The following is a 57035-nucleotide window of genomic DNA, read 5'->3' as shown; positions in this document are numbered from 1 at the left end:
GCCGTCCGAGCAGCTGCGCACCGGGAAGGCCTTGAGCATCAGGTCGACCGTGTCGCGGATAGCCCAGACCTTGGTGTACGGGCCGAAGTAGCGCGCGTCCTTGAGGTTGCGGTTGCGCGTGACCATGACGCGCGGGATGCGCTCGCCCAGCGTCACCGCGAGGTACGGGTACGACTTGTCATCCCGGAACTGCACGTTGAACGGCGGGTTGAACTCCTTGATCCAGGTGTACTCGAGCTGGAGCGCCTCGAACTCGCTCGCGACGACGGTCCACTCGACGCTGGACGCGGTCGTGACCATCCGCCGGGTGCGCTCGTGCAGGCTCCGCAGCGGCTGGAAGTAGTTGCTCAGCCGCGCGCGGAGGTTCTTCGCCTTGCCGACGTAGAGCACCCGCCGGTTCTTGTCGCGGAACCGGTACACACCGGGCTGGGTGGGGATCTCGCCGGCCTTGGGGCGGTAGCCGACCGTGTCCGTACTCTGCACAGCGTGATCCTACGCGGCGCCGCGGACACGCTCGCTGCCGAGCGCGCCCTCCCCCTGCAGGATCTCCTTGAGGAAGTAGCCGGTGTGGCTCCCCGGCGTCTCGGCCACCTGCTCCGGCGTGCCGGTCGCGATGACCTCGCCGCCGCCCGCGCCGCCCTCCGGACCCATGTCGATGATCCAGTCGGCGGACTTGATGACGTCGAGGTTGTGCTCGATGACGATGACGGTGTTGCCCTTGTCGAGCAGACCGTTCAGCACCAGCAGGAGCTTGCGGACGTCCTCGAAGTGCAGACCGGTGGTCGGCTCGTCGAGCACGTAGACGCTGCGGCCGTTCGACCGGCGCTGCAGCTCCGTCGCGAGCTTGACGCGCTGCGCCTCGCCGCCCGACAGCGTCGTGGCGCTCTGGCCGAGCCGGACGTAGCCGAGGCCGACGTCCACGAGCGTCTGCAGGTAGCGGTGGATCGCCGAGATCGGCCGGAAGAACTCGGCCGCCTCGCTGATCGGCATGTCGAGCACCTCGGCGATGTTCTTGCCCTTGTAGTGCACGGTCAGGGTGTCGCGGTTGTAGCGCGCTCCCCCGCAGACCTCGCACGCGACGTAGACGTCGGGCAGGAAGTTCATCTCGATCTTGATCGTGCCGTCGCCCGAGCACGCCTCGCAGCGGCCGCCCTTGACGTTGAAGCTGAACCGGCCGGGCAGGTAGCCGCGGGCCTTGGCCTCCGGCGTCTCGGCGAACAGCGTGCGGATGCGGTCGAACACGCCGGTGTAGGTCGCCGGGTTGGACCGCGGCGTGCGCCCGATCGGCGCCTGGTCGACGTGCACGACCTTGTCCAGGTTCTCGAGCCCGGTCACCGTGCGGTGCTTGCCGGGGAGCTTGCGGGCGCCGTTGAGCTTGTTGGCGAGCACCCGGTACAGGATGTCGTTGACCAGCGACGACTTGCCGGAGCCCGAGACGCCGGTGACCGCCACGAACGCGCCGAGCGGGAAGTCGACCGTGACCTTCTTGAGGTTGTTGGCCTCGGCGTCGACCACCCGGATCACGCGCTTCTTGTCGATCTTGCGCCGCTTCTCCGGGATGACGATCTCGCGCCGCCCGGCGAGGTAGTCGCCGGTGAGCGACTCGGTGTTGGCCAGCAGCTCGTCGTACGAGCCCGAGTGCACGACGTGGCCGCCGTTGACGCCGGCGCCCGGGCCGATGTCGACGATCCAGTCCGCGGTGCGGATGGTGTCCTCGTCGTGCTCGACCACGATCAGCGTGTTGCCGAGGTCGCGCAGCGCGACGAGCGTGTCGATCAGCCGCCGGTTGTCGCGCTGGTGCAGGCCGATGCTCGGCTCGTCCAGCACGTACAGCACGCCGGTGAGCCCTGAGCCGATCTGGGTCGCCAGGCGGATGCGCTGCGCCTCGCCGCCCGAGAGCGTCGCAGCGGCGCGGGCGAGGTCGAGGTAGCTGAGGCCGACCTGGATGAGGAAGTCGAGCCGGATCTTGATCTCGCGCAGCACCTGCGCGCCGATCTTCTGCTCGCGCTCGGTCAGGTGCAGCTTCTCCATGAACGCACGCGCGTCCGACAGGCTGAGCAGCGACGCGTCCGCGATGGACGCGCCGTGGACGAGCACCGACAGCACCTCGGGCTTCAGCCGCTTGCCTTGGCAGACCGGGCAGGGCACCTCGCGGAGGTACTCGGCCCAGCGGGCGCGCTGGGTGTCGGTCTCGGCCTGCATGTACTGGCGCTCGATGTAGGGCACGACGCCCTCGAAGCCGGAGGTGTACGACATCTCGCGGCCGTAGCGGTTCTTCCACCGCACCTTGACCTCGAAGTTGTCGCCGCGTAGCACGGCCTCCCGCACGTTCTGCGGAAGCTTCTTCCACGGCGTCTTCAGCGAGAAGCCGAGGTCGCGGGCGAGGCCGTCGAGCAGCTTCTCGTAGTAGTTGAAGAGGCCCTTGCCCTGCGTCGTCCACGGGACGATGACGCCCTCCGCGATGCTGAGCTCGTCGTCGCCGAGCAGCAGGTCCTCGTCCACCGACATGCGCGTGCCGAGGCCCGAGCACTCCGGGCAGGCGCCGAACGGCGCGTTGAACGAGAAGGTGCGCGGCTCGATCTCGGTGAGCTGGATCGGGTGGCCGTTCGGGCAGGACAGCTTCTCGCTGAACGACTGCCACGCCTCGGGACCCTCACGGTCGACGAAGTTGACCTGCACGAGCCCGTCGGTGAGCCGCAGCGCGGTCTCCAGCGAGTCGGTGAGCCGGCCGAGGATGTCGGGACCGGCGACCAGGCGGTCGACCACGACGGAGATGTCGTGCTTGTACTGCTTCTTGAGGGTCGGCGGCTCGCTCAGCTGGATCTGCTCGCCGTCCACGAGCGCGCGCGAGTAGCCGCTCGCCGCCAGCTCCTTGAAGAGGTCGACGAACTCGCCCTTCTTCTGGGAGATGACCGGGCTGACCACCATGTAACGCGTGCCCGGCTCCAACTCCATGAGCTGGTCGGCGATCTGCTGCACCGTCTGGCGCTGGATCTTCTCGCCGCAGACCGGGCAGTGCGGGACGCCGATGCGCGCCCAGAGCAGGCGCATGTAGTCGTAGATCTCGGTGATCGTGCCCACCGTCGACCGCGGGTTGCGGTTGGTGGACTTCTGGTCGATCGAGACCGCGGGGCTCAGGCCCTCGATGAAGTCGACGTCCGGCCGGTCGACCTGGCCGAGGAACTGCCGCGCGTAGGCGGACAGCGACTCGACGTAGCGGCGCTGGCCCTCGGCGAAGATCGTGTCGAACGCGAGCGACGACTTGCCCGATCCGGACAGACCGGTGAAGACGACGAGGGAGTCCCGCGGGATCTCGAGGTCCACGTTGTGAAGGTTGTGCACGCGCGCGCCGCGGACGCTCAGGTGCGAACCCACGACCTTGCTCGGATTTCCTGCCGAACTCCTGCTACTCAGAGTGCTCACTCGTTCCATTCTCCGCTATTCGCCGTCGCCCCACCCGCGTGTTCGCCCACCGCGCACGACGCGGTGCCCCGTCGGTCACCCCGGTGACGAGTTCGAAGCTTTGTTCGATTCTAGCAACTCGGGCAGGCTGGATGCGACCACGCGCGAGCGTACGCCGGACCACCGACATTCGTACCCGCGGGTGCGTCTCAGACGCGCGGCCGGGCGAGCAGCAGCGTCGCGAGCAGCGCGACGAGCCCGACGATCGCGCCGCCCGACACGATCGCGAGCCACGGCGCCGCCGCCGGCCGGGCGATGAGCAGCAGCACGGTCGCCGCCGCCTGCACCGGGAGCTGGATGAGGACCACGCGGCGCAGCGACGGCAGCAGCGCGGCCGGCTGCAACCGGGCGCCGGCGGGGAGGACCAGCATCCAGGAGGCGAGGACGTGCAGCACGTGCACGGCGGCGATCAGGGCGAGCAGCCGCGGGGTGAGCGTCCCCGGTTCCAGCAGCGTGGAGAAGGCGAGCACGGCGATGAGCACCCAGGCGACGCGCCAGCGCGGCACGGCGACGGCGACGCCGGTCAGCAGGACCGCCAGCGTCGGCCACATCCCGCTGGGCGCCGTGGTGAGCGCGAGCGGGACGGCCACGACCGCGAAGGCGACGCGCAGCGACCAGGCGGGGACCGTGAGGCCGAGGTCGGGGGCGGGAGCGGCGCCGGGCGACCGCTCCCCCGTCGCGCTCACGGCCGCCTCCTCGGCGTCGCCAGCCGCCGGAGCGTCGCGTCGCGGTCCGGCGAGGACCACTCCAGCAGCTCCGCCCCCGCCGCCCGGAGCCGGTCGAGGCGGAGTGCGCGCTCCAGGTCCACCACCCGCAGGGCGAAGCGCTCCCTCGCCGGGAGCTCCGCGACGCTCCGCGGCGGCAGCACGTCCACCACGATGACCCGATGGCCCGCGGCGCGCCAGGTGAGCGCGAGCCGCATGGCCTGGTCGTCGAGGAACGTCGACAGGACGAACACGACCGCCCCCTGCGCCAGCCGGGGCGCGCGCGCCCGCTCGGTCGCCGAGCCGTGCGCGGTGGTCAGCTCGACGGCGCGCAGCACCCGGCTGAGGTGCCGGGCGCCCGCGCGGGGCGGCAGTGCGCGCCGGGCGTCGGAGAGGTCGTCGAAGCCGACGCGGTCGGAGGCCGCCGCGTACGCGCCCGCCAGCGACACCGCGGCCTCCCTGGCGAGGTCCAGCGAGGTCGCGCCCGGCCGCGGGTAGGGCGCCGCCCAGCCGGCGACCGCGCCCGGCACGTCGTCGCGGGCGTCGATCACCAGCTGGACCGCGGCGTCGGAGGTCGCGGTGGTGCGGCGCACATACAGCTCGCCCGGCCGCTGGGCGAGGCGCGCGGTCGCCTTCCAGTCGATGCGGCGCAGCCGGTCGCCCGGCCGGAACCGGTCGATGTCGCGGAACTCGCCGCCGTCGCCCGGCCGCGAGGAGACGTGGGCGCCGGTCAGCCCGAGCAGACGCGCGGGCAGCGGCAGGCTCCGCACCCGCTGCGCGGCCGGGCGCACCACCCGCTCGGCCACAGCCGGAAGTCCGGGGTCGCCGGTCCAGGCGGCGTCGGGCCCGATCCCGCGGGCGGCGATCGAGAGGATCCGCTGCGGCCCGGAGTGGGAGACCGCGACGCGGAAGCGCAGGCGTGCGGCGTTCGCCGGCGTCACGACCGCGTCCTCCGGCTCGCGGTCGGCGCGGTGGATGCGCAGGTGGACGCCGTCGACGCCTCCCTCGGCCTCCGCCACGGCGTCGACCCGCACCCGGCCGTCCGGGTCATCGCCGCCGATGGCCACGCTCGTGCGCGCGCCCGCCGCCTGCGGACGCGACGACCAGCCGAGCACCGCGGCCAGCAGCAGCGGCGCGGCCACGAGCACGAGCTCCACCCGCGACATCACGAACGCCGCCACCAGGCACACCATCGCGACGATCGCGGCGGCGGTCACCCCGGGGCTCAGCGCCCAGCCCGAGCCGCCGGCGGGAGCCTCCTCCCGCTCGCGCGGCCCGGGCATGCGGGCCCGCGACCAGAGGGACATCAGGGAGCCGTCTCCCGCTCCCGCACGCCCACCGCGGGCGGCCCTGGCACCGAGGACACCACTTCCAGCACGACCTGGGACGCGCTCACACCGCTCGTCCACGCCTGCACGGTCAGCGTCAGGCGGTGGGCGAGCACCGGCACCGCGACCCGTTTGACGTCGTCGGGGATGACGAAGTCCCGGCCGGCGAGGACCGCGAGCGCCCGCGCGACCAGGAGCAGCCCCTGCGAGCCGCGCGGGGACGCGCCGACCTCCACCGAGCGGTGCCGGCGGGTGGCCGCCGCGAGGGCGACGCAGTAGGCGGCGATGTCCGGGTCGACGTCCACCCGCTCGACGCCGGCCTGCATGGCCAGGAGCGTGCGCGCGTCGGTGACGGGCTCGACGGTCGCGACCTCGTGCCGTCGCGCGACGCGGGCGAGCAGCACCCGGGCCTCGCCGTCCGCGTCCGGGTAGCCGACGCCGAGCCGCACCATGAAGCGGTCGAGCTGGGCCTCCGGCAGCGCGTAGGTGCCCTCCGACTCGATCGGGTTCGCCGTCGCGACGACGTGGAACGGGCGCGGCAGCGCGAAGCTGCGGCCCTCGACGGACACCTGGCCCTCGGCCATCGCCTCCAGCAGCGCCGACTGCGTCTTGGGCGACGTGCGGTTGATCTCGTCCGCGAGGAACAGCCCGGTGAACACCGGTCCCGGCCGGAACTCGAACTCCGCGGTCGACGGGACGTACACGAACGAGCCGGTGATGTCCGAGGGCAGCAGGTCGGGCGTGCACTGCAGCCGCCGGAAGTCGAGGCCGACCGCGCTCGCGATGCTCCGCGCCGCGAGGGTCTTGCCGAGCCCGGGGACGTCCTCGAACAGCACGTGGCCGCCGGCCAGCACGGTCGCCAGCGCGATGTGCAGCGGCTCGCGCATGCCGACGACGACGCTCTCGACCCGTTCCAGCACCTCGGCGCCGAGGCGGGCGACCTCCGCGACGGGCAACGGGGCGAGTCCGTCGGCAGCGGCAGCGGTGGCTGCTGTGGTGGTCGTGGTGTCGGTTCGGCTGTCCGGGATCATGCGGCTCCTGTCAGATCGGCGGCGGTGGTTCCGGTCGGGGACCAGGCGGCGGCGATGGCCTCCAGGCGGGCGAGGGCGGCCGCGAACTCCTTCGGGCGCGGGGCGGCAGCGCTGCCCTTGCGGAGCAGTACGGCGGTCTCCTCGCCGAGCAGCCGGACGACCTCGGGCTGGGACGCCGGGTCGTCGAGCTGCACCCCGTGCCGGTCGAGGACTTCAGCGGCGAGCCCGCGGAGGCGGCGGACCGCCTCGGGCGACACCCGTCCGCCGCGGGCGCCGAGCGACCAGCCGAGCTGGACGACGTCCCGCCGGGCGCCGGGCCGCGGCTGCGGCGACGGGACCGGCCAGGTCACCTCGGCCTGCTCCCCGAGCAGCGACAGCACGGCGCCGAGCGCGAAGACGACGAAGCCGAGCCCGACCGCGTGCGGGGTGTCCATCCCGAAGAACCAGGCCGCCGTCCCGACGATCGCGGCGGTGAGCACGCACCCGACGGCGCGCCGGACCATCCGTGCTCGGGTCATCGGACCACCCCTCCGGCGGCGGCGGCGCCCCACGAGGCGCGCAACGCCTCGACCGCGGCGCGGGCGGCATCGACGTCGGACGCGGTCACGGGCGCGTCGCTGAACCGGGCGCGCAGGTACAGGTCGAGGAGTTCGCCGGCGGCGGCGCGGTCCGACGCCACACGGCTGACCACGCGCCGGACGAACTCCCCCGGCGTCTCGGCCGGCAGCCGGTGGACGCCGCTGTCCGCCGCGCCCTCCTCCAGGCCGAGCCACGCCCGCTCGATCGCGTCCCGCGGCTCGCGGTCCTCGCCGAGCAGGTCGAGGGCACGATCGAGGCCGCGACGGACGCGTTCGGGCCGGGGCTGCGCGGGCGGCTCCGGCGCGACACTGCCCTCGGTCGAGCCGGCCACGTCGCCGCTGAGACCGGGGAACACGGGTTGCAGCCTGCGTCGCAGATACCGCCAGAGCAGGGCGAGCAGCACCACGACGATCAGGGCGATCACGGCGTACGTCACCCAGGTCAGGTCGATGCGGGTCTCGTGCGGGATGTCCTCCGGGGTGGGAGTGCCGGTGACCTGCTGCTCCCCCGGGTGCGGCTGGAGGTCAGCAGCGGGCGGGGTGAACCGGAGGCCGGTGAAGACCGGCGCACCCTGGAACGCGAGCGCGACCCCGGAGAAGGCGAGGAGCAGCCCGGCGGCGGTGACCATCCCCCACCGCTGCCGCGACCGCGTCGCCTTCGAGCCCACCCTGCCACCGTAGCGCGGAGACGCGCCCTACCCCAGGTGGCCGGCCTTCTCCATCTGGCGGAGGTCGCGCTTCAGGTCCGACAGCTCGTCGCGCAGGCGCGCGGCCAGCTCGAACTTGAGCTCGCCGGCGGCCGCGAGCATCTGCTCGTTCAGGTCGGCGATCAGCGACTCCAGCTCGGCGGCGCCCTGCGCGGCGATGCCGCCGTTGCGGAGGTTCGGCGTCGGGCTCTTGCGGCGCTGCTCACGGCCGGCGAGGATCCGCGCGGTGTCGGCCTCCTCGCGCGCCAGCACATCGGTGATGTCGGCGATGCGCTTGCGCAGCGGCTGCGGGTCGATGCCGTTGGCCCGGTTGTACTCGAGCTGGAGCTCGCGGCGGCGGTCGGTCTCCTCGATCGCGTTCTTCATCGAGTCCGTGAGCACGTCGGCGTACATGTGCACCTCGCCGGAGACGTTGCGCGCCGCGCGGCCGATGGTCTGGATGAGCGACGTCGAGGAGCGCAGGAAGCCCTCCTTGTCGGCGTCGAGGATCGCCACCAGCGACACCTCGGGCAGGTCGAGGCCCTCGCGGAGGAGGTTGATGCCGACCAGCACGTCGTAGACGCCCGCGCGCAGCTCGGTGAGGAGCTCGACGCGGCGCAGCGTGTCCACGTCGGAGTGCAGGTAGCGCACCTTCACCCCGGCCTCCGCCAGGAAGTCGGTCAGCTCCTCGGCCATCTTCTTGGTCAGGGTGGTGACCAGGATGCGCTCGTCGCGTTCGACGCGGACGCGGATCTCCTCGAGCAGGTCGTCGATCTGGCCCTTGGTCGGCTTGACGACGATCTGCGGGTCGACCAGTCCGGTCGGGCGGATGATCTGCTCCACGATGCCGTCCGCGACGCCCAGTTCGTACTGGCCGGGGGTCGCCGACAGGTACACCGTCTGGCCGACGCGGTCCTTGAACTCGTTCCAGCGCAGCGGCCGGTTGTCCAGGGCGCTCGGCAGCCGGAAGCCGTGCTCCACGAGCGTGCGCTTGCGGGAGGCGTCGCCCTCGTACATCGCGCCGATCTGCGGCACGGTGACGTGCGACTCGTCGATGACGACGAGGAAGTCGTCCGGGAAGTAGTCGAGCAGGCAGTTCGGCGCCTCGCCCGGCTGCCGGCCGTCGATGTGCCGCGAGTAGTTCTCGATGCCGGAGCAGAAGCCGATCTGCTCCATCATCTCCAGGTCGAACTGGGTGCGCATCCGCAGTCGCTGGGCCTCCAGCAGCTTGCCTTCGCGCTCCAGCTCCTGCAGGCGCTCGCGCAGCTCCTCCTGGATGGTGCCGATGGCGCGCTGCATCGTCGCCGGGCTGGCGGCGTAGTGCGTGGCGGGGAACACCGAGACGGCGTCCATCTTCTGGAGCACCTCGCCGGTGAGCGGGTGCAGCGAGTAGAGCGCCTCGATCTCGTCGCCGAACAGCTCGACGCGGACGGCGTGCTCCTCGTACATCGGGATGATCTCGATCGTGTCGCCGCGCACGCGGAACTTGCCGCGCGAGAAGTCGACGTCGTTGCGCTCGTACTGCATCGCCACGAACCGGCGGATCAGCGCGTCGCGGCCGACGTTCTGGCCGACCTGGAGCGCGACCATGGCCTCCAGGTACTCCTCCGCGGCACCGAGGCCGTAGATGCAGGAGACGGTGGAGACCACGACCACGTCGCGCCGGCTGAGCAGCGAGTTGGTGGTGGAGTGCCGCAGCCGCTCGACCTCGGCGTTGACCGACGAGTCCTTCTCGATGAAGGTGTCCGTCTGCGGGACGTAGGCCTCGGGCTGGTAGTAGTCGTAGTACGAGACGAAGTACTCGACCGCGTTGTTGGGCAGCAGCTCGCGGAACTCGTTGGCGAGCTGCGCCGCCAGAGTCTTGTTGTGCGCGAGGACGAGCGTGGGACGCTGGACCTGCTCGACCAGCCAGGCGGTGGTCGCCGACTTGCCGGTTCCGGTCGCGCCGAGCAGGACGACATCGGTCTCGCCGGCGTTGATGCGGGCGGCGAGCTCGGCGATGGCCTTGGGCTGATCGCCGCTGGGCGCGAATTCACTGACGACCTCGAACGGACGGACGAGACGCGTGGCTTGCATGAGTCCAGTCTAGGAAGGACCACCGACATCGCGGCCCGCTCTCGCTGAGAGCGGAACGCGGCCGCCGATCAGGAGCCCAGGCGCTCCCAGAGCTCGTCGACCTGCTCGCGGGTGCGGTCCAGCGTCCCGTCGGTGTCGATCACCACATCCGCCACGGCGAGCCGCTCCTCGTCGGAGGCCTGCGAGCCGATCCGCCGCTCGGCCTCCGCCCGGTCCATCCCGCGCAGCCGCACCAGCCGGTCGATGCGCGTGGCCGCATCGGCGTGCGCGACGACCACGAGGTCGAACGGGTACTCGTTGGCCGACTCGACCAGCAGCGGCACGTCGTACACGACGATCGCCGCGGGATCGGCGGCGGCCGCGGCCTCGAAGCGCGCGGTGGAGGCGGCGAGCACGGCCGGGTGGGTGATCCCGTTGAGCTTCTGGAGGGCCTCGGCGTTCCCGAACACGATCGCGCCCAGCGCGGGCCGGTCGAGGCTGCCGTCCGCCGCGATGACCCCGGGCCCGAACGTCGCGGCGATCTCGGCCAGCGCGGGCGTGCCCGGTTCGACGACCTCCCGAGCGATGCGGTCGGCGTCCACGACCACGGCGCCGAGTTCGGCCAGGCGGGAGGCGATGGTCGATTTGCCGGAGGCGATCCCGCCGGTCAGTCCGATGAGCTGCACCGCACCAGCCTATTGGCGGAACGGAGGGGCGCGTTAACGCCGGAACGGCCGGCCCCGAAGGGACCGGCCGCTCACGGATGAGACGTGTCTCAGTTGTTGGAGCTCAGCTTCTCGCGCAGAGCGGCGAGCGACTCGTCGTCGGCGAGGGTGCCGCCGGAGCCGGACTCGCTCGAGTAGGACGAGGAACCGCTCTCGGCGGCCGCCTCCTCGATGCCCTTCGCGACCTGGCGCTTGTGCGCCTCCCAACGGGCCTCGGCAGCGGCGTACTGCTGCTCCCACTCGTCGCGCTGGGTCTCGAAGCCTTCCTTCCACTCGTTGGTCTCCGGGTCGAAGCCCTCGGGGTACTTGTAGTTCCCCTGCTCGTCGTACTCGGTGACCATGCCGTAGAGGGCCGGGTCGAACTCGGTGCCTTCGGGGTCCACGCCCTCGTTCGCCTGCTTGAGCGACAGCGAGATGCGGCGGCGCTCCAGGTCGATGTCGATGACCTTGACGAAGACCTCCTCGCCGACCGACACGACCTGCTCCGCGAGCTCGACGTGCTTGCCGGAGAGCTCGGAGATGTGCACCAGGCCCTCGATGCCGTCCGCGACGCGGACGAACGCACCGAACGGAACCAGCTTCGTGACCTTGCCCGGCGCGACCTGACCGATCGCGTGGGTGCGGGCGAAGACCTGCCACGGGTCCTCCTGGGTCGCCTTGAGCGACAGCGAGACGCGCTCGCGGTCCAGGTCGACCTCGAGGATCTCGACGGTGACCTCCTGGCCGACCTCGACGACCTCGGAGGCGTGCTCGATGTGCTTCCACGAGAGCTCGGAGACGTGCACGAGGCCGTCCACGCCGCCCAGGTCGACGAACGCGCCGAAGTTGACGATCGAGGACACGACGCCCTTGCGGACCTGACCCTTGTGCAGGTTGTTGAGGAACGTGGTGCGGGACTCCGACTGGGTCTGCTCCAGCAGCGCACGGCGCGACAGGACCACGTTGTTGCGGTTCTTGTCGAGCTCGAGGATCTTCGCCTCGATCTCCTGGCCCAGGTACGGGGTCAGGTCGCGGACGCGGCGCAGCTCGATGAGCGACGCCGGCAGGAAGCCGCGGAGGCCGATGTCGACGATCAGGCCGCCCTTGACGACCTCGATGACCGTACCGGTCACGACGCCGTCGGCTTCCTTGATCTTCTCCACGTCGCCCCACGCGCGCTCGTACTGCGCACGCTTCTTGGACAGGATGAGGCGGCCTTCCTTGTCCTCCTTCTGGAGAACGAGCGCCTCGACGGTGTCGCCGACCTCGACGACCTCGCTGGGGTCGACGTCGTGCTTGATGGAAAGCTCGCGGGAGGGGATGACACCCTCGGTCTTGTAGCCGACGTCGAGGAGGACCTCGTCGCGGTCGATCTTGACGACGGTGCCCTCGATGAGGTCTCCGTCGTTGAAGAACTTCAGCGTCTTTTCGACCGCGGCAAGAAAGTCTTCAGCAGAACCGATGTCGTTGACTGCGACCTGCTTCGGTGCCTTGTCGGTCGTTGCGGTTGTCATGTAGTGGATGCTCCGTTATGGACATAAATCAGGCCGAGCGCGAACCTTGTTGGGTGTCTTCCGCGAACGGCAGGCGGATGTGGATGTCACACAAGTGACGGTCCAGTCTACCGACTGGTCTGCGGAAGGGGCAACTCGCGCCGGCCGACGATGTCGCGCAGCGCCGGCTCCAGGTCGGGGAAGGCGAATGTGTAGCCCGCAGCGAGCAGCCGTTCGGGCACCACCCAGCGGCTCTTCAGCACCAGTTCGGTCTCCGTCCGGATGACCGCGGAGCCGAGCTCCAGCATCCAGCGGAACGCCGGCAGCCCGGCCGGGACGCCCAGCACACGCCGCAGGGTCGCCATCATCGTCCGATTGTCGGACGGGTTCGGCGCGGCGATGTTGACCGGGCCGTCCAGCTCGGGACGGGTGCGCAGGAACTCGATCGAGCCGAGCACGTCGGCGATGTGCACCCAGCTGAACCGCTGCCGGCCACCGCGGGCGCGGAACTCGTGGAAGGTGCCCGCGTTACGCCGCGCGGTCGTCGCGAACCAGTGGCCGTCGAGCTGCGGGCCGCCCAGCCCGAACCGCGCCAGGCGGAGGAGCGGCACGAGCGCGGAGCCGTCGCCGAGCACGATCGCCATCCTCAGCGCGACGCGCCGGGTCGCGGGCAGCTCGCCCTCGAAGAACTCGGCCTCCCAGGTGCGTGCCACGTTCACGGAGAAGCCGGCGCCGAGCTCACCGGTGGACTCGGTCATGGGCCGGTCCTCGGCATGCCGGTAGATCGTGGCGGTGGAGGCGTTGAACCACACCGGAGGCGGCGCGTCGGAGGCGGCGACGGCCTCCCGCAGTTCGCGCGTGGTCTCCAGCCGGGAGCGGAAGATCTCGGCTCGGTTGGCGTCGGTGTAGCGGCAGTTCACGCTCTTGCCCGCCAGGTTGATCAGGACGTCCGCACCGGTCACGACGCGGCGCAGCGCCTCGGCGTCGCCCCAGCGCGCGTCGGCGCCATCGCGCCCGACCAGCAGGACCGTCGCGCCCGCGGCGCGGTAGTGCTCCGCCAGGTAGCGTCCGATGAACCCGGACGCGCCGGCGATGACGATGCGCTCGCTCACTCACTCCCCCGTGCGACGTCGTCGCTGTGCACACCACGGCTCCCGACCTGGTATCGGAACGTCCCCGCGTACTGGTACACCCTACCGAGCAGTGGGAGCCGCACGACGATGGTGACCGCCTGCGCGTCGCGCTCGTCGTCGTAACGCTCGGTGAGGGCGACGACGGGGGCGACCGCGCGCGGGATCACCAGCCGGAAGGCGCCGAGCCGCAGCGCCACCCGGCGCGAGGTCAGCCGGAGGCCGCCGTCGAGCACCCGGGCGGAGAACCACGCCTCCGCGAGCACCGGCGAGCCGAGACGGTCGACGATGAACCAGCCGTCCACGCCGATCTCGTCGCGCATGTCGAGGGAGCGCCCGCGCAGCTCGAAGCGGCGCACCGCGCGCACCGCCGGGCCGCCGTCGGCCGACACCACCGGCACGTTCTCGACCGTGAACGGCACCCCGCGCTCCCACACCGGGAACATCACGTGCGCCCGCCCGAAGAGCGCCAGCGCCGGCCACAGCCAGCGCCGGGGCGTGCCGACGGTGTCGAACACGCCCCGGCCCCGGCCGGCGAAGCCCTCCGGGATGGCGTCGAAGTAGGCGCGCAGCTGCGGATGGAGCTCGTCGAACGCCGGGCCCAGAACGGCCCGGTACGGGGAGGTCATCGCGGCTGCGCGCTCTCTCTGACGGGTGTCGCGCTCAGTCGAGCAGCGCCGACTTCAGGGTGTCCAGGCCGACGCCGCCGATGTCGAGGGCCTTCTTGTGGAACGCCTTGATGTCGAACGCGGCGCCCTCGCGGCGCGCGTACTCGTCGCGGAGCTGCTCCCAGATCCGCTGGCCGATCTTGTACGACGGCGCCTGGCCCGGCCAGCCGAGGTAGCGGTTCACCTCGAACCGGACGAAGCCCTCGTTCATGTTGACGTTGTCGGCGAGGAAACCGAACGCGTACTCGCCGGTCCACGGGCCGGAGCCGTCCGGCAGCTGCTTCTCCAGGTGAACGCCGATGTCGAGGACCACGCGGGCAGCGCGCATCCGCTGGCCGTCGAGCATGCCGAGCCGGTCGGCCGGGTCGTCCAGGTAGCCGAGCTGCTCCATCAGGCGCTCCGCGTACAGCGCCCAGCCCTCGGCGTGACCCGAGGTGCCGGCGATGCGGCGCCAGGAGTTCAGCTGCGCCTTGTTGTAGGTGGCCTGTGCGATCTGGAGGTGGTGGCCGGGGACGCCCTCGTGGTAGACGGTCGTCAGCTCGCGCCAGGTGTCGAACTCGGTGACGCCCTCCGGGACGCTCCACCACATCCGGCCGGCGCGGGCGAAGTCGTCGCTCGGACCGGTGTAGTAGATGCCGCCCTCCTGGGTCGGGGCGATCATGCATTCCAGGCGGCGGATCTCGGCGGGGATGTCGAAGTGGGTCTTGCCGAGCTCCTCGATCGCGCGGTCGCTGGTCTCCTGCATCCAGCGCTGCAGCGCGTCGGTGCCGTGCAGCTTGCGGGAGGCGTCGCCGTCGAGGAAGGCGATGGCCTCGTGGACCGACGCGCCCGGCTTGATCTCGCGGGCGATCGACTCCTGCTCGGCGACCATGCGCGCCAGCTCCTCGATGCCCCACTCGTAGGTCTCGTCGAGGTCGACGGTCGCGCCGAGGAAGTCGCGGGAGGCGAGGGCGTAGAGCTCGCGGCCGACGGCGTCCTTCTCGGGCGCGTGGGCGGCCAGTTCGTCCTGCAGGAAGGCGGCGAGCGTCGCGTACGCGGCGGCCGACTCCTTCGCCCCCTCGGCCAGGTCGGCCTTCAGCGACGCGGGCAGCTCGCCGTCCGGGGTCTTCGCCGAGCCGGTGAACTCGAAGAAGAAGCCGGTGTCGGCGAACTGCTTCTTGGCCTGGGCGAGGACCTCGCGCACCTGGCGGATCGCGGGGACGTTGCCGTTGGCGATGCCGCTGCGCAGGGTCTCGATGTAGCCGTCCATCGCGGCCGGGAGGTTGTGCAGACGGGTGGCGACGTTGGCCCAGTCCTCCTCCGTGTCGGTGGGGACGAGGTCGAAGATGTCGCGGAGCTCCTGCGCCGGCGACGCGATCACATTGAGGTCGCGCTGGTTGAAGCCGGCCTCGTGCTTCTCGATGGTCAGCTCGAGCTCGCGGGAGAGGTCCATCTTGGTGACCCGGTCGATCGCGTCGACCGGCTCGGCGGCCTGGATCTTCGCCAGCGCCTCCCGGACCTTCCCGACGGCCTGCTCGGCGCCGGCCGGCGAGTAGTCCGAGTACTCGCCCTCGCGGCCGGGGCGGCCGAGCCAGACGTGGTACTCGGGGTGGAGCTCCAACTGGGTGTCGACCCACTCCTCAGCGATCGTGTCGATCGGAGTCGGTTCGCGCTTCTCTGCGTTCGTCATGCCCCGAGCCTATCGACTGCCCCCACCCCACCGTCGAGTACAGAATGAGGCCGTCGAGTACGCGAATTCTCTGCGTACTCGACGGTTTTCGGCGGATTTATCGCGTACTCGGCGGGTGCTGTCGGGCGCAGGGTCAGTGGGCGGCGGCGTCCCAGTTGGGGCCGCGGCCGATCTGGACGTCGAGCGGCACGCGGAGGTCGGCGGCGCCGGCCATCCGGGTGCGGACGATCGACTCCAGAGCGTCCCACTCGCCGGAGGCGACCTCGAAGATGAGCTCGTCGTGGACCTGCAGCAGCATCCGGGAGTTCAGCTTCTGGTCGATCAGGTCGCCGGCGATGCCGAGCATGGCGATCTTCATGATGTCCGCGGCCGAGCCCTGGATGGGCGCGTTGAGCGCCTGGCGCTCGGCGTTCTCGCGCAGCACCCGGTTGGTCGAGGTCAGGTCGGCGAACGGGCGGCGGCGGCCGAAGATCGTCTCGGTGTAGCCGTCGACCCGGGCGATCTCCACGACGGTGCGCAGGTAGTCGCGCACCGCGCCGAAGCGCTCGAAGTAGCCGGCCATCAGGTCCCGCGCCTCCTTCGTCTCGATGCGGAGCTGCTTGGACAGGCCGAAGGGGCTCAGGCCGTAGGCGAGACCGTACGACATCGCCTTGACCTTCGTCCGCATTAGCGGGGTGACCTCCTCCGGCGGCACGCCGAAGACGCGCGCGCCGACGAATCGGTGCAGGTCCTCCCCCGCGTTGAACGCCTCGATCAGCCCGGGGTCCTCGGAGAGGTGCGCCATGATGCGCATCTCGATCTGCGAGTAATCGGCGGTGAGCAGCGTCTCGTACTCCGGGGCGCTGCGGAACGCCGAGCGGATCTCGCGGCCCTCCTCGGTGCGGATCGGGATGTTTTGGAGGTTGGGGTCGTTGGAGGAGATGCGGCCCGTGCTGGTGCCGGTCTGGTCGTAGGTGGTGTGGATGCGGTCGTCGGCGCCGACCGAGCGCTCCAGCGTCTCCACGATCTGCTTGAGCTTGGTCGCGTCGCGGTGCTGGAGCAGCAGGTCGAGGAACGGGTGCGGGTTGCTCTCCTGGAGGTCGGCGAGCGACTGGGCGTCGGTCGAGTAGCCGGTCTTGGTGGAGCGGGTCTTCGGCATCCCGAGCTCGTCGAAGAGCACCTGCTGGAGCTGCTTGGGCGAGCCGAGGTTGAGCTCGTGGCCGACCTCGGCGTAGGCACGCGCGGCGTAGTCGTTGGCCTTGTCGGTGAGCTGGCCGCGCAGTCGGCTCAGCACCTCGGTGTCGATCGAGACGCCGTCGAGCTCCATCTCGGCGAGGACCGCGACCAGGGGCAGCTCGATGTCGTCGAGCACGGCACGGGTGCCCGCGTCGAGGGCGATCATCTGGCCCTCCGCGACCCGGCGGATGTACCAGGCCTCCGTCGCCGGGCTGACCGCGTCGTTGATCGGCACGAGCTGGTTGGGGTCGGAGACCGGGAGGGTCTCGCCCAGGACCTCGTAGACCTGCTCGGCGAGCGACTGCGGGGCGGCGCCCGGCTTCACCAGCCAGGACGCGATCCGGGTGTCGAACGCGAGGCCGTCGACCACGAAGCCGGCACGGCTGAGCGCCTTGAACTGCGGCTTGGCGTGGAAGAAGTACTTGGGCGCGCTGCTGGCGAGCCACTCCTCCAGCGCGGTGTAGTCGGGGCGGCCGGCGGCCCACGGGACGTACACCGTGTCGTCGGCGGCGGCCAGGCCGAAGCCGGTGATACCAGCCGGGCCGGTCTCCAGCTGGACCGCGACCGCGGCGCCGTCGGCGGAGGCCTTCTCCAGCCAATTGGCCAGCTCCTCGTCCACCAGCGTGCGCACGACCGGAGCGCTCACCGCGCCGGCGTCGCCCTCGGACGGGGCGGTGCCCGCGGCTCCGGTGAGCGTGCCGTCCTCGGCCGCGGCCTTCATCAGCCGGTCGAGCAGGGTCTTGAACTGGAGCCGGGCGAAGATGTCGCGCACGGCGTTCTCGTTGAGCGGCTTGCGCTCCAGGTCGGCGGGCGTGACCTCCAGCTCGACGTCGTCCAGGAGTTTGTTGAGGCGGCGGTTGCGGAGGGCGTTCTCCTGCTGGTCGCGGAGGTTCTGACCGACGACACCCTTGATCTCGTCGGCGTGCGCGACGATGTTCTCGACGGTGCCGTACTGCTGCACCCACTTGACCGCGGTCTTCTCGCCGACCTTGTCGATGCCGATCAGGTTGTCGCTGGTCTCGCCGACCAGCGCGGCGATCTCCGGGTACTGGTGCGGCTCGACCCCGTAGCGCTCGCGCACGGCGGCGGGGTCGTAGATCTTGAGCTCGGAGACGCCGCGGACGTTCGGGTAGAGCAGCGTGACGTCGTCGTTGACGAGCTGGATGGTGTCCCTGTCGCCGGAGACTAGGAGAACCCGGTAGCCCTGCTCGCGGCCCTGGCGGGCGAGGGTGGCGAGGATGTCGTCGGCCTCGTAGTCCTCCTTGGCGATGGTGGTGATGTTCATCGCGTGCAGCGCCTCCTGCAGCAGCGGGATCTGGCCGACGAACTCCGAGGGGGTCTCGTTGCGGGTGCCCTTGTACTCCGGATACTCGCGGGTGCGGAACGAGTAGCGCGAGATGTCGAACGCCACCGCGAGGTGGGTCGGGCGCTGCTGCTGCAGCAGGTTGATCAGCATCGCGATGAAGCCGTGGATGCCGTTGGTGTGCTGCCCCTCGCGGTTCACGAAGCTGTCGACGGGGAGGGCGTAGAAGGCCCGGAATGCCAGCGAATGGCCGTCGATGATCAGAAGGGTAGGCTTTTCGGAGTCTGACACCAGGCAAGCCTACAAGGGGCCGGTGACAGCGCAGGACGACGGCCGACGAGGGCCGGACCAACAGCGGAGAGGCAGCAGATGACCGAGGACGCGCTGGCGTACGTGAAGCAGCGGGGGCTCGGCGCCCTCGCCGACAAGATGGGGATCGAGATCGTGGAGTTCACGATCGAGCGGGCCGTCGCGCGGATGCCGGTGCTCGGCAACACGCAGCCCGCGGACCTGCTGCACGGCGGCGCGTACGTGGTGCTCGGCGAGTCCCTGGGGTCGATGTCGGCGAACCTCTACGCCGGCGAGGGCCGCCTCGCGGTCGGCATCGAGATCAACGCGTCGCACACCCGCGCGGCGACCGAAGGCTATGTGACCGGCGTCTGCACGCCCATCCACCTCGGCCGCACGCTGACGACGCATGAGATCGCCGTCACCGACGACCGCGGCCGCCGCTGCTCGACGATCCGCATCACGAACCTGATCAAGGACCTGTAGGGCACTCCCCGCGCGATTCGTGACGAATGTCGCGAATGCGGCGCGGTTTCGCGCGATTCGGCACGAATCACGGCATCCACTCCCCGCGGGATTCGTGACGAATGTCGCGAATGCGTCGCGGTTTCACTCGATTCGTGACGAATGTCGCGACGCACTCGAGCCGGGGCGATTCGTGACGAATGTCGCGAATGCGGCGCGGTTTCGCGCGATTCGGCACGAATCGTGCCGGCGGCGCAGCGTCCCGGGGGTTACTTCTTGGGGGCGAGCTGCTCGATGATCGCCTGGGCGACGTCGTGCATGGTGAGGCGGCGGTCCATCGACGCCTTCTGGATCCAGCGGAACGCGTCCGGCTCGCTGAGGCCCATCTTCTCGTTGAGGAGGCCCTTGGCGCGGTCGACCAGCTTGCGGGTCTCGAAGCGCTGCACCATGTCGGAGACCTCCGCCTCCAGCGCGATGATCTGCTGGTAGCGGGCCAGAGCGATCTCGATCGCCGGCAGCAGGTCGTTCGGCGTGAACGGCTTGACCACGTAGGCCAGGGCGCCGGCCTCGGTCGCGCGCTCCACGAGCTCCTTCTGGCTGAATGCGGTCAGCAGCACGACGGGGGCGATGTGGTTCTTGGAGAGGCGCTCGGCCGCCGAGATGCCGTCGAGCTGGGGCATCTTGACGTCCATGACCACCAGGTCCGGGCGCAGCTCCGTGGCCAGCGCGACCGCGGTCTCGCCGTCTCCGGCCTCGCCGACGACCTCGAAACCGTTGTCGCGAAGCGTCTCGACGATGTCGAGCCGGATGAGCGACTCGTCCTCCGCGACGACGACTCGGCGGGGTGCGGTGGGGGTGGTCTCCTGGTCAGTCACGGGTAAAAGCCTACGGTATTGTTCAGGTGTTGTTGTGCGCCGCTGTGGCGGAATGGCAGACGCGGAGCACTCAAAATGCTTTGTCCGGAAGGGCGTGTGGGTTCGAGTCCCACCAGCGGCACAACCGATTCAGGCGCTCCGCCGCAGCCGTAGCGCGAGCACCGGGCACAGCGCGACGGCGTCCTCCGCGGCGTCCAGCTGGTCGGCACGCACGGGGATGTCGGAGCGCCCGGAGGCCGGCTGGCCGACCGCGAACGGGTAGCCCCACTCGTCCCGCGCGATCGTCCCCTCCAGCAGTTCGGCGCACAGGCCGCGGCCGTCGCAGCGCGTCCAGTCGACGTGCAGAACGTGTCGGGCGTTCATCGTGCGCTCCCCGCGTTCATCGTGCGCTCCCCGCGTTCATCGTGCGCTCCGCAGGCACCGGCCTTCGGCGTGGGCGTGGACGTCGCGCCCGAACACCCGCAGCGCGCTGCGCACCAGGCGTGCGGCGCCGTCCGGATGGTGGCAGGAGCCGCGGCCGTCGACGACCTCGGCGAGCCGGGCGAGCTCGGCGGCGGCCTGCGGCGCGAGCCGGCCCGCGGCGAGGTCGGCGAACCGCTCGGCCATCGCCGGGAGGCCGAACAGGCACGGGCCGCACTGCCGGGCGGAGGCCGCGGCCAGCTCTGCGACGATGGCGGCCGTCGCCGCGAGGCCGCACCGCCGGACGCCGAGCACGTGCACCACCCCGGCCCCCGCGGCCTCCCCCGGCGCCGCGCCGGTCTCCGTCGGGGCGATCCAGCGGCCGTGGTAACCGCCGAGCAGCACGGCCGCCGCGAGCCGGGCCTCCGCGCCCGCCCGGGCGACGATGTCGACCACCGACGTGTCCGTCGGCACCTCGAAGACGCCCTCCCGGGCGACGTCGCCGGTCACCGTCACGAGCCGGGTGCCCGGCTGCGCGGGATCGCCGACGCCGCGGAACCAGTCGCCGCCGTAGCGGTCGACCAGCGCCAGCTGGGCGAGGGTCTCCACGTTGTGCAGGAGGGTCGGCCGGCCGTCGAGCCCGTGCTCCGAGAGCCGCCTGACCCGGTCGAGCGGGACCGCGCGGCCGGTCTGGAGGGCGTTCACCACCGCGCTCGCCTCCCCCGCGACGAACCCGTCTGCGGCCTCGACCAGCTCGACGCGGCCGGCGTCGGAGCGCTCGGCGATCGCGGCGGCGACCGGTGAGAGGGCCGACCCGTGGAGGTAGAGCACCGTCCGCGCCGCGCCGAGCGCGTCGGCCGCCGTCAGCAGGCCGTCGAGGACCAGGTGGGGCGCGTTCGCCAGCAGCACCGCGTCCTTCCAGCTCCACGGCTCGCCCTCCGAGCCGTTGCCGATCACGACCGGCGCGCGGCGCCCGGTCGTGGCGGCCAGCTTGCGGAAGGCGGGGAAGGCGGCGCCGCCGCGGCCGGTGAGGCCCGAGCGCTCCAGCTCGCGCTCCAGCTCCGGGCGGCCGAGGCCGCGCCGGGGGCCGAACGCGGCCAGGTGGGCGGCGGCGCCGGCCGAGCGGCCCGCCGCGAGCAGCCGCGGCGGGGCGGCCGCGTCGTCGGACGGCGCAAGGTCGACGGCGGTCATGGTCATGTCAGGCTCTTCTGCTCGGCTCGGCGTCCGATCGCCGCGCACCCGCGGTCTCCAGGAACCAGGCGGACACGCGCCAGAGCACCGCGACCAGCACGAACAGCACCGACGCGCCGGCGAGCACGAGCATCCAGCCGGACGTCCCGTCGGTGCCGTCGCCGATGGAGTGCGCCAGAGCGATCGGCCACAGCGCGTAGCTCAGCCAGTGCACGGCCTTGAAGACGCGCACGCCCAGCCGGCGGCGCAGCAGCGCGGTGACCGTCACCGCGATCAGGAGGTCGACCGCCACGGTTCCGAGTCCCAGCCAGAACGGCAGGTGGGCGCCGAGGAACGGCACCAGGACGTCGGTCAGTGTGAGCTTGGCGTAGGAGTCGAGCAGCAGCGTCCCGATGTGGAGAACGAGGAAGACGACCGCCAGCAGCGAGACGTTGCGGTGCAGGAGGGTGACGGAGAACCGCGGCATCCCGGGCAGCGGACGGCCGGAGCGCGTCACGATGCCGAGCCACAGCGAGACGGTGAGCAGCAGCAGCGCGACGACGCCGGAGGCCCGGCCGACCGCCCACAGCACCTCGTCCATCAGAGGACCTCGCCCATCAGAGGACCCTCACATCAGCGGGCCAGCGCCCGGTCGTGACGATCGAGCCGTCCCGCGCCACCAGCCGCGCGTCGGCGCCGAGGCCGCGCAGCCACGCCGGCGCCGCGAGCCCGCGCACGATCGACGCCGTCGTCAGCGCGTTGGCGCGGACGCAGCTGGTCGCGGCGACCGTCGCCGACCGCCAGACCTCGTCGACCGGGAGGCCCCAGCGCGGGTCGAGGATGTGGTGCCGGGGCTGCCCGTCGCTGCGCCAGCGCCGCTTCTGGGTGCTCGACGTGGCGACGCCCGCGCCGTTGGGCACGGCGATCTGCTGCGCCGGGTCGGCCGGGAGGTCCTGCACGAGCACCTCCCAGAGCCGGCCGGTCCGTCCCGCGGTGGCGAGGTCGCCTCCGAGCGAGACCAGGACGTCCGCCCCGGTCTCCTCCGCGATCCGCCGGGCGATCCGGTCGGCGGCATGGGCCTTCGCGGTCGCGCCGAGGTCGAGCCGGAGGGCGTCCGGGAGCGTCAGGACGCGGCCGTCGAGGGTCACGCGCTCCCAGCCCGGCCGGCGGGGACGGCTGACGGTCAGCGTGACGCCGTCGACGGGCAGCGCGGCGAAGTCCCGGTCGTAGCCGAGCCGGTCGAGGTCGCCGCCGAGGGTCGGGTCCACGTCGCCGTCCGTGTCCGCGGCCGCGGCGAGCGCGACCGCGACGAACTCCGCCAGCAGCGGGCTCAGCTCGACGCCGCCGGACGGACGCGGGCCGGCGTTGATCCGGGAGAGCTCACTGGCGGGCTCGAACCGGCTCGCGGCGGCCGTGACCGCGGCCAGCTCGGCGTCGGCGATGTCACGCGCCCGCGTGAGGACGGCCGGGTCGGACACCGCGATACGGGCGTCGACGCCCCAGACGGCGAAGTCCGCGCCGGCGTCAGGAGCCGCTGGAGCGCCCACTGAACCCACCGCCCTGGCTTTGCTGGATGCCGCTGCCGGAGTTGCCGCCGGAGTCGCTGCTCGACGAGCCGGAGCCGGAGCTGCTGCTCCCGCTGCCGGAGTCGCTCGACGAGCCGGAGCCGCCGGAGCCCGAATCACTCGTACCCGTGCCGCCCGTGCCGGTCGTGCCCGAGGTGCGCGCGGTGGCGGTCCCGGCGAACAGGACACCGGAGAGGATCCCCGTCACGGCGAGGCTCGAGATGCCGATCGCGGTCGTGATGCCGACGGCCGTGCGCCGTCCCGCCGATCGAATGTCCATGTCAGGCCCTCCATCCCGTCCGCCGCGCCCGCCGGCTGCGGCGCGGCGACTGATTTCAAGCCTGCGCTCGGTTTCTTTCCGGAACCTTATTCGGCATGAGAACGGGATATCGAGTCCCTATGAATCAGCTTCGCGAGACGCCCACCACCGCCTGCGCGAACCGCCGGACGCGTTCGCCCAGCCCCGAGATCTGGTCCTCGATCACCCGCTCGGCGTCGAAGCCGACGAACTGCGGCGGCGGCGTGCGCCGCACGTTCTCGGTGCACTCGAACGACGCGCAGACCAGGGCGCCCACGGTGTCGCCTTTGCGGCCGGCCTCGCCGGCGCGGCGCGCCGACCAGAAGTAGACGTCGCGCCGCACGTGCACGTCCTGGCACCAGCCGCAGATGGTGGGGGCGTGCGAGCGCATGGAGGCCTCCGACGCGCGGAGCACGATCCCGACCGGCCCGCTGGGCGTCGGGACGACCACGTAGCCGCGCTGCGGGAGGCGAGGGTCGCGCCAGCCGAGGTATTCGCGGCGCGCCCAGTCCACCTCGTGCATGCCCGGCGGCAGCGGCAGGTCGGCGGCGTCGGCGCGCGAGCAGTTCACGAACGAGTCGCGGAGCTCCTGCGGGGTCAGGGTGTCCATGGTCCACCTCCTGCGTCCCATGCTCGCACAGGTCGCTCGGGCCCGACCCCGGCGCGCGCCGTCTCGGCGCGCGGTCTCGGCGCTTGACCTTGACCCCGGGGGCACGGCTTAGCCTCACGGCATGAGCACACTCGCCAGCGTCACCGACGCCACCTTCGCCTCCGACGTCCTCGCCGCTCCCGGAACCACCCTCGTGGAGTTCTGGGCGCCGTGGTGCGGCCCGTGCCGGGCGCTGACGCCGATCCTGGAGCGCATCGCCGACGAGCACGACCTCCGGATCCTGCGCATCAACGCCGACGAGAACCCTCAGGCGTCCGCGGAGTACCGGGCGCTGTCGCTGCCGGTGACCAAGGTGTTCCGGGACGGGGAGGTCGTCAAGACCATCGTCGGCGCCAAGCCGAAGCCGGCGCTGGAGTTCGAGCTCGCGCCGTACCTGGCCTAGGCCTCCGCTCGGGTCAGGTGGTCGTACGCTCCGCTGACCCAGCCGATGTACCGCTCGGCGGAGCGCTGCACGGCCTCCCGGGCGTCCACCGGGATGACGTTGCCCAGGTTGCCGTACATCCGGTCGAACGGGCGGTCGCAGACCAGGTCGGCGACCCGGCGCACCACCGCCGCCGAGAGCGGGATGTCGTTGGGGAAGCTGCGCTGGAAGGTCACCCACTTCTGCGACGGCCCGGGGAAGACCGTGTCGCCGCTGAGCACCACGCCGCGGTCCCAGTGCACGATCGCACTGCCGGGGAAGTGACCGCCGACCGTCCGCAGCAGGACGCCGGGCAGCACCTCCTCCTCGCCGCTCCACTCCCGGATGGCCGCGTCCTCGCGCTGCACCCAGTGCCGGTCGGCGGCGTGGACGAGCACCGACACGCCGCCGAGCATGCGCGACCAGGAGGTCTGCGCGCCGAACATGTGCGGGTGGCTCGTGGCGATGACGGCGGCGCCGCCCAGGTCCTGCACCGCGGTCGCCGCGGCCTCGTCGACGTAGCCGGTGGGGTCCCAGAGCAGGTTGCCGTCCGGGGTGCACAGCAGCAGCGCGCGCTGGCCGATGCCGACCTGCGGCTCGCTGCTCAGGCCGTAGAGGCCGGGCTCCAGCTCGGTCACGGTGACGCGCTCGCCCTCGCGCTGCAGCCGCTGCAGGGTGGTCCAGCGTTGCCCGGTCGGCGGGACGTACTGCCGCTCGTCCTCGCAGATCGGGCAGGAGGCCGGCGGCTCCTCCCCCGCGTCCGTCACGATCGGGGTCGTCTCCACCGCGCAGGTCGCGCACAGCCAGTCCGCCATGCGGGCCACGTTACCCGGCGGGCTGCCGGCGCCGGGAGGGTCTGGCCGCGCGGCCTCCCCGGGCAATACTCTGTGCGCCATGGCGAATCAACCGGTGATCTTCATCCACGGCCTCTGGCTCCACGCGAGCAGCTGGCAGCCCTGGATCGACCTCTTCACGGCGGAGGGCTACGCCCCCGTCGCACCCCTCTGGCCCGGTGAGAAGGACACCGTGGCCGAGACGCGTGCGCATCCCGACGACGTCGCGAACTTCGGGATCGACGAGGTCACCGAGCACTTCGCGAAGATCATCGAGGCGATGGACATCCCGCCGGTCATCATCGGGCACTCGTTCGGCGGCCTCATCACCGAGAAGCTGCTCGGCCAGGGCTACGGCAACTCCGGCGTCGCGATCGACCCGGCACAGATCAAGGGCGTGCTGCCGCTGCCGTTCCGCCAGCTGAAGTCGTCGTTCCCGGTGCTCGACAACCCGGCGAACATCCACAAGCCGATCGCGCTGACGTACGAGCAGTTCAAATTCGGCTTCGCGAACCAGCTCACCGACGAGGAGGCCAAGGAGCTCTACGACCGCTGGACCGTCCCCTCCACCGTGCGACCCATCTTCCAGGCGGCGGGAGCCAACTTCAGCCTCCACTCGCAGGCCGCCGTCGACACCAAGAACGGGGACCGCGGCCCGCTGCTGCTCATCGCGGGCGGCGAGGACAACACCGTCCCGGAGGTGACCACGGACGCGACGCTCAAGCTGTACCGCGACTCCAACGCGGTGACCGAGCTGATCACCTTCCGCGACCGCGGGCACTCGCTCGTGATCGACCACGGCTGGCGCGACGTCGCCACCGAGGTCCTGGTGTGGCTCGGCCAGCAGGGGCTGGAGGACTGACGCCTCAGCCACGACGGCGGCGGCGCGGAATACCGCGCCGCCCGCACGGCTTGCCCTCACTGTGAAACGCATCGGCTTCCTCAGCTTCGGCCACTACCAGGCCGTCCCCGGCTCCGTCGTGCGGACGGCGGCCGACGCCCTCCTGCAGACCATCGAGCTCGCGGTCGCGGCGGAGGAGGTGGGGGCCGACGGCGCGTTCGTCCGGGTGCACCACTTCGCGCCGCAGCTCGCCTCCCCGTTCCCGCTGCTGGCCGCGATCGGCGCGCGCACCTCGCGCATCGAGATCGGCACCGGCGTCATCGACATGCGGTACCAGAACCCGCTCTACATGGCGGAGGAGGCCGCGGCCGCGGACCTGATCGGCGGCGAGCGCCTGCAGCTCGGCGTGAGCCGCGGCTCACCGGAGACCGCGCTCGCCGGCTACGAGTCGTTCGGCTACGTGCCGGGCGAGGGCGAGTCCGACGCGGACATGGCCCGCCGGCACACCGCGATCTTCCGCGCGGCGATCGCGGGCGAGGCGATGGCGAACGCCGACCCGCGGATGACCGGCACCAGCGGCGGCCTGTCCATCCAGCCGCTGTCGCCGACCCTCCCGGACCGGATCTGGTGGGGCGCCGGGACGCGCGCGACCGCCGAGTGGACCGCGGAGCAGGGCATGAACCTGATGTCGTCCACCCTGCTCACCGAGGACACCGGCGAGGCGTTCGACAAGCTCCAGGCAGAGCAGATCCAGCGCTTCCGCGACACCTGGGCGGAGATGGGCTGGGAGCGCGAGCCGCGCGTGAGCGTCAGCCGCAGCATCATCCCGATCGTGGACGAGGAGTCCCGCCGCTACTTCGGCGCCCGGGCGCAGGTGGAGGGCCGCGACCAGGTCGGCCACCTCGACGGCGGCATCGCCCGGTTCGGCCGCTCCTACATCGGCGAGCCGGAGAAGCTGGTCGCCGAGCTGGCCCAGGACGAGGCGCTGCGGATGGCGGACACCGTGCTGGTCACGGTCCCGAACCAGCTGGGCGTGGAGTTCAACGCACGCCTGCTGGAGGCCGTGGTCGGCGTGGGGCGCGAGCTGGGGTGGCGCGACTGACGCAGTGCGAGCAGCGCCGCGGGAGCGGCGCCGCGCGAGCCGCGTCCCCCGTTGTACCCCGAACGCGGCGCAGTGCGATCGTCGGCCGCGTGAGAGGATCGCTGTGCGGTACACCCGAATTCCGCAGCACAGGCCGTGACGACCTCGTCCGGTCCCATGGAAGGGGTGTGCTTTGCGAACTCGACGATCGGGTGCAGGATTCATCGCGGCCGGACTGGCCATCGCCCTCGGGGCGGTCGGCATCGGCGCGGCCGGGCTGTCCGCCGCTCCGGCGAAGGCCGTGGCGTTGACCGGCGCGTCCACGCCGTCCGCCATCACGGGCATGTGGGCGTGGGGAAACCCGATCGACCCGGCCGTGGATGCGCGCGGTGACGGCCAGCCGGCGTTCGAGCCGAAGGCCCTGGCCGCGTTCGCGTCCGCGCACAAGCTGCGCACCGTCTACCTGTCCGTGCCGTGGGCCGCCGATCAGGGGCCGTTCGGGGCCTGGCTGCGTTCGGCGGTCACCGCCCTCCACCGCGCGGGCGTGACCACGGTCGGCGCGCTCGGCGGCGACCCGGCGTGGGCGCAGCAGCCCGACCTCGCGGCGACCTGGACCACCGCGGCCCTGAAGGCCGCGCCGTTCGACGCGGTGCAGTTCGACGTCGAACCGTGGGTGAACGCCACCGACGACCAGCTCCCCGGCATCGTCGACCAGCTCGCGACCATGTACGACACCGCGGCGCGCGCCGCCGGGTCCGTCCCGGTGGGCGCCGACCTGCCCTGGTGGCTGGAAGCCAAGCCGACGGCGGACGGGAGCAGCACGCTGTTCCGGACGCTGCTCCCCCACGTGAAGACGGTCGCCATCGTGGCGTTCTCGGACCACGCCGCGGGCGACGACGGGATCGTCGCGCTGGCCCGGCCGGCGGCCACGGCCGCGGCGAGCGCCCGGGTGCCGTTCAGCGTCGGTGTCGAGACGGACTCGCCGGATGTGGCCGGCGGCCCCTCCGCGACGTTCGGCGACGACTCAGCGGCGGTGCTGGAGGCCCAGACCGCCCTGGTGCGGTCGGCGTTCGGGGGCCTGCAGGGCTACACGGGCGTCACGGTCGAGCACCTGCTCGCCTGGCAGGCGCTGATCGCCCGCGGCTGATCCGCCGCGGCGGGCTCAGCCCGCGTCGGCCGCCGCGTAGAGGGCGGCGATGTCGATCTTGCCCATCGTGAGCATGGCCGCGTTCGCGCGTCCGGCGCGCTCGCGGTCCGGGTCCTGCTGCAGTTCCAGCAGCGCGCGCGGCACGATCTGCCAGCTCAGGCCCCAGCGGTCCTTCAGCCAGCCGCACGGTCCCGGCTCGCCGCCGTCCGCGGTGAGGCCGTCCCAGAGCCGATCGACCTCCGCCTGGTCCTCGCAGACCACCATGAGCGAGGCCGCCTCGGTGAAGGAGTACAGCGGGCCGCCGTCGAGCGCCACGTACTCGATGCCGCCCAGCTCGAAGGTGACGAGGACGGTGCTGCCGTCCTCGCCGAGCCGGTCGACGCTGACGATGCGGGAATCAGGGACGAGCGAGACGTAGTGCTTCGTCGCCGCTTCGGCCTGGCCGTCGTACCAGAGGAACGTTCTGACCTTCTGCATGGCGGTCATGCTACGCGCGGGCGGTAGCGTAGCGGCATGGGCTACAGCAGTTACATCGCGATCGGCGACAGCTTCACGGAGGGCGTCGGCGACGACCTCCCGGACGGCCGGCAGCGCGGCTGGGCGGACTTCGTCGCCCTCGGGCTCGCCCTCGCCTCGCCGGAGCCGGTGAGCTACGCGAACCTGGCGATCCGCGGCCGCAAGCTCACCCCCATCCTCACCGAGCAGCTGGACCCGGCCATCGCCCAGCACCCGCAGCTCGTGAGCCTCAACGGCGGCGGCAACGACATCATGCGCCCGCGCGTCACCATCGCGTCGGTGGCGACGCAGCTCATCGACGCGGCCGACCGGGTGGCGGCCTCCGGCAGCACGATGCTGCTGCTCAGCGGCGCCAACCCGAGCCGGCACCTGCCGATGGGCGGGCTGCTGCGCAAGCGCGGCGACGAGCTCGCGGTCGCGGTGCGGGAGCTGCTCCCCCGCGACGGCGTGCTGTTCGTCGACAACTGGGCCGACGAGTCGCTGGAGGACATCCGCTACTGGTCGGCGGACCGCCTGCACCTCAACGCGCTCGGTCACGCCCGCGTGGCGAGCAACGTGCTCACGGCCCTCGGCGTGCCGGTCCCGAGCGCGTGGGGCGTGGAGGAGGTGGAGGCCGCGCCCGCGGGCGAGCCGTCCCGCCGCACCGCCGACTACTACCGCCGCTATGTGCTGCCGTGGATCGGCCGCCGGCTCACCGGCCGGTCGTCCGGCGACGGGCGGACGGCGAAGATCCCGGAGCTGACCGTGGTGGACCCGGCCTCCGCCCAGCCCCTCTAGCCGCCGAACAGGGGTCGCAACACGCCGTCATCCACGCTGCACAACGGCGTGTTGCGACCCCTGTTCGGCGGCGGCCGGATGCCCTCGGCTCAGTCGTTGTCGCCGCCCGTGGTGTCGATCCGGGTGGACCGCGCACCCCCGCCCCAGCGCCACTCCGCGACCTCCGGGATGTCCTCCCCGTGGTCCCGCGTGTACTGCCGCGCGTGCAGCCGTGCGTCCACCATCTCCTGCCGGAACGCGGCCTCCCGTGCGGCGAGTCCCGGCACCCGGTCGAGCACGTCGATCACCAAGTGGTAGCGGTCCAGGTCGTTGAGCATGACCATGTCGAACGGCGTGGTCGTCGTCCCCTCCTCCTTGTAGCCGCGGACGTGCAGGTTGTCGTGGCCGGCCCGGCGGTAGGTGAGCCGGTGGATCAGCCACGGGTAGCCGTGGTACGCGAAGATCACCGGCTTGTCCGTGGTGAACAGCGCGTCGTACTCGCGGTCGTTCAGCCCGTGCGGGTGCTCGCCCTCGCTCTGCAGCCGCATCAGATCCACCACGTTCACGACCCGCACCGCGAGGTCCGGCAGCCGGCGCCGCAGGATGTCCGCCGCGGCCAGCACCTCCAGCGTCGGGATGTCGCCCGCGCAGCCGAGCACCACATCCGGCTCCTCGCCGTCCCGCTCGGTCCCCGCCCAGTCGAACACTCCGATGCCGCGCGTGCAGTGCGCGATCGCGTCCGGCATGCTCAGCCAGTTCGGCGACGGCTGCTTGCCCGCGACCACGACGTTCACGTAGTCCACCGACCGGAGGCAGTGGTCGTAGGTCGAGAGCAGCGTGTTCGCGTCGAACGGCAGGTACACCCGGACGATGTCGGCCTTCTTGTTCATCACGTGATCGATGAACCCGGGGTCCTGATGCGAAGCGCCGTTGTGGTCCTGCCGCCACACATGCGAGCTGAGCAGGTAGTTCAGCGACGCCACCGGGCGCCGCCAGGGGATGTCGCGCGCGCTCTTCAGCCACTTGGCGTGCTGGTTGAACATCGAGTCCACGATGTGGATGAACGCCTCGTAGGAGTTCAGGACGCCGTGGCGACCGGTCAGCAGGTAGCCCTCGAGCCAGCCCTGGCACTGGTGCTCGCTCAGCACCTCCATCACCCGGCCGCTCGGCGCCAGGTGGTTGTCGGAGTCGATCGGCCAGTACTCCGCGTTCCACTGCTTGCCGGTCACCTCGTAGACGTCCTGCAGCCGGTTGGAGGCCGTCTCGTCCGGGCCGAACAGCCGGAAGTCGTGCGGGTTCTCGGCCATCACGTCGCGCAGCCAGCCGCCGAGGACGCGCGTGGCCTCCGCGACGGTCTCCCCCGGCGCCGGCACCTCGACGGCGTAGTCGCGGAAGTCGGGCAGGCGCAGGTCCCGCCGGAGCAGACCGCCGTTGGCGACCGGGTTGGCGCTCATCCTCCGGTCGCCCTCCGGCGCGTGCGACGCGATCAGCGGGACGGGCGCGCCGGACTCCTCGAACAGCTCCTGGGGCCGGTAGGACTGCAGCCAGCTCTCCAGCAGGCGGGTGTGCGCCTCGGTGTCGCGGGCGTCGGCGAGCGGCACCTGGTGCGAGCGCCAGTTGTTCTCGGCCGGGTGGCCGTCGATCTCCTTCGGGCAGGTCCAGCCCTTCGGCGTGCGCAGGATGAGCATCGGCCAGGCCGGCCGGTCGACCAGGTCGCCGGACTCGGCCGCGGCCTTGATCTCGGCGATCCGGTCCAGGATCTCGTCGAGCGTCGCGGCCATCCGCTTGTGCACCTCGCGCGGGTCCTCGCCGTCGAACCCGCCGGAGACGAGGTATGGCGTGTAGCCGTAGCCGCGCATCAGCTCCAGCAGCTCGGACTCCGGGATGCGGGCCAGCACGGTGGGGTTCGCGATCTTGTAGCCGTTGAGGTGCAGGATCGGCAGCACGACGCCGTCGGTCTTCGGGTTGAGGAACTTGTTCGAGTGCCAGGCCGTCGCCAGCGGACCGGTCTCGGCCTCCCCGTCGCCGACCACGGCCGCGACCAGCAGGTTCGGGTTGTCGAAGGCCGCGCCGTAGGCGTGCGACAGGGCGTAGCCGAGCTCGCCGCCCTCGTGGATGCTGCCGGGGGTCTCCGGCGCCGCGTGCGACGGGATGCCGCCCGGGAACGAGAACTGGCGGAAGAGTTTGCGCATCCCGTCCACGGTGCGGTCGATGCCGCTGTAGATCTCGCTGTACGTGCCGTCGAGGTACGCGCCGGCGACGACGCCGGGCCCGCCGTGGCCGGGACCCGCGACGAAGATCGTGTCGAGGTCGCGCTGCCGGATCGCGCGGTTGAGGTGCGCGTAGACGAAGTTGAGCCCCGGCGTGGTGCCCCAGTGCCCGAGCAGTCGCGGCTTGATGTCGTCGCGCGAGAGCGGACGGCGCAGCAGCGGGTTGTCGAGGAGGTAGATCTGGCCGACGGAGAGGTAGTTGGCGGCGCGCCACCAGGCGTCGAGCTGATCGAGTTCTTCTTCGGAGAGTGGGTTCGTCTCGGCCTGGGGCTTCGTGTCGGAGAGTGGCTTCGTCTCGGCCTGGGGCTTCGCGTCGGCCTGGGGCTTCGTGTTGGAGAGGACAGTGGCTGGGAGTTCGTTCGACGTCTCGCTCACGCCGGAATCCTACGAGCGGGCCGCTCCGAACAACAGGGGTGGAAACCTCGATCATCGACACGCCGGCCGGTCCGGTTGCGGTGCGGCACACGCGCCGCACGGCCCGGACCGCCACGATCCTCCTGCACGGTGCGGCCGGATCGTGGACGACCTGGCTGCCGGCGATCGAGGCCGCGGGCGGCGCCGACGCGCTCGACGATCTGGTCGTGCCCGACCTGCCGGGCTGGGGCGACTCGCCTGCCGATGTGAGCAGTCTCGACGCGCCCTCGCTCGCGTGGGCCGTGGCCGCGACGGCGCGCGGGCTCGGCTACGAGCGCTGGCGGGTGGTCGGTCACTCGATGGGAGGCTTCCTGGCCCTGGAGCTCGCGGCGCAGGAGCCCGCGGCGACCGAGTCCCTGCTGCTCGTGTCGGCCACGACCCTGGGCGCCCGCGGGGACCGGCTGGGCCGGTTCGGGCTGCTGCGCGCGTGCCCGGGACTGGCGCTGCTGCTGGTGGGGATGCGGCTGCTCGCCGCCTCCGGCGCGGCCGCGGCGCCGTTCGTCCGCGGACTCGACCGGCTGGGACTCCTCGGGCTGATGCTGGCGCCGCTCTTCGGCCGGCCGCAGCCGCTCACCGTGCACGAGCTCGCCCACGATCTGCGCCCCGCAGCGTTCGTCCGGGCGGTCGCCTGCGCTCTGCGCTATCCCGCGGCCGAGCGCTGGTCGCGGATCCGCTGCCCCGTCCTCGCCGTGCACGGCGACCATGATGTGTTCGTCGGCGCCGACGACGACGCCCGGCTGGCCGCGATCATCCCGCGCTTCTCGGCACTGACGCTGTCCGGCACCGGGCACTTCGGTCACGTCGAGCGACCGCGCTTCGTCGCGAGCGTCCTGGGTCCGCGATAGGTTCGTGAGCATGACGGGCGAAGTGGTCACGGAATCGGTCGACGCATCGACCTGGGACGAGCTGCAGACGGTGTTCGGCAGCAAGGGCGACGCCTCCTCGTGCTGGTGCCAGTGGTTCAAGCTCAGCCGCTCCGACTGGGACGCCGCCACCCGGGAGGACACCCGGGCGCTGTTGCACGAGCAGGTCGAGCAGGGCTCCCCCGGCGTCATCGCCCGGATCGACGGCGAGCCGGTCGGCTGGGCGGCGGTGGAGCCGTTCTCCGCCTATCCCGCGCTCGGCCGCTCGCCGATCACCCGGCGGCGGGAGGGCGACCCGGAGGACGTCTGGGCGGTCACCTGCTTCGTGGTCCGGATCGAGTATCGCAAGCGCGGGGTCGCCCGCGCCCTGCTCGCCGGCGCCCTCGAGCACGCCCGCGAGCGCGGCGCGACGATCGTGGAGGGCTACCCGGTCGATCCCGAGGCCCGGCCCTCGCTCACGGCCGCCGAGCGCTACCACGGCACGGTCTCACTGTTCCGCGACGGCGGGTTCGAGGAGGTGCGGCGGCCGAGCGCCACCCGCGCGATCATGCGCAGGACGCTGACCGCCTGAGCCACGCTGCCGGCGGCCGGGGAACTAAGCTCGGTCGGGTGAGTTCGCAGCGCAACCGGGTCGTCGTCGGAGCCGGCACCCAGGTCGCCACCGAGGTCAGCATCAACTTCGGCTCCTCGGTCGCCGGGCTGCTCATCCCGATCGTCGGCTCGCTCGTCGTGGTCGCCGTGCGGCAGCTGGTCACCGCCGTGTGCGTGCTGCCGTTCTACCGGCCGAAGCGCGCCGAGCTGACCTGGACGCGCCTCTGGCCGGCGCTCGCGCTCGGCGTGGTGCTGGCCGCGATGAACCTCAGCTTCTACGAGGCGGTCGGCCGGCTGGGCCTCGGGATCGCGGCGACGATCGAGTTCCTCGGCCCGTTCGCGCTCGCGCTCGCGGGCTCGCGACGGCTCCTGGACGCCGGCTGCGCCGTCGCGGCCGCGGGCGGAGTGGTGCTGCTCACCGCGACGGAGGGCGCCATCGACCCGATCGGCGTGGTCCTCGCCCTGACGGCGGCGGCGTCCTGGGCGGCGTACATCCTGCTGACCCGCCGGGTCGCCACCCGGCTGCCCGGGCTGGAGGGCCTCAGCGTGGCCAGTGTGGTCGCGACGGTGCTCACCGTGCCGCTGGCGCTGGTCGTCGTCGACTACAGCCGGATCGACTGGCGGGTCGCCGGGCTGCTGCTGACCGCCGGGATCCTCTCCTCGGCCGTGCCCTACAGCCTGGACACGTTCATCCTGCGGCGGATCACCCCGCGGCTCTACGCGGTCATCACCGCGTTCGGGCCGGTGATCGCCACGATCTTCGGTGTGATCGTGCTCGGCGAGCGCTTCGCGTTCGTCCAGCTCGTCGGCATCGTGATCGTCTGCCTCGCAGCCGGCGTCACCATCGCGACGCAGCGCGACCACCCGCGCTCCGACCTGGAGTCGACGGCCGAGACCATCCCCTAGCGAGCGGCAGCGCTCAGGACAGGACGTCCTTGGTCAGGAAGCGGCCGACGGCGAGGGCGCCGAAGACGGCGACGTAGCCGGCCTGCAGCCACAGGTTGGAGACGAACGAGTCCCAGACCAGCGGCGCGCGCAGGAAGTCCGCGAAGCCCAGCCAGTAGTGGCTGAACAGCCACGGGTGCAGGGCGTCGAGCTGCGGGAGCTGGTCCATCACCTGCGAGACGACGGCCAGCACGGCGGTCGCCGCCATCGCCCCGACCGGGCCGTCGGTCAGCGTCGACAGGAACAGGCCGATCGCGCACATGCCCAGCAGCGACACCACGATGTAGAGCGCGATGAGCAGCATCCGCACCGCCGCGTCGCCGAGCGGGACGACCGCCCCCGAGAGCAGGGTCACCGGTCCGATCGGGAAGAGCAGGGCGCCGATCACCGCGCCGGCGACCGCGACGGTGAGCGCCGCGGCGACGCAGAACACGGCGCAGCCGGCGAACTTCACCGCGAGCAGCCGCAGCCGGCCGGCCGGCGCGATCACGAGGTAGCGCAGCGTCCCGTGGCTCGCTTCGCCCGCGATGGTGTCGCCCGCGACGACCCCGATCGTGAGCGGCAGGAACAGCGGGACGCACACCACCAGCGCGGTGAAGGCTACGAACAGGCCGTTGCTGGTGATCTGGTCGAGGAACGCCGGGCCGCGGCCGTGGCCGGTGAGCCGCACCGCGACGGCGATGAGGATGGGCACGGCGGCCAGCGCGCCGAGCATCGCCCAGGTGCGCCAGCGCCGGAACATCACCGAGAGCTCGGAGCCGAGCAGCGCCCAGCCCGCCGACGGCCGGGCGCGACGCGCCGCGATCGAGGCGACCGGCCGCTCGACCGCCGCCGCGGCCTCGCGGCCGTCGACCGGGACCGCCTCACTGCTCGACATCGAAGCCCTCCCCCGTCAGCTCCACGAACCGCTCCTCCAGGCTGGAGGCGCGCACCGCCAAGCCGCGCAGCCGCACGCCGTCGCCGACCAGGGCGGCGGCGAGGTCCTCCACGGCCGGCGCGCCCTCGGGGAGGGCCGCCTCCACGCCGTCGCCGCCCTGCTCCGGGGCGAGCCCGAACCGCGCGAGCACCGTGGCGGCCGCGGCGCGGTCCGGCGTCGTCACGCTGACGCGCGGCCCGGAGGCGCTGCGGAGCTCGTCCAGCGAGCCCTGCGCCACCAGGCGGCCGGTGCGCATGATCGCCGCGTGCGTGCAGATCTGCTCGATCTCCGCCAGCAGGTGGCTGGAGACGAACACGGTGGTGCCCTCGTCGGCGAGCGAGCGGACCAGGTTGCGCACCTCGCGCGTCCCCTGCGGGTCGAGCCCGTTGGTCGGCTCGTCCAGCACGAGGAGGTCGCGGTCGGTGAGGAGGGCGCCGGCGATCCCGAGGCGCTGCTTCATGCCCAGCGAGTAGGCGCGCACGTGCTTGCCCGCCGCGTGCGTGAGGCCGACGCGCTCGAGCGCGGCGGCGACGCGCGCCGTGCGGGTGGCGCTCGGGGCGTACCGGTCGGCGGTGTCGCGGCGGACGAGGTTCGCCGCGCCGGAGAGATACGGGGCGAAGGCGGGTCCCTCCACGAGGGCTCCGACCCGCGGGAGGACGGTCGCGCCGCGGTCGGGCATCGCCTCCCCGAGCAGGTCGATCGAGCCCGCGGACGGCGAGATCAGGCCGAGCAGCATCCGGATGGTCGTCGTCTTGCCCGAGCCGTTCGGTCCGAGGAAGCCGAACACGGACCCGCGCGGCACCTCCAGGCTGAGCCCGTCGACGACGGCGCGCCCGCGGAAGCGCTTGGTCAGGCCGCTCGTCGCGATCGCGGGGGCGTCGCTCACCGGCGGTCGCTCACTGCGCGGCGGACTCGAGGGCGGACACCGGCACGGCGCCCGCGAGCAGCCGGCCGTCCGCCGTGACGAGGACCGACACGAGCGAGGTCGAGAGTGCCCGGCCGCCGCCGACCGGCTGGGTCAGCTGGGCGACCAGCGGGTCCGCCAGCGCCTGCGCGGGGACGGTGCCGGCCGGGAGGCTGACGATCGTCGCCCAGCCGGTGCCGGTGACCGTGGGCTTCGGCCGGTTCGTACCGGCGCTGGCGTGCTCGCCCGTCTTCGGCGCCTGCTCGGTCACCTTCGCGCCCTTCGGCGGGGTGAACGAGAACACGCTCGCGTCGGGCGCGCTCGGCGTGAAGTCCTTGAACCAGGCCTGGAAGGACGGCGAGGAGGCCCCGCGTGCCGTGACCTGGACCTGCAGCGGCAGGCCGGTCTGCCCGTCCACCGCGATCGACACCGAACCCACCAGGGTGGCGTCGGTGCGCGGCGTCAGCACCAGATCGTAGGCGTCGCGGTTCGCGACCTTCGTGTTCGGGCCGAGCGTCACCTTCGTCGACGGGTCGACCGCGGCGAGGAACTTCTCGGCCAGCGCCTGCGGCGTGGTCGCCGTGGCGTCGGGCGTCGGGGTGGCCGCACCGCTCTTCTCGTGCGCGGGGACCGTCGCGTGCGTGACCGACTGGTCGCTGGACTGGTAGAGCCAGACGTCCGACCCGTTGCGGATCGCGTCGCGCTCGGCGAGCTGGTCCAGGAGCTGCACCCGGACCTTGGTCGGTCCGTCGACGTAGACCTTGGCGCTGTGGTCGCCCATCAGCAGCGAGAGCGTACTCGCGATGGAGCTGTCAGCGCTGGACGAGCCGCCGCCCGTCTTCGGGATGCTCGGCAGCCCCAGGTCGGAGGTCTGCTCGACGGTGCCGGAGAACGCCTTGGTGTCGCTCGACGCGACCAGCCGGAGGACGTCCTCCGGCGACTTGACGGGCAGGTCGGCGGCGCCGGCCGCGAGCGGGATCGCGATCGCTCCCGCGGCGATGGCGGCGGGGACGACGATGGCCGGGAGCCAGCGGACGAGGCGGTGCTTCATAGTCCCGAGGATACGCTCGGGACCCCGCCGCCGACCCTTCCGATTCGGTGGGAGAAGGGGAAATCATCCCCTGGTATGACACCCCGGTCCAACCCGCGCCGGCGAGCCATTCCGTTTGGCGTCTATGATGTCAGCACTGATGGCTGCAATGTCACACTACAGCTAGGCTGAACTGCTATCAGCGCTCGCGGAGCGCTCGTCGGGAACGCAACGGCTGCGTCGGGCAGTCCTCTCGGGAACGCTCGGAGTTCGTGGCAGACGCAGCGTCGGGCATCCCCGTGAGGCGGCGTTGGAACGGCTGCGACAAAGAAGGAAGGCGCATCGTGGGTTTGAGCTACGACTCGGGCGACTCGGAAAACGTGAAGACCGCATTAGAGGCCAACCTCACCGCCGCCTCCACGGCGCTGGACAAGCTGGAGAGCGCGTCGAAAAGGCTTCTCGCCGGCCTCGGCACCGGTGAGCTGTCCGGGAAAGGCTATTCCGCCGTCGATGCGTTGTTCGCGTGGGTCGTCGTGCCCTGTATCGCGCGGGCGAAGGGTGAAATCGACGCGATCCGGGGTGAACTCGACACGTATGTTCGCGAGGACGCGAAGGTCAGCCGATGGGGCGTTCTGAAAGAGGACGAGCTGACCACCCAGCTGGTCGCGACCACGACCCAGCGGGATGCCACCGAGCGTCTGATGGAGGCAAACAGCCATGCCGCGGACTCCGCGGTGGCGGTGCCGGGCTTGAGCGAGTCGCTGCGGATGGCGAACACTCAGCTGCAGCTGGTCTTGAACGAGCTGGAAAGGCAGATCCGCGACCTGGAAGACAGGTTGACGGCGCTCCAAGCCTTCGCATCCGCGACGCAGGGCCTGTTTCGCGACGGCTTGTCGAAACTGGACTCCGCCATCAGGGACACCGTCGCGCTCCTGGAGCAACTCGGCGGCGGTGTCGGGATCAGTGCACCGCCCGCACGGGCGAAAGCTCTCGTCTACCTGGTGGGCCTGGGGTCGTCGAAGGATTGGTCGACCGCGACGGCCGCCGAGTTGTCGTCGCTGCTGAACGACGTGTCCCCGTCGCAGATGAAGGCGTTGCTGGCTGCCCACCCGGAGTTGCTTCAGAGGTTCTGGGACCACCCGCCCGCGCCGGAGAAGACGGCTGCGTGGTGGAAGAAGCTCGACGCGACGCAGCGCAAGGAGTGGGCGAACGCGGTCCCGAGGCTCGTCGGCAACCTCGACGGCGTCCCGCCACGGGTGCGCTCCGACGCGAATCGTGAATGCCTGAAGTCCGACCTCGCCGACGCGAAGAAACGACTCACCGACGCCAAGGCGGATCCTGAACTCGGCTCGCCGTTCGAGGGGGTCCGTCGAAGCGCACTGGGTCGTCTCGCTGAGGCGCAGAAACTGGCCGACACGCTCTCGCGTATCGATATCGCCTACGGCAAGGGTCCGACCGGCACCCCGCCGCACGAGCTGTATGTCTACCAACCCGGTGAACGCACCAAGGTCGCCATCAGCACCGGGCTTCTGGAGACCGCCGACCACATCAGCGTCGTGGTTCCCGGGATGGGAACCACCGCCGACGACATCGGACAGTACGGCAATGCCGCGAGAGACCTGCGGCAGCAGCAATGGCAGGCGTCAGGTGTTGATCCAAGCAAGATCGCAGTGCTGTCCTGGCTGGACTACGACCCTCCCAGCAGCACGGATGTGTGGGGCGTCAGGCAGGACGACCTCGCCACCGCGGGGGCGGAGAGACTGGGAAACACGCTGCGCGGGCTGACCGCGGTGAAGGACTGGCCGGCGAACGCGGTCGGGCTCTCGGTCGTGGGGCACTCGTACGGGACCGACGTCGCCACGCTTGCCCTGACCCAGAAGGGAGTCACCGCTGGGCATGTCGTGCTCCTCGGCTCGGCGGGTATTGCCGGAAGCGTCCCGTCAGCGGCGGCGTTGCATGTGCCGGGCGGGGAGGTCTACGCGACCCAGGGTACCCGCGACGGGTGGGCCGTGATCGGGCAGCTCATTTCCGGGCGCCTCGACCCCACCAGCCCGAGCTTCGGCGCGCACCCGTTCAGCGCGGAGGCCACGTCTCTGGATGGTCTCGACCTGAAGGGGATCACGAAACACGGCCCGTTCGGTAACGGTCCGAAAACCCCCGACTCCTACAGCTACCTCGACAACCGTACCTCCGCCCGATACGCAACGGCGATGGCGACGATGGGACGCGGGCAGGAACTCCCCACCGGTGGGACCCCGCAGGACCGATCGGCGGTGCCGAACCCGCAACCGCGCCCGAGCCCGACACCGTCGGGGGCACGACAATGAGCAGGACGATCACGGCCGCCCCCCGCACAATACTGCGTGTTGTCGCATTGGCAGCACTGCTCGCCACAGGAGCGCTGGCGGGGTGCGTAGCACAGCCCAAGACGGCGAAGGAGATCCAAGAGATGGAAGACCAAGACAGAGCAGACCGCGCAGCGGTCGAACACGAAATCCAGCGCCTCTACGACGAGGCGACAGCCCTGGTCTCTGACACCTGGCCGACACCTGAAGCGGAGTGGGGGTACGGGTGTGGCGACTATGCCGATGGCACCCCGTCCGAGAGCTGGAACATCGCGAACCAGTACAAGGGTCCGACGAAGTCCAGTCCTGCGGAGACGGCGGAGCGGGTTGCGCAGTTGTGGACCGATCACGGGTTCCCGACGAAGGTGGTCGAGGACAATCGGATCTACCCGCCGCGGAAGGTGGTGTCGTACCCGCCGTATCTGACCGGTGTTCGTGCAGACGGCCTGGGGATCGTGTTCACGATCGGTGAGAACTACGCCGACTTCATCGGCAACAGCCAGTGTGCTCCGGAGGACCCCGACGACCCACGGCTGCCGAAGAACTGGTGAGGGTGCTTCCTTGAGAAGGAGTTCTCTCAGAGCGAGTCGCCCGGCATGGCTGGTGGGTGCTAACGACTGCAGACGAGTCCCGCCGCGTGCTAATTGTCGTGGCGCTCGCCGCGCACACACAGAACGAAGAGGAACACAATGAGCGAGTTGTCAGAGCCGGCCAACGAGACCCCAGCGGAGAACGCCGTGCGGCGGAGGCGGGGATTCGGATGGAGTGTCGCCGCGTTGGTGTGCGGCGTGGCCACAGTGGTCGCGTGGCTTGTCGGGCTTCGCTTTGAGTCGATCCTTCCTGCTGTTCTGGCGATCATTGCAGGCGTGGTCGGGATCTACCGCGAGCCTCGTGTACGCGCCCTGGCGATCGTGTCAATGATACCTCCGGGCCTCAACCTCGCCCTCTGGGCTTATTTCGTCGTGCTCACCTACATCACTTTTGCGAGGCCCTGAAATCCGAAGGGAATCACGAGCGCGACGGCCGCGCTCTCGGTCTTGAAGCACTCGCACGGGACGAGCGCCGCTGCCCCCACGCTGGCCCGGAAGGATGTGTCGGCGGTGCTTGTCGTTCCGTCGCCTGCCTGAGTCCCGGAGACGGCTTCGCGAACGCTGAGAACTACGCCGCCTTCCGGGGGGGGGGTAAAGCCGATGCGCTCCGGAAAACCCCGACGACGCGGTACTGCCGAAGAACTGGTGAAGGCCGGTGCTGACTCAGGCCCTCACGGCATGAACCCTACGCTCCCACGTGACCCGCGCAGGATACGCGGAAGGCCCCGCCGGAGCGGGGCCTTCCTCATCCGCCCTAGAGGACGTCGCCGACCTTGTGGACGCGGATGTCGTTGGTGGTTCCGGGGATCCCGGGAGGGGAACCGGAGATGATGATGACCTTGTCGCCGTTCTCGGCGCGGCCCGTCGACTTGAGCGCCTCGTCCACCTGGGCGACCATCTGGTCGGTGTGGGTGACGCGGTCCACGACGAACGACTCGACGCCCCAGAACAGGGACATCCGGCGCCGCACCGACTCCTCCGGCGTGAACGCCAGGATCGGGATCTTGTTGCGCAGGCGGGACATCCGGCGGGCCGACTCGCCCGACTCGGTGAACACGCAGAGGTACTTGGCCTCCACGAAGTCGGCGACCTCCACCGCGGCGAGCGTGATCGCGCCCGACTGGGTGCGGGGACGCGTACCGAGCGGCTGGATGCGGTCGAGGCCGTGCTCCTCGGTGGAGGTGACGATGCGCGCCATGGTGGCCACGGTGATCGCCGGGTACTCGCCGACGCTCGTCTCGCCGGAGAGCATGACCGCGTCGGCGCCGTCCAGGACGGCGTTGGCGACGTCGGAGGTCTCGGCACGGGTCGGCACGGGGCTGGAGATCATCGACTCGAGCATCTGGGTGGCGACGATGACCGGCTTGGCGGCCCGGCGGGCCAGCTCGACCGCGCGCTTCTGCACGATCGGGACGGCCTCCAGCGGGAGCTCCACGCCGAGGTCGCCGCGGGCGACCATGATGGCGTCGAAGGCCTCGATGATCTCCTCGAGCGCCTCGACGGCCTGCGGCTTCTCGATCTTGGCGACGACGGGGACCTTGCGGCCCTCCTCCGCCATGATCTCGTGCACCCGCTCGATGTCCGCCGCGTTGCGCACGAACGACAGCGCGATGATGTCGGCGCCGAGCTTGAGGCCCCAGCGCAGGTCGGCCTCGTCCTTCTCGGACAGCGCGGGCACGTTGACCGCGACGCCGGGGAGGTTGATGCCCTTGTTGTTGGAGACCGGGCCGGCGACGACGACCTCGGTGGTGACGACGTTGCCCTCGACCTCGACGACGCGCACGCGCACCTTGCCGTCGTCGATCAGGAGGAAGTCGCCCGGCTTGACGTCCTGCGGCAGGCCCTTGAACGTCGTCGACGAGATCTCCTTGGTGCCGATGATGTCATCGGTGGTGATCTTGAAGATGTCGCCCTGGGCGAGATCGTAGGGGCCCGCCTCGAACTTCCCGAGACGGATCTTGGGACCCTGGAGGTCGACCAGGACCGCGACGGGCTTCCCCGCGTCGTCGGCGGCCTTGCGCACGTTGGCGTAGACCCCCTCGTGCACGTCGTAGCTGCCGTGGCTCAGATTCATCCGAGCGACGTCGACGCCCGCATCGATGATCGCGCGGATGTTGTCGTAGCTGGAGGTCGCCGGACCGAGGGTCGCGACGATTTTCGCCCTTCTCATGGGTTTTTCAGTGCTCCGTGATTCTCGCACCCCTGACGGCGCGTTCTCGTGGTGGAGGGGATCAGACGAGGATGCCCCGGTCGGTGGGGCGGACCGGGGACGGCAACTCCGTCTCCCCTTCAAGATACCGGTCGACGGCGGCTGCCGCTGCCCGGCCCTCTGCGATGGCCCAGACGATGAGCGACTGCCCGCGGCCGGCGTCGCCGGCGACGAACACGCCGGCCTCGCTGGTCTGGTAGTCGCCGTCGCGGGCCACGTTACCCCGGTCGTCGAACGGGAGGCCGAGCTGGGCGCCCAGGTCCTCCTGCTCCGGACCGGTGAAGCCGAGCGCCAGCAGCACGAGGTCCGCGGGGATCTCGCGCTCGGTTCCGGCCTTCGGCACGCGCCGGCCGTCGAGGTACTCGGTCTCCGCGACGCGGAGGGCCCGCACCTCGCCGAACTCGTTGGCGAGGAACTCGACGGTGGAGGCGAGGTACTCGCGCACACCGCCCTCCTCGTGGGCGCTCTGGACCTCGAACAGGGTCGGGGTCACCGGCCACGGCTGGTGCGCGGGGCGCTCCGCCGGCGGCTGCTTGCCGATCGCGAGGTTGGTGACGCTCGCCGCGCCCTGGCGGTGCGCGGTGCCGATGCAGTCGGCGCCGGTGTCGCCGCCGCCGAGCACGATGACGTGCTTGCCGTCCGCGGTGATCTGGTCGGCGACCTGGTCGCCCGCGCCGGCCTTGTTCTGCTGGACGAGGTACTCCATCGCGAAGTGCACGCCGGCCAGGTCGCGGCCCGGGATCGGGAGGTCGCGCGGGACCATCGCGCCGGTGGCGACCACGACCGCGTCGTAGCGCGCGCGCAGGTCGTCCCAGGCGATGTCCACGCCGATGTTCACCCCGGCGCGGAACCGGGTGCCCTCGGCCATCATCTGGTTCAGCCGCGCCTCGAGGTGCTTCTTCTCCATCTTGAAGTCCGGGATGCCGTAGCGCAGCAGGCCGCCGATCCGGTCGTCGCGCTCGTAGACGGCGACGGTGTGGCCGGCGCGGGTGAGCTGCTGGGCCGCGGCGAGGCCGGCGGGGCCGGAGCCGACGACGGCGACGGTCTTGCCGGTGAGGCGCTCCGGCGGGTGCGGCTGCACCCAGCCGTTCTGCCAGGCCTGGTCGATGATCGACACCTCGACCTGCTTGATCGTCACAGCGGGCTGGTTGATGCCGAGCACGCACGACGACTCGCAGGGCGCCGGGCAGAGCCGGCCGGTGAACTCCGGGAAGTTGTTGGTCGCGTGCAGGCGCTCGATGGCCTGGCGGCCCTCCCCGCGCCACATCAGGTCGTTCCACTCCGGGATGAGGTTGCCGAGCGGGCAGCCCTGGTGGCAGAACGGGATGCCGCAGTCCATGCAGCGCCCGGCCTGCCGGCGCAGCTGCGCCGGGTCGCCCGCCTCGTAGACCTCTTTCCAGTCCATGAGCCGGACCGAGACCGGCCGCCGCTTGGGGAGCTCGCGCTCCGTCGTCTTCAGAAAACCCTTCGGGTCAGCCACCGGTCACCTCCAAGTCGACAGGAACCTTCGGGTCAGGCAGCATCATCCGCCGGTCACCTCCAAGATCCGATTCCACACAACATCGCCGTCGGGGTCGAGCCCCTCGTCGACGGCCTCCTGACGCATCTGCAGCACCGCCGCGTAGTCGCGCGGCAGCACCTTGACGAACTTCGCGACCGTGGCGTCCAGGTCGGCCAGCATCCGCTCGGCGAGGGCCGAGCCGGTCTCCGCGCGGTGCTTCTCGAGCAGGTCGCGGACGATCTCGATGTCGGCGCTGCCGAGCGGCAGCAGCTCCAGTTCGCCGGTCGCGAGCGCCTCGCGGTTGACCCGCTCGCGCTTGAGGTCGTACACGTACGCCGTGCCGCCGGACATGCCGGCGCCCAGGTTGCGGCCGGTGCCGCCCAGGATGACCGCGAGGCCTCCCGTCATGTACTCCAGCGCGTGGTCGCCCACGCCCTCGACGACCGCGGTCGCGCCCGAGTTGCGCACCAGGAAGCGCTCGCCCACGATGCCGCGGATGAACATGCTGCCCTGCGTCGCGCCGTAGCCGATCACGTTGCCCGCGATCACGTTGCGCTCGGCCGGGAAGACGCTGCCCTGCGGCGGGCGGACGACGATCTGGCCGCCGGAGAGGCCCTTGCCGACGTAGTCGTTGGAGTCGCCCTCCAACCGCAGCGTGATGCCCGCAGGGAGGAACGCGCCCAGCGACTGGCCGGCCGAGCCGGTCAGCGTGATGTCGATCGTGCCGGTCGGCAGGCCGTTCTCGCCGTGACGGGCCGTGACCTCGTGACCGAGCATGGTGCCGACGGCGCGCTCCGTGTTGCGGATCGGCAGCGACAGCGCCAGCGACGCGCCCTCCGAGCCGGGGTGGGCGGAGGCGAGCACGTCGTGCGCGGCCTGGATGAGCTGGTTGTCGAAGTGCGCGTCCAGCTCGTGGTCCTGCTGACGGCCGTTCTTGCGCGGCGCGTCCTCCGGGAACTCCGGCCCGCGCAGGATCGGCGTGAGGTCCATGCCCGACGCCTTCCAGTGCTCGATCGCGCGGTCGGCGTCGAGGAGCTCGGCGTGGCCGATCGCCTCGTCCAGGCTGCGGAACCCGAGCTCGGCCAGGTACTCCCGCACCTCCTGCGCGATGAACTCGAAGAAGTTGACCACGAACTCCGGCTTGCCGGAGAACCGCGAGCGCAGCTCCGGGTTCTGGGTGGCGACGCCGACCGGGCAGGTGTCCAGGTGGCAGACGCGCATCATGACGCAGCCGGACACCACCAGGGGCGCGGTGGCGAAGCCGAACTCCTCGGCGCCGAGCAGGGCGCCGACGATGACGTCGCGGCCGGTCTTCAGCTGACCGTCCACCTGCACGACGACGCGCTCGCGCATGCCGTTGAGCATGAGGGTCTGCTGCGTCTCGGCGAGCCCCAGCTCCCACGGCGTTCCCGCGTGCTTGAGCGAGTTGACCGGGGACGCGCCGGTTCCGCCGTCGTGGCCGGAGACCAGGATGACGTCGGCCAGCGCCTTCGCGGTGCCCGCGGCGACCGCGCCGATGCCGGACTCGCTCACCAGCTTGACGTGAACGCGGGCCTGCGGGTTCGCGCGCTTCAGGTCGAAGATGAGCTGCTTGAGGTCCTCGATCGAGTAGATGTCGTGGTGCGGGGGCGGCGAGATGAGCCCGACGCCCGCGGTCGCGTGCCGGGTGCGCGCCACCCACGGGTAGACCTTGGTCGGCGGCAGCTGACCGCCCTCGCCGGGCTTGGCGCCCTGGGCGAGCTTGATCTGGATGTCGTCCGCGTGGGTCAGGTACATCGACGTGACGCCGAACCGGCCGGACGCGACCTGCTTGATCGCGCTGCGGCGCTCCGGGTCGAGCAGGCGGTCCAGGTCCTCTCCGCCCTCGCCGGTGTTCGACTTGGCGCCGAGCCGGTTCATGGCGATGGCGAGGGTCTCGTGCGCCTCCTTGGAGATGGAGCCGTAGCTCATCGCCCCGGTGGAGAAGCGCTTGACGATCGACTCGACGGGCTCGACCTCGTCGATCGGGACCGCGGGACGCTCGCCGGTGCGCAGCGTGAACATGCCGCGCAGCGTCATCAGCGACTCGGCCTGGTCGTCCACGAGCTTGGTGTACTCGCGGAAGACGTCGTACCGCCGGGTGCGCGTGGAGTGCTGCAGGCGGAACACCGTCTCCGGGTTGAAGAGGTGCGGCGAGCCGTCGCGGCGCCACTGGTACTCGCCGCCGGTCTGCAGCCGCTCGTGCGCGAGGATCGCGCCCTCGGGCGGGTAGGCCGCGGTGTGGCGCGCCAGGTTCTCCGCTGCGATGACGTCGATGCCGACGCCGCCGAGCTTGCTCGTCGTCCCGGTGAAGTACTGGTCCACGAACTCCTGGCTGAGGCCGACCGCCTCGAACGCCTGGGCGCCCGCGTAGGACGACACAGTCGAGATGCCCATCTTGGACATGATCTTCAGGACGCCCTTGCCGAGCGCCTTGATCACGTTCTTGACGGCCTTCTCCGGCGTGACGCCCGTGATCATCCCGCTGCGGACGAGCTCCTCGCAGGTCTCCATCGCCAGGTACGGGTTGATCGCCGAGGCGCCGTAGCCGATCAGCAGCGCGACGTGGTGCACCTCGCGGACGTCGCCCGCCTCCACGATGAGACCGCACTTCATGCGGTTCTCGGTGCGGATCAGGTGGTGGTGCACGGCCGCGAGCATGAGCAGCGACGGGATGGGCGCGAGGTCCTTGGTGGAGTCGCGGTCGCTCAGCACGATGAAGTGGGCGCCGGCCTCGATGGCCTCGTCCACCTCGTCGCACAGCTCGGCGAGGCGCGCCTGCATGGCGTCCGGCCCGGCGTCGGACCGGTACAGGCCGCGCAGCGTCGTGGTGAGCCGGCTGCCCGGGCGCGGGTCGATGTGCTGGATCTTGGCCAGCTCGTCGTTGTCGATCACCGGGAAGTCGAGGACGACCTGGCGCGCGTGCTCGGGGCCGGCCGTGAGCAGGTTGCGCTCCGGGCCGAGGCCGAGCGCGAGGGAGGTGACGACCTCCTCGCGGATGGAGTCGAGCGGCGGGTTGGTGACCTGCGCGAACTGTTGGGTGAAGTAGTCGAACAGCAGCCGGGGTCGTTCGGAGAGCACCGCGACCGGGGTGTCCGAGCCCATCGCGCCGAGCGGCTCCGCGCCCGTCGTCGCCATGGGCTTCAGCAGGACGCGCACTTCCTCCTCGGTGTAGCCGAAGGTGCGCTGACGGCGGGTGACGGAGGCCGGGGTGTGCACGATGTGCTCGCGCTCCGGGAGGTCCTTGAGGTTGATCCGGCCCTCGGCGAGCCACTCGCCGTACGGCGCGCTCGCGGCGAGCTCCGACTTGATCTCGTCGTCCTCGATCAGGCGGCCGGCCACGGTGTCGACCAGGAACATCCGGCCGGGGCGCAGGCGGCCCTTGCGCACGACGCGGCTCGGCTCGATGTCCAGCACGCCGACCTCGGAGGCCAGCACGACCAGCCCGTCGTTGGTGACGACGTAGCGGCCGGGGCGCAGGCCGTTGCGGTCGAGCGTCGCGCCGACGAGCGAGCCGTCGGTGAACACGATCGCCGCCGGGCCGTCCCACGGCTCCATGAGCATCGAGTGGTACTCGTAGAAGTCGCGACGGACCGGGTCGATCTCGGTCTGGTTCTCCCAGGCCTCCGGCACCATCATCATGACCGCGTGCGGCAGCGAGCGGCCGGTGAGCGAGATGAGCTCCACGACCTCGTCGAACGACGCCGAGTCGGAGGCGCCGGGCGTGACGATCGGCAGCACGGGCGACAGGTCGCCGAGCAGCTCGCTCTCCAGCTGGGACTGCCGGGCGCGCATCCAGTTGCGGTTGCCCGAGACCGTGTTGATCTCGCCGTTGTGCGCGATCAGCCGGAACGGCTGCGCGAGCGGCCAGGACGGGAACGTGTTGGTCGAGTAGCGCGAGTGCACCAGGGCGAGCTTGGACGCGAAGCGCTGGTCGGAGAGGTCCGGGTAGAACGGCTCCAGCTGGAGCGTCGTGACCATGCCCTTGTAGACCAGCGTGCGGCTGGACAGCGACGAGAAGTACAGGTCGAGCTCGCGCTCGGCGCGCTTGCGCAGGAAGAAGGTCAGGCGGTCGAGCGCGATGCCGGCGACCGGCTCCCCGCGCTCGTCGGTGCGGGTGCTCGAGACGAAGAGCTGCTCGATGACCGGCATGGCGTCGCGGGCCAGCGTGCCGAGCTCCTCCGGGCGGACCGGGACCGGACGCCAGCCCAGCACGGTGAGGTCGTGCTCGGCGGCGATCGCCTCGACGGCCGTCTTCACGCTCTCGCGTGCGGCGGCGTCGGTCGGCAGGAACGCGTTGCCCACCGCGTAGCGGCCGGCGCCGGGCAGGTCGAGCCCGGCGACCGCCCGCAGGAAGGCGTCGGGGATCTGCGTGATGATGCCCGCGCCGTCGCCGGTGCCGGCGTCGGAGCCGACCGCGCCGCGGTGCTCCAGGTGGCGCAGCGCTTCGAGCGCGGCGTCGATGATGTCGTGACCGGCTGTCCCGCGGAGCGTCGCGACCATGGCGAGGCCGCAGGCGTCCTTCTCGGCGGCGGGGTCGTAGAGACCCTGCTTTCCGGGAACCGTGCTGAACCGGGAATGGGGAGGCGTGACCGCCATATTTCGACCGTCCTCACAGTGTCGTGGATGTGGGGATGTGGAGTGCGGGGACGCCTTCGGCCCGATGCTGGGAGGTTCCGCCGCAACTGCGCCGGGCTTGTGTGCGGCCCGGGGGTCGGTGCGGTCAGGTAGTGCTTATGGGATCAGCCTCTACGGGGTGTGTTGTTCTGAGCCGGCGGAGGTCATCCGCGCGACGGGCTTGTGGCCTTGGCTCCGGCGGACGCGGTGGGCTCCCCGTCGCCATCGACGAAGTCCTCGTCGTCCGAGTCCGTGTCGTCAGAGTCTACCTCAGCATCGGGGCGAACCCATTCACGGCCCGGTCGGTAGACGCTGGGCTCGAGGCCGGGGTGGCGCCGGGACTGCACGATGAAGATCACGATGCCCAGCACGACGGCGAGGAACGCGGCCCAGACGTTGCTCGGGATGCCGAGGAACGAGAACTCGCTCGGGTCGATGCGGATCGACTCCAGGTAGGAGCGGCCGAGGCCGTACCAGATCAGGTAGACGGCCAGCGTCTTGCCCCACTGCAGACGGAACTTGCGCTCCAGGAAGACGATGACGACGACGCCGATGACGTTCCAGATGATCTCGTAGAGGAACAGCGGCTGGAACAGCGTGTCGGCGGGCAGTCCGACCGGGATGGCCTTGTTGCCCGCGTCGATCTGCAGGCCCCACGGCAGGTTGGTCGGCAGGCCGAACAGCTCCTGGTTGAAGTAGTTGCCGAGCCGGCCGATCGCCTGGGCGAGCAGCAGGGCGGGCGCGAGGGCGTCCGCGACGCTCCAGAACCGCAGGCCGCTGATGCGGCAGGCGATCCAGATGCCGACGGCGCCGCCGATGAGCGAGCCGAAGATGGCGTTGCCGCCCTCCCAGATCGCGAACACGTTGAGCAGGTTCGCGCCGGGGTAGAAGTAGTCGGACGGGTGCGTGAACACGTGGTAGAGCCGCGCGCCGATGATGCCGAGGACGACCGCCCAGAGCATGATGTCGAGGATGACGCCCGGCTCGGCTCCGCGCTTGGTGAGGCGTCGGGAGGTCCAGAGCGCGGCGACCACGATGCCAATCAGGATCATGATGGCGTAGGTCTGGATGCGCCAGTGCAGCCCGAAGATGTCGATCGGGATCTGCTGCCACTCGGGTCCCGGGCTCGGGATGCTGGCGAACCAGCTGCTCATCGTCGCGACCACGCGATGACTACCTTTCGTATCCGATGGAGTCCGGCGCCGAGCGGCGCACGGCCTCCAGTCTAAGTGTTGGTCGGAGGTCTCCCCGACGTCGCGTGGTTACGCGCTCGCGCCCTGGCGCACCGTGCCGCGCGCGAGCTCGGCCGCCACGCGGCCGGCCTCCGCGACTCCCCCGTCGGCCAGCGCCTTCACGAGGGCCGAGCCCACGATCGCGCCGTCGGCGTACTCGAGCACCTCGGCGACCTGCGCCGCGGTGGAGATGCCGAGGCCGACGCAGGTGCTCGTGGCGCCGACGTCGCGCAGGCGGCCGACGAGCGTGCGGGCAGCCGCGTCGACATCGCTGCGTGCTCCGGTGATGCCCATCGTGGAGACGGCGTACACGAAGCCGCGGCTGTGCTCGACGGTCGAGCGCAGGCGCGCGTCGGTCGAGGAGGGCGCGGCGAGGAAGACTCGGTCGAGCCCGGTGCGGTCGGACGCGGCCAGCCAGGCCGCGCCCTCGTCGGGGATCAGGTCCGGCGTGATCAGGCCGGCGCCGCCCGCGGCGGCCAGGTCGTCCGCGAAGCGGTCGACGCCGTACTGCAGCACCGGGTTCCAGTAGGTCATCACCAGCACCGGCACGTCCACGCGCTGGGTGATCTCGCGCACCGCCGTGAAGCCGTCGCGCAGGCGGAAACCGTTGGAGAGCGCCTGCTGGGTCGCCGCCTGGATCACCGCACCGTCCATGACGGGGTCGGAGTACGGCAGGCCGAGCTCGATGACGTCGACGCCGTTCTCGGCGAGGGCCACCGCCGCGTCGACGCTGGTCTGCAGGTCGGGGAAGCCGGCCGGGAGGTAGCCGATCAGGGCGCCGGCGGCCTCCGTGTTGCGGCGGGCGATGGTGTCTGCCACGCGGCTCACGACTGCACGGCTCCTTCGTCGATCAGGCCGAAGTAGCGTCCGGCGGTCTCCATGTCCTTGTCGCCGCGGCCGCTGAGGTTCACCAGCACGATGCCGTCCGGGCCGAGCTGCTTGCCGAGCTCCAGCGCGCCGGCGAGGGCGTGCGCGGACTCGATGGCCGGGATGATGCCCTCGGTGCGGCTGAGGAGGCGCAGGGCCTCCATCGCCTCGGCGTCGCTCACCGGGCGGTACTCGGCGCGGCCGATCGAGGCGAGCCAGGAGTGCTCGGGGCCGACGCCCGGGTAGTCGAGCCCGGCGGAGATGGAGTGCGACTCGATGGTCTGGCCGTCCTCGTCCTGCAGCAGCATGCTGCGCGCGCCGTGCAGGACGCCGGGGCGGCCCTTGGTGATCGTCGCGGCGTGCCGTGGGGTCTCCGCGCCCTCGCCGCCGGCCTCGAAGCCGACCAGGCGCACGTCCTCGTCGTCCAGGAACGCGTGGAAGATGCCCATCGCGTTCGAGCCGCCGCCGACGCAGGCCGCGACGGCGTCGGGCAGGCGGCCGGTCAGCGCGAGCACCTGCTCGCGGGCCTCCTCGCCGATGATCTTCTGGAGGTCGCGCACCATCTCGGGGAACGGGTGCGGGCCCGCCACCGTTCCGAAGATGTAGTTGGTGTTCTCGACGTTGGTGACCCAGTCGCGCATCGCGTCGTTGATCGCGTCCTTGAGGGTGCGCGAGCCGGTCTTGACGGCCATGACCTCGGCGCCCAGCAGGCGCATGCGAGCGACGTTGAGCGCCTGGCGCTCGGTGTCGACCTCGCCCATGTAGATCGTGCACTCGAGGCCGAACAGCGCGGCGGCGGTCGCGGTGGCGACGCCGTGCTGGCCGGCGCCGGTCTCGGCGATCACCCGGGTCTTGCCGATCCGCTTGGTGAGGATGGCCTGGCCGAGCACGTTGTTGATCTTGTGCGAGCCGGTGTGGTTGAGGTCCTCGCGCTTGAGGATGATGCGGGCGCCGCCGCCAGGTTGACCGTTGAACGCAGCCGCGGCGAAGCGCGGCACCTCGGTGATGATGCTGGGGCGCCCGGTGTAGCTGCGGTGCAGCTCGTCCAGCTCGGCGTGGAACGCGGGGTCGGCCTTCGCCGCCTCCCACGCCACGGTGAGCTCGTCGAGGGCGGCGACGAGGGACTCGGGCACGAAGCGCCCGCCGAACTCGCCGAAATAGGGTCCGTGTTCAGAACGAAGGGACATCAGGCTCCAAGGAACTGGCCGAGCGTGGCGATCGGGTCGCTCGTGACGAGCGCCTCGCCGACGAGCACGACATCCGCGCCCGCCGCCCGGTAGTGCGCGACGTCGGCGGCCGACTTCACGGCCGACTCCGCCACGCGGATGACGCCGGACGGGTACCGGTCGGCCAGGCGGCCGAACAGGTCGGGGTCCAGCTCGAACGTCGAGAGGTTGCGCGCGTTGACGCCCACCAGCTTCGCACCGGTGTCGAACGCGCGGCTCAGCTCGTCCTCGGTGTGCGCCTCGACGAGCGCGGTCATTCCGAGGTCGGCGATGAGGTCGTGGAGCTCCACGAGCCGCTGCTGATCGAGCGCGGCGACGATGAGCAGCACGAGGTCGGCCCCGGCGGCGCGCGCCTCGAGCACCTGGTAGGGCTCGGCGACGAACTCCTTGCGGAGGACCGGGAGGGTTACCGCGGCGCGGACCGCCTCGAGGTCGGCCAGCGACCCCTTGAAGCGGCGCTCCTCGGTGAGGACGCTGATCGCGCTCGCTCCCCCGGCCTCGTAGAGGGCGGCGAGGGCGGCCGGGTCCGGGATCTCGGCGAGGTGACCGCGCGACGGGCTCGCGCGCTTGACCTCGGCGATGATCTTGACCCGCTCGGCGGGCGCGAGCGCCGCGAGCGCGTCGATGGCGGGCTCACGTGCGGCGGCCGCGGCCTCCACGACCGCGTACGGCCGCTCGGAACGTCGCCGCTCGGCATCCTCCAGCGCGCCGGCGACGAGGTCGGCGAGCACGGGCTAGTGGCCCTTCGGGGAGTACTTGGAGCCGCCCACTCCGTAGCCCGCGCGCTTCATGATCCAGCCGACGATGAGCCCGACGACGGCCAGACCGGCCGCGGCCCACACCACGATGGGCGCGTCGTAGAAGAACGCGATGGCGCCGATGGTGAAGGCGATAAGCATGATGATCACGGCCGTCCACGCCGCCGGCGAATGACCGTGGCCTGGATCGACTGACTCGGTGCTCATGGGACTCCTGCACGTCGGGTGCGCGGCCCCGCAGTCCGCAGGACTGGGGCGCGCGCACGGATTGGTGGATCTGAACCAGTCTAGTGGTTCAGCGGGTCGGGTCGTCGCCGCGACTCAGCTCGTCCCAGCTGTCGATCGCGGTGTCCCGGTCGAGGGCCGCGGGCTCCGCCGGGGCGTCCGACTCCGCGGCTTCGCGCGCTTCGCGCTCGTCGCCGGCCTCCGCCGCCTCCTCGGGCTGCTCGGCCTCCGCGGCGCCGTCCAGCCCGGCGAGGGCCTCCTCGGCCGAACGGCCGTCCTCGCCGGCGAACCGGGCCTGGTATTTGCGCGACGGGCCGGGCCAGGCCCGCAGGAAGACGATCGCGAGCGCACCGGCGACGGCGACCAGCACTCCGCCGACGACGGCGATCCAGGGCCAGAACTCCGTGGTCGTGCTCTGGACGAGCTTGCGCAGCGACGCCTCCCCCGCGACGCCCGTCGCCGAGGTGATCGCCGCACTCGCGGCCTGGAGCGGGTCGCCCAGCACCGCGAGGGCGGAGTAGACGATCGAGACGCCGAGCAGGATGCCGAGGAGCGCCAGCACGATCCGGAACACCGGCCCCGCGATGGCGAGCGCGGCCGTCAGGGCGAGCCCCGCGAGCGAGAGCGCCGTGAGCGCGGGCGCCGCGGCGGAGCCGGCGACGGTGACCGTCCCCGCGTGGTCGGCCACGTCCCTGACCTGGATGGTGAACCAGGTCTGGGTGGCCGACAGCAGCCCCAGCCCGCTCCCCACCACGAGTGCGAGGAGCGTCAGGTACTTGACGCGACGGTTGTCAGTCCGCACCCTGCACCCGTCTCATGCCGTTGGCCACCGCGACCGCCCGCAGCGGCGCCGCCGCCTTGTTCTGCGACTCCTGGAACTCCAGGATCGGCACCGAGTCGGCCACCAGGCCGCCGCCGGCCTGCACGCGCGCGACGCCGCCGAGGATGGTCGCGGTGCGGATCGCGATCGCCAGGTCGGCGTCGCCGGCGAAGTCGAAGTAGCCGATCACTCCCCCGTAGACACCGCGCTGCGCGGGCTCCAGCTCGTCGATGATCCGCAGGGCCATCGGCTTCGGTGCGCCCGACAGGGTGCCGGCCGGGAAGGTCGCCCGGAAGACGTCGATCGCGCCGGACTCCGGCAGCAGGTCGCCCTCGACCGAGGAGACGATGTGCATGATGTGGCTGAACCGCTCCACGCGCATGAACTCGGTCACCTCGACACTGCCCGCCGCGCAGACCTTCAGCAGGTCGTTGCGGGCCAGGTCGACAAGCATCAGGTGCTCCGCGCGCTCCTTGTCGTCGGCGAGGAGCGAGGCCTCCAGGTCGAGGTCCTCTTCCGGCGTCGCACCGCGCGGCCGGGAGCCGGCGATCGGGTGCGTGAAGGCGCGGCCCTCCTGCACCTTGACCAGCGCCTCCGGCGAGGAGCCGACGATCTGGTACGGCTCGCCGTCCGGCCGCTCCAGCGACAGCAGGTACATGTACGGGCTCGGGTTGAGCGCGCGGAGGACCCGGTAGACGTCCAGCGCCGACGCGGTGCACTCCAGCTCGAAGCGCTGCGAGATGACCACCTGGAAGATGTCGCCCGCGACGATGCGCTCCTTGGCCGTCGCGACCGACGCGAGGAAGTCCTCCTCGCGCGTGCGGGAGACCGGGTGCGCGGGCGCGGCCAGGTCGACCTCCGCCAGCCAGGCCTCCGACGGCTGCGCGAGCTGCCGCTGCATGCGGTCGAGGCGCTGCTGCGCGTCGCTCCAGAGCGCGTCGGCGTCGTCCTGGCCGTCGGCGAGGGCGTTGGCGATGAGCTTGACCGTCCCCGAACGGTGGTCGATCACGACCAGGTCGGCGACGAACGCCATCGCCTGGCCCGGCACGTCGACGTCCGCGGGCGGCCGCTGAGGCAGCCGCTCCAGCTGGCGCACGGCCTCCCAGCCGATGAAGCCGACCAGGCCGCCGGTGAGCGGAGGGAGCCCGGGGATGCGCGGCGTCCGCCAGCGCCCGTGCAGCGCGGCCAGGGCGTCGAGCGGTCCGGTCGGGACGGCCGCGCCGAGCGCGCGCTCGGCCGACAGGCCGTAGTCGAGCCAGCGCACCTCGTCGCCGTCCTGCGTGAGCATCCCGAAGGACGCCGCTCCGACGAAGGAGAAGCGCGACCAGATGCCGCCCTGCTCCGCGGACTCCAGGAGGAACGTGCCCGGCCGCCCCGCGGCGAGCTTGCGGTAGATGCCGACCGGGGTCTCCCCGTCGGCGAAGAGCTCGCGGACCACCGGCACCACGCGGTGCTCGGCGGCGAGTGCGGCGAACTCGTCGCGGCTTGTCGTGCCGGTGCTGCCGGTCGTCCCGTTCGCTGTCGCGGTCACAGGTCGGACCCCATCTCCTGGACGAGTTCGTCGGTCTCCGCCCCGCCGACGACGGGCGCGAGCGCGTCGGCGTCGAAGCAGGTGCGCGTGCCGGTGTGGCAGGCCGCGCCGATCTGCTCCACCGTGACGAGCAGCGTGTCGCCGTCGCAGTCGAGCGCCGCGCCCTTCACGTACTGGACGTGGCCCGACGTGTCGCCCTTGCGCCAGTACTCCTGCCGCGACCGCGACCAGAACGTCACGCGGCCCTCGGTGAGCGTGCGGCGCACGGCCTCCGCGTCCATCCAGCCCATCATGAGCACCTCGCGGGAGTCCCACTGCTGGATGACGGCGGGGACCAGTCCCGCGTCGGTGAAGCGGATCCGGCCGATCACGTCGTCGATCCCGGTCATGAGCGCACCTCCAAGCCTGCTCGAAGCAGTTCGTCCTTCACATCGCCGATGGTCAGCTCGCCCGTGTGGAACACGCTCGCGGCGAGCACGGCGTCGGCCCCCGCGCCGATCGCGGGGGCGAAGTCGGTGACGGCGCCCGCCCCGCCGGACGCGATCACCGGCACCCGGCTGATCGCGCGCATCTCCCGGATGAGCTCCAGGTCGAAGCCCTCCTTGGTGCCGTCCGCGTCGATCGAGTTGACCAGGAGCTCGCCGGCGCCCAGCTCGATCGCCCGCGCCGCCCACTCCAGGGCATCGATCCCGGTCTCGGTGCGGCCGCCGTGCGTCGTGACCACGAAGCCGGAGGGCGTCGCCGCCGAGCGCTTGACGTCGAGCGACAGCACGAGCACCTGGGCGCCGAAGCGCTGGGCGATCTCCGCCACCAGCTCCGGACGGGCGATCGCCGCCGAGTTGACGCCGACCTTGTCGGCGCCGCTGCCGAGCAGCTTCGCGACGTCCTCGGTACTGCGCACGCCGCCGCCGACCGTGAGCGGGATGAAGACCTGCTCGGCCGTCGCGCGCACCACGTCGTAGGTAGTCGCCCGGTCGTCGACCGTCGCCGTGACGTCGAGGAAGGTCAACTCGTCGGCGCCCTGCTCGAAGTACCGCCGGGCGAGCTCCACGGGGTCGCCCTGGTCGCGCAGGTTCTGGAAGTTGACCCCCTTGACGACGCGTCCGGCGGCCACGTCGAGACAGGGGATGACCCGGACCGCGACGCTCATCAGATCCGCGCCGCGTGGATCGAGGTGACCAGGATGGCCCTGGCGCCGAGCTCGTAGAGGTCGTCCATGACGTGGTTGGTGCTGTCGCGCTTGATCATCACCCGCACCGCGACCCAGTCGGGCTCGCCGAGCGGCGACACGGTGGGCGACTCGACGCCGGGCGTCAGCGCGACGGCCTGCTCCAGGAGCGCGACCGGCAGGTTGTAGTCGACCAGCACGTACTGCCGGGCGACCATGACGCCCTGCAGCCGACGGAGCAGGGTGTCCACCCCAGCCGCGGGCGACGGCGAGGAGACCAGCACGGCCTCCGACTCCAGGATGACCGGGCCGAAGATCTCCAGGCCCTGCTTGCGCAGCGTCGAGCCGGTCTCGACCACATCGGCGACCGCGTCCGCGACGCCGAGCCGCACCGCGGACTCCACGGCGCCGTCGAGCTTGATCAGGGCGGCGTCCACGCCATTCTCGGCGAGGAAGCCGCCGACCAGGCCCGGGTAGCTTGTGGCGACGCGCTTGCCCTCCAGGTCGGCGAGGTCGGTGTACGTGCCGGCCGGGCCGGCGAAGCGGAAGGTGGAGGCGGCGAAGTCGAGCGCCGCGATCTCGGCGGCGGGCGACTCCGAGTCGATCAGGAGGTCGCGGCCGGTGATCCCGACGTCGAGCGCGCCGGAGCCGACGTAGGTGGCGAT

52 protein-coding genes and 1 tRNA gene (2 of these 53 only partly in view) are annotated in these 57035 nt (G+C 71.4%); 13 read left to right on the top strand and 40 right to left on the bottom strand.

Going from position 1 to position 57035, the window contains the following annotated elements; all coding sequences use genetic code 11:
• The 14 genes from uvrC to polA form a co-directional block, all read right to left on the bottom strand.
• Positions 1 to 483, bottom strand: partial view of an excinuclease ABC subunit UvrC gene (gene uvrC, locus HNR13_RS11200; RefSeq protein ID WP_179605824.1) — the 5' end (the start) only. It extends 1530 nt beyond the left edge of the window; 483 of the gene's 2013 nt are visible here — the first part of the coding sequence; the start codon lies at positions 481 to 483; its stop codon lies beyond the left edge, outside the window.
• 9 nt (positions 484 to 492) lie between these two features.
• The gene (gene uvrA / locus HNR13_RS11195) at positions 493 to 3432 is read right to left on the bottom strand and encodes an excinuclease ABC subunit UvrA (RefSeq protein WP_246312747.1); all 2940 of its coding nucleotides are present in this window, start codon (positions 3430 to 3432) and stop codon (positions 493 to 495) included.
• Positions 3433 to 3611: 179 nt separating this feature from the next.
• On the bottom strand, positions 3612 to 4148 hold the full coding sequence (locus tag HNR13_RS11190; protein WP_179605822.1) for a hypothetical protein: 537 nt from the start codon (positions 4146 to 4148) through the stop codon (positions 3612 to 3614).
• Positions 4145 to 5473: a DUF58 domain-containing protein gene (locus tag HNR13_RS11185; protein WP_246312746.1), complete on the bottom strand. Its 1329-nt coding sequence runs from the start codon at positions 5471 to 5473 to the stop codon at positions 4145 to 4147. The genes HNR13_RS11190 and HNR13_RS11185 overlap by 4 nt, the downstream gene beginning before the upstream one ends.
• Positions 5473 to 6525 carry an AAA family ATPase gene (locus HNR13_RS11180; protein WP_179605821.1) on the bottom strand — a complete coding sequence of 351 codons (1053 nt, stop codon included), beginning with the start codon at positions 6523 to 6525 and terminating at the stop codon, positions 5473 to 5475. Before HNR13_RS11180 ends, HNR13_RS11185 begins: the two co-directional genes overlap by 1 nt.
• Positions 6522 to 7043 carry a hypothetical protein gene (locus HNR13_RS11175; RefSeq protein ID WP_179605820.1) on the bottom strand — a complete coding sequence of 174 codons (522 nt, stop codon included), beginning with the start codon at positions 7041 to 7043 and terminating at the stop codon, positions 6522 to 6524. The genes HNR13_RS11180 and HNR13_RS11175 overlap by 4 nt, the downstream gene beginning before the upstream one ends.
• On the bottom strand, positions 7040 to 7771 hold the full coding sequence (locus tag HNR13_RS11170; protein ID WP_343063530.1) for a DUF4129 domain-containing protein: 732 nt from the start codon (positions 7769 to 7771) through the stop codon (positions 7040 to 7042). Before HNR13_RS11170 ends, HNR13_RS11175 begins: the two co-directional genes overlap by 4 nt.
• Positions 7772 to 7798: 27 nt before the next feature.
• On the bottom strand, positions 7799 to 9865 hold the full coding sequence (uvrB, locus tag HNR13_RS11165) for an excinuclease ABC subunit UvrB (protein ID WP_179605819.1): 2067 nt from the start codon (positions 9863 to 9865) through the stop codon (positions 7799 to 7801).
• A gap of 68 nt (positions 9866 to 9933) precedes the next feature.
• Complete coding sequence (gene coaE, locus HNR13_RS11160) at positions 9934 to 10530, bottom strand: dephospho-CoA kinase (protein WP_179605818.1); 597 nt, start codon at positions 10528 to 10530, stop codon at positions 9934 to 9936.
• An 89-nt stretch (positions 10531 to 10619) separates the two neighbouring features.
• Positions 10620 to 12062, bottom strand: coding sequence for a 30S ribosomal protein S1 (rpsA, locus tag HNR13_RS11155; RefSeq protein WP_179605817.1), 1443 nt, complete (start codon positions 12060 to 12062; stop codon positions 10620 to 10622).
• Positions 12063 to 12169: 107 nt separating this feature from the next.
• The gene (locus HNR13_RS11150) at positions 12170 to 13153 is read right to left on the bottom strand and encodes a DUF1731 domain-containing protein (protein ID WP_179605816.1); all 984 of its coding nucleotides are present in this window, start codon (positions 13151 to 13153) and stop codon (positions 12170 to 12172) included.
• The gene (locus HNR13_RS11145; RefSeq protein WP_179605815.1) at positions 13150 to 13800 is read right to left on the bottom strand and encodes a DUF4166 domain-containing protein; all 651 of its coding nucleotides are present in this window, start codon (positions 13798 to 13800) and stop codon (positions 13150 to 13152) included. The genes HNR13_RS11150 and HNR13_RS11145 overlap by 4 nt, the downstream gene beginning before the upstream one ends.
• Before the next feature lie 34 nt (positions 13801 to 13834).
• A complete protein-coding gene (locus tag HNR13_RS11140) occupies positions 13835 to 15508 on the bottom strand; it encodes a DUF885 domain-containing protein (protein ID WP_179605814.1) in 1674 nt (557 codons plus the stop codon).
• A gap of 133 nt (positions 15509 to 15641) precedes the next feature.
• Entirely contained in the window at positions 15642 to 18317 is a 2676-nt protein-coding gene (gene polA, locus HNR13_RS11135) for a DNA polymerase I (protein WP_179605813.1), read from the bottom strand.
• A 78-nt stretch (positions 18318 to 18395) separates the two neighbouring features.
• On the opposite strand from polA, the gene HNR13_RS11130 reads away from it, so the two are divergent.
• Entirely contained in the window at positions 18396 to 18800 is a 405-nt protein-coding gene (locus HNR13_RS11130; protein ID WP_179605812.1) for a hotdog fold thioesterase, read from the top strand.
• Between the two features lie 248 nt (positions 18801 to 19048).
• Here HNR13_RS11130 and HNR13_RS11125 read toward each other — a convergent pair whose 3' ends face one another.
• Positions 19049 to 19654 (bottom strand): ANTAR domain-containing response regulator, encoded by a 606-nt coding sequence (locus HNR13_RS11125; RefSeq protein WP_179605811.1) that lies wholly within the window; start codon positions 19652 to 19654, stop codon positions 19049 to 19051.
• A 38-nt stretch (positions 19655 to 19692) separates the two neighbouring features.
• Here HNR13_RS11125 and HNR13_RS11120 point away from each other — a divergent pair.
• Positions 19693 to 19775, top strand: a tRNA-Leu gene (locus HNR13_RS11120).
• Positions 19776 to 19783: 8 nt separating this feature from the next.
• Here the strand turns inward: HNR13_RS11120 and HNR13_RS11115 are convergent.
• The 6 genes from HNR13_RS11115 to HNR13_RS11090 all read right to left on the bottom strand — a co-directional run bounded on the left by HNR13_RS11115 (position 19784) and on the right by HNR13_RS11090 (position 23696).
• Positions 19784 to 20017 (bottom strand): ferredoxin, encoded by a 234-nt coding sequence (locus HNR13_RS11115; RefSeq protein ID WP_179605810.1) that lies wholly within the window; start codon positions 20015 to 20017, stop codon positions 19784 to 19786.
• Between the two features lie 36 nt (positions 20018 to 20053).
• Positions 20054 to 21250: an NADH-ubiquinone oxidoreductase-F iron-sulfur binding region domain-containing protein gene (locus tag HNR13_RS11110; RefSeq protein WP_218881217.1), complete on the bottom strand. Its 1197-nt coding sequence runs from the start codon at positions 21248 to 21250 to the stop codon at positions 20054 to 20056.
• A 1-nt stretch (position 21251) separates the two neighbouring features.
• Positions 21252 to 21824: a ferric reductase-like transmembrane domain-containing protein gene (locus HNR13_RS11105; protein ID WP_179605809.1), complete on the bottom strand. Its 573-nt coding sequence runs from the start codon at positions 21822 to 21824 to the stop codon at positions 21252 to 21254.
• 16 nt (positions 21825 to 21840) lie between these two features.
• Positions 21841 to 22770, bottom strand: a complete 930-nt coding sequence (locus tag HNR13_RS11100; RefSeq protein WP_179605808.1) for an FAD:protein FMN transferase — start codon at positions 22768 to 22770, stop codon at positions 21841 to 21843.
• Positions 22748 to 23068 (bottom strand): hypothetical protein, encoded by a 321-nt coding sequence (locus HNR13_RS11095; RefSeq protein ID WP_179605807.1) that lies wholly within the window; start codon positions 23066 to 23068, stop codon positions 22748 to 22750. Before HNR13_RS11095 ends, HNR13_RS11100 begins: the two co-directional genes overlap by 23 nt.
• A gap of 124 nt (positions 23069 to 23192) precedes the next feature.
• Positions 23193 to 23696, bottom strand: coding sequence for an FBP domain-containing protein (locus tag HNR13_RS11090; protein WP_179605806.1), 504 nt, complete (start codon positions 23694 to 23696; stop codon positions 23193 to 23195).
• Positions 23697 to 23817: 121 nt separating this feature from the next.
• Here HNR13_RS11090 and HNR13_RS11085 point away from each other — a divergent pair, with 121 nt between their 5' ends.
• A complete protein-coding gene (locus HNR13_RS11085) occupies positions 23818 to 24138 on the top strand; it encodes a thioredoxin family protein (protein WP_179605805.1) in 321 nt (106 codons plus the stop codon).
• Here HNR13_RS11085 and HNR13_RS11080 read toward each other — a convergent pair.
• Entirely contained in the window at positions 24135 to 24971 is an 837-nt protein-coding gene (locus tag HNR13_RS11080; RefSeq protein ID WP_179605804.1) for an MBL fold metallo-hydrolase, read from the bottom strand. The two genes, HNR13_RS11085 and HNR13_RS11080, sit on opposite strands and share 4 nt — an antisense overlap.
• A 79-nt stretch (positions 24972 to 25050) precedes the next feature.
• Between HNR13_RS11080 and HNR13_RS11075 the strand changes: the two genes are divergently transcribed.
• The 3 genes from HNR13_RS11075 (at position 25051) to HNR13_RS11065 (ending at position 28058) form a co-directional block, all read left to right on the top strand.
• Positions 25051 to 25851, top strand: coding sequence for an alpha/beta hydrolase (locus HNR13_RS11075; protein WP_179605803.1), 801 nt, complete (start codon positions 25051 to 25053; stop codon positions 25849 to 25851).
• A 61-nt stretch (positions 25852 to 25912) separates the two neighbouring features.
• The gene (locus HNR13_RS11070; RefSeq protein ID WP_179605802.1) at positions 25913 to 26932 is read left to right on the top strand and encodes an LLM class flavin-dependent oxidoreductase; all 1020 of its coding nucleotides are present in this window, start codon (positions 25913 to 25915) and stop codon (positions 26930 to 26932) included.
• A 172-nt stretch (positions 26933 to 27104) separates the two neighbouring features.
• Positions 27105 to 28058, top strand: coding sequence for a hypothetical protein (locus tag HNR13_RS11065; RefSeq protein WP_246312745.1), 954 nt, complete (start codon positions 27105 to 27107; stop codon positions 28056 to 28058).
• A gap of 15 nt (positions 28059 to 28073) precedes the next feature.
• On the opposite strand, the gene HNR13_RS11060 is transcribed toward HNR13_RS11065, so the two are convergent.
• The gene (locus tag HNR13_RS11060; protein WP_179605801.1) at positions 28074 to 28535 is read right to left on the bottom strand and encodes a VOC family protein; all 462 of its coding nucleotides are present in this window, start codon (positions 28533 to 28535) and stop codon (positions 28074 to 28076) included.
• A gap of 36 nt (positions 28536 to 28571) precedes the next feature.
• Here HNR13_RS11060 and HNR13_RS11055 point away from each other — a divergent pair, with 36 nt between their 5' ends.
• Positions 28572 to 29351, top strand: a complete 780-nt coding sequence (locus HNR13_RS11055) for an SGNH/GDSL hydrolase family protein (RefSeq protein WP_179605800.1) — start codon at positions 28572 to 28574, stop codon at positions 29349 to 29351.
• 89 nt (positions 29352 to 29440) lie between these two features.
• Here HNR13_RS11055 and HNR13_RS11050 read toward each other — a convergent pair whose 3' ends face one another.
• Entirely contained in the window at positions 29441 to 31975 is a 2535-nt protein-coding gene (locus tag HNR13_RS11050; RefSeq protein ID WP_179605799.1) for a phosphoketolase, read from the bottom strand.
• A gap of 38 nt (positions 31976 to 32013) precedes the next feature.
• On the opposite strand from HNR13_RS11050, the gene HNR13_RS11045 reads away from it, so the two are divergent.
• From HNR13_RS11045 to HNR13_RS11035, 3 genes are read left to right on the top strand one after another with little or no spacing between them, the layout of a single operon-like run.
• Positions 32014 to 32859, top strand: a complete 846-nt coding sequence (locus HNR13_RS11045) for an alpha/beta fold hydrolase (protein WP_343063529.1) — start codon at positions 32014 to 32016, stop codon at positions 32857 to 32859.
• Positions 32860 to 32869: 10 nt separating this feature from the next.
• Entirely contained in the window at positions 32870 to 33448 is a 579-nt protein-coding gene (locus HNR13_RS11040; protein ID WP_179605798.1) for a GNAT family N-acetyltransferase, read from the top strand.
• Positions 33449 to 33486: 38 nt separating this feature from the next.
• The gene (locus HNR13_RS11035; RefSeq protein WP_179605797.1) at positions 33487 to 34374 is read left to right on the top strand and encodes an EamA family transporter; all 888 of its coding nucleotides are present in this window, start codon (positions 33487 to 33489) and stop codon (positions 34372 to 34374) included.
• Positions 34375 to 34387: 13 nt separating this feature from the next.
• On the opposite strand, the gene HNR13_RS11030 is transcribed toward HNR13_RS11035, so the two are convergent.
• The 3 genes from HNR13_RS11030 to HNR13_RS11020 are packed head-to-tail and all read right to left on the bottom strand — an operon-like array spanning position 34388 to position 37284.
• Positions 34388 to 35290, bottom strand: coding sequence for an ABC transporter permease (locus tag HNR13_RS11030; protein WP_179605796.1), 903 nt, complete (start codon positions 35288 to 35290; stop codon positions 34388 to 34390).
• On the bottom strand, positions 35277 to 36215 hold the full coding sequence (locus HNR13_RS11025; RefSeq protein WP_179605795.1) for an ATP-binding cassette domain-containing protein: 939 nt from the start codon (positions 36213 to 36215) through the stop codon (positions 35277 to 35279). The genes HNR13_RS11030 and HNR13_RS11025 overlap by 14 nt, the downstream gene beginning before the upstream one ends.
• Positions 36216 to 36225: 10 nt before the next feature.
• The gene (locus HNR13_RS11020) at positions 36226 to 37284 is read right to left on the bottom strand and encodes a LolA family protein (RefSeq protein WP_179605794.1); all 1059 of its coding nucleotides are present in this window, start codon (positions 37282 to 37284) and stop codon (positions 36226 to 36228) included.
• Between the two features lie 323 nt (positions 37285 to 37607).
• Between HNR13_RS11020 and HNR13_RS11015 the strand changes: the two genes are divergently transcribed.
• From HNR13_RS11015 to HNR13_RS11005, 3 genes are all read left to right on the top strand, one after another.
• Positions 37608 to 39590 (top strand): alpha/beta hydrolase, encoded by a 1983-nt coding sequence (locus HNR13_RS11015; RefSeq protein ID WP_179605793.1) that lies wholly within the window; start codon positions 37608 to 37610, stop codon positions 39588 to 39590.
• A gap of 122 nt (positions 39591 to 39712) precedes the next feature.
• On the top strand, positions 39713 to 40159 hold the full coding sequence (locus HNR13_RS11010; protein ID WP_179605792.1) for a hypothetical protein: 447 nt from the start codon (positions 39713 to 39715) through the stop codon (positions 40157 to 40159).
• A 138-nt stretch (positions 40160 to 40297) separates the two neighbouring features.
• Positions 40298 to 40603: a hypothetical protein gene (locus HNR13_RS11005; RefSeq protein ID WP_179605791.1), complete on the top strand. Its 306-nt coding sequence runs from the start codon at positions 40298 to 40300 to the stop codon at positions 40601 to 40603.
• A 349-nt stretch (positions 40604 to 40952) separates the two neighbouring features.
• On the opposite strand, the gene pyk is transcribed toward HNR13_RS11005, so the two are convergent.
• The 13 genes from pyk to hisG all read right to left on the bottom strand — a co-directional run.
• Positions 40953 to 42368, bottom strand: coding sequence for a pyruvate kinase (gene pyk / locus HNR13_RS11000; RefSeq protein WP_179605790.1), 1416 nt, complete (start codon positions 42366 to 42368; stop codon positions 40953 to 40955).
• A 61-nt stretch (positions 42369 to 42429) separates the two neighbouring features.
• Positions 42430 to 43887 carry a glutamate synthase small subunit gene (locus tag HNR13_RS10995; RefSeq protein WP_179605789.1) on the bottom strand — a complete coding sequence of 486 codons (1458 nt, stop codon included), beginning with the start codon at positions 43885 to 43887 and terminating at the stop codon, positions 42430 to 42432.
• Between the two features lie 42 nt (positions 43888 to 43929).
• Entirely contained in the window at positions 43930 to 48525 is a 4596-nt protein-coding gene (gltB, locus tag HNR13_RS10990; protein WP_179605788.1) for a glutamate synthase large subunit, read from the bottom strand.
• Between the two features lie 182 nt (positions 48526 to 48707).
• Positions 48708 to 49697, bottom strand: a complete 990-nt coding sequence (gene lgt, locus HNR13_RS10985) for a prolipoprotein diacylglyceryl transferase (RefSeq protein ID WP_179605787.1) — start codon at positions 49695 to 49697, stop codon at positions 48708 to 48710.
• 108 nt (positions 49698 to 49805) lie between these two features.
• Positions 49806 to 50603 (bottom strand): tryptophan synthase subunit alpha, encoded by a 798-nt coding sequence (trpA, locus tag HNR13_RS10980; protein ID WP_179605786.1) that lies wholly within the window; start codon positions 50601 to 50603, stop codon positions 49806 to 49808.
• Entirely contained in the window at positions 50600 to 51829 is a 1230-nt protein-coding gene (gene trpB, locus HNR13_RS10975) for a tryptophan synthase subunit beta (protein ID WP_179605785.1), read from the bottom strand. The genes trpA and trpB overlap by 4 nt, the downstream gene beginning before the upstream one ends.
• Entirely contained in the window at positions 51829 to 52599 is a 771-nt protein-coding gene (trpC, locus tag HNR13_RS10970; RefSeq protein ID WP_179605784.1) for an indole-3-glycerol phosphate synthase TrpC, read from the bottom strand. Before trpC ends, trpB begins: the two co-directional genes overlap by 1 nt.
• Before the next feature lie 3 nt (positions 52600 to 52602).
• On the bottom strand, positions 52603 to 52833 hold the full coding sequence (locus HNR13_RS10965; RefSeq protein ID WP_179605783.1) for a DUF6704 family protein: 231 nt from the start codon (positions 52831 to 52833) through the stop codon (positions 52603 to 52605).
• A gap of 88 nt (positions 52834 to 52921) precedes the next feature.
• Positions 52922 to 53653 (bottom strand): Trp biosynthesis-associated membrane protein, encoded by a 732-nt coding sequence (locus tag HNR13_RS10960; RefSeq protein WP_179605782.1) that lies wholly within the window; start codon positions 53651 to 53653, stop codon positions 52922 to 52924.
• Entirely contained in the window at positions 53643 to 55202 is a 1560-nt protein-coding gene (locus HNR13_RS10955) for an anthranilate synthase component I (protein ID WP_179605781.1), read from the bottom strand. The genes HNR13_RS10960 and HNR13_RS10955 overlap by 11 nt, the downstream gene beginning before the upstream one ends.
• Complete coding sequence (hisI, locus tag HNR13_RS10950; protein ID WP_179605780.1) at positions 55199 to 55591, bottom strand: phosphoribosyl-AMP cyclohydrolase; 393 nt, start codon at positions 55589 to 55591, stop codon at positions 55199 to 55201. Before hisI ends, HNR13_RS10955 begins: the two co-directional genes overlap by 4 nt.
• Positions 55588 to 56352, bottom strand: a complete 765-nt coding sequence (gene hisF, locus HNR13_RS10945) for an imidazole glycerol phosphate synthase subunit HisF (RefSeq protein WP_179605779.1) — start codon at positions 56350 to 56352, stop codon at positions 55588 to 55590. Before hisF ends, hisI begins: the two co-directional genes overlap by 4 nt.
• Positions 56352 to 57035: the 3' portion of an ATP phosphoribosyltransferase gene (hisG, locus tag HNR13_RS10940; protein WP_179605778.1), read on the bottom strand. 156 nt of this gene lie beyond the right edge of the window; the window shows 684 of its 840 coding nt (coding positions 157-840); its start codon lies beyond the right edge, outside the window; the stop codon is at positions 56352 to 56354. The genes hisF and hisG overlap by 1 nt, the downstream gene beginning before the upstream one ends.

The organism is Leifsonia shinshuensis, from assembly GCF_013410375.1.
Taxonomy (GTDB): domain Bacteria; phylum Actinomycetota; class Actinomycetes; order Actinomycetales; family Microbacteriaceae; genus Leifsonia; species Leifsonia shinshuensis.
Note: the sequence above shows the minus strand (reverse complement) of the source record. Positions and strands in the feature narration are given on the sequence as shown.

Excerpts from the sequence above, each read along its gene's own strand:
- uvrA (WP_246312747.1), bottom strand. The coding sequence starts at position 3,432 with ATGGAACGAGTGAGCACTCTGAGTAGCAGGAGTTCGGCAGGAAATCCG.
- HNR13_RS11185 (WP_246312746.1), bottom strand. The coding sequence starts at position 5,473 with ATGTCCCTCTGGTCGCGGGCCCGCATGCCCGGGCCGCGCGAGCGGGAG.
- HNR13_RS11180 (WP_179605821.1), bottom strand. The coding sequence starts at position 6,525 with ATGATCCCGGACAGCCGAACCGACACCACGACCACCACAGCAGCCACC.
- HNR13_RS11175 (WP_179605820.1), bottom strand. The coding sequence starts at position 7,043 with ATGACCCGAGCACGGATGGTCCGGCGCGCCGTCGGGTGCGTGCTCACC.
- uvrB (WP_179605819.1), bottom strand. The coding sequence starts at position 9,865 with ATGCAAGCCACGCGTCTCGTCCGTCCGTTCGAGGTCGTCAGTGAATTC.
- rpsA (WP_179605817.1), bottom strand. The coding sequence starts at position 12,062 with ATGACAACCGCAACGACCGACAAGGCACCGAAGCAGGTCGCAGTCAAC.
- HNR13_RS11145 (WP_179605815.1), bottom strand. The coding sequence starts at position 13,800 with ATGACCTCCCCGTACCGGGCCGTTCTGGGCCCGGCGTTCGACGAGCTC.
- HNR13_RS11140 (WP_179605814.1), bottom strand. The coding sequence starts at position 15,508 with ATGACGAACGCAGAGAAGCGCGAACCGACTCCGATCGACACGATCGCT.
- HNR13_RS11130 (WP_179605812.1), top strand. The coding sequence starts at position 18,396 with ATGACCGAGGACGCGCTGGCGTACGTGAAGCAGCGGGGGCTCGGCGCC.
- HNR13_RS11115 (WP_179605810.1), bottom strand. The coding sequence starts at position 20,017 with ATGAACGCCCGACACGTTCTGCACGTCGACTGGACGCGCTGCGACGGC.
- HNR13_RS11110 (WP_218881217.1), bottom strand. The coding sequence starts at position 21,250 with ATGACCATGACCGCCGTCGACCTTGCGCCGTCCGACGACGCGGCCGCC.
- HNR13_RS11105 (WP_179605809.1), bottom strand. The coding sequence starts at position 21,824 with ATGGACGAGGTGCTGTGGGCGGTCGGCCGGGCCTCCGGCGTCGTCGCG.
- HNR13_RS11095 (WP_179605807.1), bottom strand. The coding sequence starts at position 23,068 with ATGGACATTCGATCGGCGGGACGGCGCACGGCCGTCGGCATCACGACC.
- HNR13_RS11090 (WP_179605806.1), bottom strand. The coding sequence starts at position 23,696 with ATGGACACCCTGACCCCGCAGGAGCTCCGCGACTCGTTCGTGAACTGC.
- HNR13_RS11085 (WP_179605805.1), top strand. The coding sequence starts at position 23,818 with ATGAGCACACTCGCCAGCGTCACCGACGCCACCTTCGCCTCCGACGTC.
- HNR13_RS11080 (WP_179605804.1), bottom strand. The coding sequence starts at position 24,971 with ATGGCGGACTGGCTGTGCGCGACCTGCGCGGTGGAGACGACCCCGATC.
- HNR13_RS11075 (WP_179605803.1), top strand. The coding sequence starts at position 25,051 with ATGGCGAATCAACCGGTGATCTTCATCCACGGCCTCTGGCTCCACGCG.
- HNR13_RS11060 (WP_179605801.1), bottom strand. The coding sequence starts at position 28,535 with ATGCAGAAGGTCAGAACGTTCCTCTGGTACGACGGCCAGGCCGAAGCG.
- HNR13_RS11055 (WP_179605800.1), top strand. The coding sequence starts at position 28,572 with ATGGGCTACAGCAGTTACATCGCGATCGGCGACAGCTTCACGGAGGGC.
- HNR13_RS11040 (WP_179605798.1), top strand. The coding sequence starts at position 32,870 with ATGACGGGCGAAGTGGTCACGGAATCGGTCGACGCATCGACCTGGGAC.
- HNR13_RS11030 (WP_179605796.1), bottom strand. The coding sequence starts at position 35,290 with ATGTCGAGCAGTGAGGCGGTCCCGGTCGACGGCCGCGAGGCCGCGGCG.
- HNR13_RS11020 (WP_179605794.1), bottom strand. The coding sequence starts at position 37,284 with ATGAAGCACCGCCTCGTCCGCTGGCTCCCGGCCATCGTCGTCCCCGCC.
- HNR13_RS11010 (WP_179605792.1), top strand. The coding sequence starts at position 39,713 with ATGGAAGACCAAGACAGAGCAGACCGCGCAGCGGTCGAACACGAAATC.
- HNR13_RS11005 (WP_179605791.1), top strand. The coding sequence starts at position 40,298 with ATGAGCGAGTTGTCAGAGCCGGCCAACGAGACCCCAGCGGAGAACGCC.
- pyk (WP_179605790.1), bottom strand. The coding sequence starts at position 42,368 with ATGAGAAGGGCGAAAATCGTCGCGACCCTCGGTCCGGCGACCTCCAGC.
- gltB (WP_179605788.1), bottom strand. The coding sequence starts at position 48,525 with ATGGCGGTCACGCCTCCCCATTCCCGGTTCAGCACGGTTCCCGGAAAG.
- lgt (WP_179605787.1), bottom strand. The coding sequence starts at position 49,697 with ATGAGCAGCTGGTTCGCCAGCATCCCGAGCCCGGGACCCGAGTGGCAG.
- trpB (WP_179605785.1), bottom strand. The coding sequence starts at position 51,829 with ATGTCCCTTCGTTCTGAACACGGACCCTATTTCGGCGAGTTCGGCGGG.
- HNR13_RS10965 (WP_179605783.1), bottom strand. The coding sequence starts at position 52,833 with ATGAGCACCGAGTCAGTCGATCCAGGCCACGGTCATTCGCCGGCGGCG.
- hisI (WP_179605780.1), bottom strand. The coding sequence starts at position 55,591 with ATGACCGGGATCGACGACGTGATCGGCCGGATCCGCTTCACCGACGCG.
- hisF (WP_179605779.1), bottom strand. The coding sequence starts at position 56,352 with ATGAGCGTCGCGGTCCGGGTCATCCCCTGTCTCGACGTGGCCGCCGGA.